We start from the raw sequence: 56,177 nt of genomic DNA, 5'->3' as shown, positions 1-56,177 counted from the left end.
TCGGTCAGCGCCTCCTCGCTCTGGCCGCTGTGATCTGGCACAACACCAACATCGGCGCACCCAACCCACGATCACTCATCGCGTACGACCATTGACCAGCAAAGATTTAGGACTCAATCATCTAGCGGAACCGCTCGGAGCCATGGCATCGGAAAGGACGGGCGGAACCGCGCGGGGGCCGTCGGGATTCCTTCCCCCACCCGAGACGGCCCCCGCTTCCACTTCCGAGGGAGGCAGCGGGATGCGGCGGATCCATCAACCGGACTGGCGCCGGCTCTGGCGGTACTGCCGGTGCGGGGCACCGTGGGGCTGCCTCGGCACCGTCCCGCCCGACTCGGCGGTCCTGGCGGCGCTGGACCAGCTCCTTGCCGACGCGCGAACCCGTACCCGTCCGCCGAACCCCGGCCGCTTCCGACAGCCCGCCGACCCGGCGCGGGGGATCGAGCGGTGACCGGCCCTGACGTACCCGTTGGTCGGCAGCATCTGCCCCGGCGGCCGACCTGGCTGTGCCGGATCTGTGGCACCGACTGGCCGTGCCTGGCCGCGCGGAGCCTGCTGCCGCTCGACTACCTGCGCGACCAGACCGGGCTGTGTGTCTATCTGGCGACCATGTTGCAGGAGGCGTTGACCGACCTGCACCGGCTCAACCCGCAGCCCGGTCCCGACCCGACCCGGATGTACGCCCGCTTCCTCGGTTGGGCGGCCCCGAACCGGCGCCCCGACCCACCGGACGACGACGCAACGCGCGGATAAGGTACGTCGATGGAGAGCACTGATCGGCGTGCCGCCGAACCGACCAACGCCGAGCCCCAGCAGTTCATGCCGCTGCCGGGGGGCACCGGGGCCGACCAGAGCGCCCTTGTCCGGAGCATGGCCGAGCTGGTCGAACTACTCGGCGGCGAGCCGCTGCCCGACTCCGCGACGAGCAAGGAGTGGCGGGTACGGGCATGGCAGACGATGCGGGCCACGGTGGACCAACCGCCCCGGGAGGACTGGTTCGGTCCGCTGATCCGCGCGGCCGTCCACGAGCCGGATCCGAGTTTCAGCGAACGGTTCGTCAAGCCCGCGCTCTCCTGGTTCGGCATCGTGCGGGTGCAGACCGCGTTGATCGAACACCTGCGGAGCGGTACCAACCAGGAACGGGCCGGCGCGGCGAGGGCCTGGTACTGGAGCCACCTGCCGCGCCGCCGCTACGCCGGCCCGTACACCCCGGACGCCAAATCCGGGGAGGAGGGCGCGTTGATGGAACTCCGACAGCAGTGGCGGGAGACGGCGTTGCGGGAGTTCGTCGCGAACGACAACCTCCGGGTACGGCAGTGCATCCTCCCCGTCCTGACCCTCAACCCGGCCAGACACCGCCCCGAGCTGCGTGACCTGGTGGCCGAGGCGGTCCAGATCGCCCGGACCTCCTCCGACGAGTACCTGCGGCACCGGGTGGAGGTCCAGATCCACTGACGTGTCCTCAGCGCCTTCCGTTGTCGAGGGCGGCGACCTCGCGTACGGACTCGGCGACGGCGGTGAAGTCCTTCTTGAGGATCGCGCCGTGGTTGCTGGCGACCTTGGCACCGATCCGGATGTTCGGGTTGCGGGCGGTCACCCCGTCGAGGCTGGTCCGGATCCGTTCCTGCTCGTCACCCTTGCTGCCGAGGGACGTCCCCGACGCGACCACGTACCGCACCGGGACGGTGATGTTGTCCAGCACCGGTCCCAGCTCGCTCTCCCGGGAGAGCCGGCCCAGTTCGATGTTGCTCTCCGCCATCTGATCGGGGTTCATCCGGGGGAACAGGCCGGTCGGGCGCAGCAGCGGCGCGAACCAGCGCATCCGCCCGAACAGTTTCCGGATCCGCTGCTCCATGGCGTCGTCCAGCCAGTCGTGCGGGAACGCGCCGTCGACCAGGACCGTGCCGATCGCCCGGTCGGGGTGACGGTGAGTCCAGTGCGCCGCGACGACCGCCCCGTAGGACCAGCCCACCACCAGCGCCCGGTCGACACCCCGGGCGGCGAGCACGGCGTCGACGTCCCGGACGGCGGCCTCGAAGGAGTAGTCCGCCGAGAGCCCCGACTTCCGGCCGCGAGCCCGTTCGTCGTACGTGATGTGTCGGTAGTCGGGGCCGAGTGCGGTGATGACCCGGCGCCAGTAGCCCTGGGTGGCGAACTGGCCGTTGAGGTAGAGCACGGGCAGGCCGGGGCCGCCGGTGTCGGTGACGGCCAGGGCGGTGTCGTCGACCGGCACCAGGCCGGTCCAGGTCGTACCGGTCGTGGAGGTGTTGTTGCTGGTCATGGCTTCCACCTGTTCGGGTTGAGGGGTCTGTGCGGGGGTGAGGGGTTCAGCGGCTGTGGGCGGTGATGTCGCCCTGCGAGGCGGTCGCGCGGATGGCGAGGCCGGCGGTGCCGTCGTTGCGGAGGGAGTTGCTGATCCGGCCGTGGCCGGTGCCGGCGTCGAGGGTGGCCGAGACGCCGGCGGCGGCGCCGACCGAGATGTCGCCGAGCTGGGTACGGAGCACGACCGTGCCGCTCACGGCCTCGGTGATCCGGATGTCGCCGCGTGCGGTGCTGATCTCCGCCGGCCCGGTGAGCCGGCCGACCTCGACGTCGCCGTCGATCGCGGTCAGGCGGACAGTCGCCGCCTCGTCGATTTTGATCTGCCGGTACGCGCCCTCGAAGGCGACGTCTCCGAGCCGACCGACGCCGCGAAGCTCGGCGCTGGCGGTCTTCGCCGTGACGCTGGAGCCGGCGGGCAGTTGGACGGTGACCTCCAGGGATCCGGAGGGGCCGAGCAGCTGGCTCCCGGACTCGGTGTGGATCCGCAGCACGCCGTCGGCGTAGGTCACGCTGGTCCGCTCGGCGGCCGTGACGTCGCGGCTCTTGCCGGGGTTGGTGGGTCGGACCTCGACGGTGCTGTCCGTGCGCTCGGCGGCGATGAACTGGACGCGGCCGGCGGGGATCTCCAGGACGGTGGAGATCGGGGCGGGGGTGTCGAACTTCTGCATCATGCTCTCCGGTGCTCGCTCGTTGTTTCCGACTGCCGAAACGCTACGTTGCTTTCCGTCAGCCGGCAACTCGGTCGTTGCAGAGGAATAGCATTTACCCAGGTAGAAGGCCTAAACTTGTTGCAATGACCCTGATTACAATGCAACGCGGGCGGCCTGTTCATTGCAATGGGCAAGAAGTGAACGCTATAGTCGGGGCTCAGGGGCGCGACGACGGACCACCGAGGAGATCGTGATGCCGGGAGGCAGGCTCAGCCAGCAGGAACGCCAGCAGATCGCACTGGGGCTGGCCGACAGCCTGCCGTACGCCGAGATCGCCCGACGTCTCGACCGGCCGACCTCGACCGTCACCCGTGAGGTGATGCGCAACGGCGGCCCGACGGCCTATCGTGCCGACCTGGCCCACCGCGCCACCGAACGTCGCGCGCACCGGCGCAGACCCGCCGCCTCCCGGGGGGCGGAGTCGGTCCCCGGGATACCCGGACGCGACGCCGAGGCCGTGGCCGAGTACGAGGAGACGCTTGCCACCGTGCTCATGGCCTCGGGCCTGCCCAAGATGACGGCCCGGGTGCTGACCTGCCTGTATGTCACCGACGCGGGCAGCCTCACCGCGTCGCAGCTCGCCCAACGCCTCCAGGTCAGCCCGGCGTCCATCTCCAAGGCGATCGCCTTCCTGGAGAGCCAGAGTCTGGTTCGCCGGGAACGCGACGAGCGCCGCCGCGACCGGTACGTCGTCGACAACGAACTCTTCTACCAGGCGACGATCGCCGGCGCCCGGTCCAATGACCGGCTCGTCGAAACCGCACGTCAGGGCGTCGCCCTCCTCGGTCCCGACAGCCCCGCCGCCGCCCGCCTGGAGAACATCGCCCGCTTCCTCGACTTCATCAGCGAGAGCATCGTCCGTGCCGCCGAACAGGCCCGCGAGGTCCTGCACACCAGACCCGCGGTGACCGGGGACGCCGCCGGACCGGGCGCGGAGCGCGGGTAGGCGCTCGGCGACGGGTCGCGTGAGGGGGGAACCTCGTCCGCGCCCAGCCTCATAATTTACGAATTAATCTTGACATTGATCCGTAACGAGCAGCAAGATCGGCGAAACACGCCGCAGGAGTCACCGGCTGCCATCCCCTACCCGGGTAGCAAAGGAACCGATGTGAAACGACATCTCAGCGCGCTGATCGCCCTCACCACCGGCCTGCTCACCGTGACCGTGCCCGCGTCCGCCGCCTCGGCCGACGCAGGCGTCACCAGCCACCCGTCCAGCACACCCCAGGTGCTCAGCCCCACCCCGTACCAGGGCTGGAACACCTACTACGGGCTCGGCGGGGAGTTCTCCGAGGAATCGGTGAAGCAGGTCGCCGACGCCCTCGTCTCCCGTGGCCTGGCCGACGCCGGCTACGACATCGTCTGGCTGGACGGCGGCTGGCAGGACCCGGAACCGCGTACCGCCGCCGGTGACCTCCAGGCCGACCGGACCCGGTTCCCCAACGGCCTCAAACCGCTTGTCGACTACATCCACGGCAAGGGGCTGCGGGCCGGCATCTACACCGACGCCGGGCCCTACATCCCGGGCAGGTGCGGGCTCGGCAGCCACGGCTACTACCAGCGGGACGCCGACCAGTTCGCCGCCTGGGAGTTCGACGCGGTCAAGGTGGACTACCTCTGCGGCATCGCCGCCGACCTCGACCCGAAGACCGTCTACACCGAGTTCGCCGAGGCGCTGCGCAACAACGCCAGCGGGCGGGACATCATCTTCAACCTCTGCAACCCGGTGACCTCGCCCGACTGGGGCAACTACCCGGAGGAGCAGCAGTCAACGTACTCCTGGAGCTACGCGCCCGGGATCGCGCAGTCCTGGCGGACCTACACCGACGTCGGCTTCGTCGGTGAGATCAAGTACAAGGACGTGCTGCGCAACTACGACGCGAACGCCCGGCACCCGGAGGCCGCCGGCCCCGGCCACTTCAACGACCCGGACTACCTCGGCCCCGAACTCGGGATGACCGACGAGGAGTTCCGCAGCCAGATGACGCTCTGGTCGGTGGCCGCCGCGCCGCTGGTCATCGCCAGCGACGTCCGCACGCTCAGCCAGACCTCGGTCGACATCCTCACCGACCCCGAGGTGCTGGCGATCAACCAGGACCCGGCCGGGGTGCAGGCGGTCCGGGTCGGCCCGGCCGGCACCACCGAGACCTGGGTCAAGCGGCTCGCCAACGGCGACCGCGCGGTGCTGCTGCTGAACCGGGGCGACAGCCCGGCGACCCTGACCACCACCGCGACGTCCGTCGGGCTCACCGGTGACCGGTTCACCCTCGCCAACGCCTGGACCAACCAGGTCACCGAGAGCGCCGGCACGATCAGCGCCGCCGTACCGGCACACGGGACGGCCCTGTTCCGGGTCGCCAGGGCCAAGGGCAAGCCGGGCGTACCGCACGTCGTCGCCGGGCTGCCGCAGGTGACCGAGGTCGGCGGCGACCCGCTGCCGACCGGGGTCGCCCCGGTGGTCGCCGGCGGCGACCAGGCACGGGTCGAGGTGACCGTCCGCAACGACGGTGCCCAGCCGGTGACCGCACCGCGCGTCGAGCTGGCCGCCCCGGCCGGCTGGACGGTCCGACCGCTGGGCCGGGCGCCGGAGCGGCTGGCGGGCGGACGGACCACCACCCTCGCCTTCGCCGTCACGCTGCCGGCCGACACCACCGCCGGCTCCGCGACCCTGACCGCCACCACCTCGTACGACGTACGCGGGCACGGCCGGCAGCGGCAGACGAGCGCCTCGGCGGTGGTGGTCGCCCCGACCCCGCCGAGCGGCGCGGCAGTGCTCTCGCACCACACCTGGATCAGCGCCACCAGCGGCTGGATGAGCCCAACGGTCGACCGCAGTGTCGGCGGCGGGTCGCCGATCAGTTTGCTCGGCCAGGTGTACCCGACCGGCCTCGGCGTCGCCTCGCCGTCGACGGTCCGCTACTACCTCGGCGACCGGTGCAGCCGGCTCACCGCGACGGTCGGCATCGACGACGCGGTCCGCAACGTCGGCCCCGAGGGCGGCACCGCCACCTTCCAGGTCGTCGGCGACGGCCGGGTGCTGTTCGACAGTGGAGTCGTCACCCGGGACGCGGTCCGCCAGCTCGACGTCGACCTGACCGGCGTACGCGTGCTCGACCTGCTGGTCGGTGACGCGGCCGACGGCGGTTACAACGACCGCGCGGACTGGGCCGGACTGGACGCCACCTGCTGACCGGTCGCACGGTGTCGCGCCCGGGTGCTTCCGAGCACCGGGGGGCTGCCGCCCCCCGGGGCGCGACCGTCTTTCCGTCCACCGGTGATTCCGATCGGCGACGGTGGGATTACTTACCCACGGGTCCCGTGCAGGGGATCGGATCTTCACAGTGTGTGAAAATGCCTGCCGGACGGGGGTGGCGGTGATCCCGCCGGGCCCGGTTAGCTGGGACGATGTGCGAGGAGCAGTGCCATGCCCACCGATGAAGAGGTCATCGCCGGACAGGCGATCTACAACCGGTTCGTGCTGGCCACCTACGACGTCTACGTGCTCGGCTTCTCCAACCGGCTCATCTGGCGCTGCCCCAAGCGGCACATGCTCGACAACTACCACCGCAACACCGGCGGTCGGCACCTCGAGCTCGGCCCCGGTACGGCGTACCTCCTCGACCACTGCCGGTTCCCGACGGCGGCACCCGAGCTGACCCTGGTCGACCTGAACCCGACCGTGCTCCGGATGAGCGCGGCCCGGCTGGCCCGCTACCGGCCGGAGACGGTCCGGGCGGACGTGCTCCGGCCGCTGCCGTTCGACGACACCACCCTGCCACCCGGCTCGTACGACTCGGTCGGGCTGAACTTCGTGCTGCACTGCCTGCCCGGCAACTGGGCGGAGAAGGGCGCGGTGCTGGACAACGCGGTGGCGGCGCTGCGTCCCGGCGGACGCTTCTTCGGCAGCACCATCCTCTCCTCCGGGGTGAAGGTCACCGGGGCGGCCCGCCGGCTGATGGCGGTCTACAACGGCAAGGGCATCTTCCACAACACCGACGACGACCTGGCCGGCCTGCGCTGGCAGCTCGACACCCGGTTCACCGACATCCAGGTGACGGTGCGTGGCAACGTCGCCCTCTTCGAGGCCACCAGGCCGGAGTCCGGCGCCACCCTCGCCACGGGTTAGTCCCGGTCGCTCCGCGATGCGAAGCGGCTGACCAGGAGGTCGAGCCGTTCCTCCTGGCTGTCCGGGGGAACACGGCCGCTGCGCGACAGGGTGGCTATGCCGTGCAACGCACTCCAGACGACCTCGGCGAGCAGCTCGCGTCCCGGGGTGTCCGGCGGAAAACAGCCGACGAACTCGTCGAAGCCGGCGCGCAGCTGGGGTGGTGTCTCGGCGTGCGCGAACTTCACGTCCGTCGGCATCACGAACATCGCCTGGTAGAGGGCGGGTCGCTCGGTGGCGAACGCCAGGTAGGCGCGACAGACGGCGGGTAGGGCCTGCCGTGGCTCGGGGTTGGCGAGCCGGGCCTGGCGCAGCTGGACGGCGAGTTCGCCGAAGCCGTCGATCGCGACGGCGCGGACGATGGCGTCCTTGCCGTTGAAGTGGCTGTAGAGGACGGGCTGGCTGTACTCGACGCGCTCGGCGAGCCGTCGGGTCGTCACCGCCTCCCAGCCTTCGGCTTCGGCGAGTTCGCGGGCCGCGCTGATGATCAGTTGATGGCGTTGGGCGCGCTCACGTTCACGGCGCTCCTTGACGGCGGACATGTTGTGATCCTAGCAACGCTAGACATTCTGTCGGAGGCATCCTTATCGTCGACCTAACATCTAGCGCCGCTAGGATCTGGGGCGCTGCTAACGAGAGGAAGCGACATGCTCGGCACCGTCGCCACCGTGCTCGCCGGCCTGATCGGCGTGGGCATCATCGTCATCGGCGTACTTGCCTTCTGGGCTCCGCAGAACGCGGCCGGTTTTGGTATCCCCGACACCCCGACGGCGGACCCCACCTTCCGGGCCTGGCTGACCGTCAAGGCCGTGCGGGACATCGCCTCCGGGCTCCTCATTTTTGTGGTGCTGATCGGCGGGTCAACCCACCTGCTGGGCTGGTTCATGCTGGTCGCCACCGGCATCCCCGTGGGTGACGCGTTGATCGTGCTGCGCAGCAACGGGCCCAGGGCGGCCGCCTACGGCGTCCACGGCGCCACCGCGGCGGTGATGCTGGTGATCAGCGCGCTCCTTCTCGTCTCGTAACCGCAGGTCAGCCGGCTCGACGGCGGCCATGCACCGGGCATGTACCCCGGGGGTATATACCCGGGGTATACCCCCGGTGTATGGTCATCGCATGAGCGTTCCCATGACCCTTCTCGGCCTGCTCGGACGCGAGCCCAGCCACGGCTACGACCTCAAGCGCGACTACGACACCTTCTTCAGCCGGGGCAAGCCACTGCCGTTCGGCCAGGTCTACTCCACGCTCGGCCGGCTCGCCCGGGACGGCAAGATCGTCATCGGCGAGGTCGAGCCGGGCGTCGGTCCCGAACGCAAGCGCTACGTCATCACCGACCAGGGCGCGACCGACGTCGACTCGTGGCTGACCGAACCGGTCGAGGCCGAACCCAACCTGCAGAGCGTGCTCTTCACCAAGGTCGTGCTCGCCCTCATGCTCGGCCGCCCCGCCGAGGAGTACCTGGACGCCCAACGCGCCGCCCACCTGCGGCGGATGAAGGAACTCACCGAGATCCGCCGCACCGGTGACCTCGTCGACACCCTGCTCGCCGACCACGGCCTGTTCCGGCTGGAGGCCGACCTGCACTGGATCGACACCACGGTCGCCCGGCTCGACGCGCTGCGCAAGGTGGTGACCCGGGCATGAAGGCGATCGAGGCGCGTGACGTCGTCCTGTCCTTCGGCGAGACCCCGGCCCTGCGCGGGGCCAGTCTCTCGGTGAGCCCGGGCGAGATGGTGGCCATCATGGGCCCGAGCGGATCCGGCAAGTCGACCCTGCTGCACTGCCTCGCCGGCATCCTCGTACCGGACGCCGGCGAGATCCACTTCGACGGCCGCCGGATCGACACCCTCACCGAGTACGACCGCAGCCTGCTCCGCCGCGACCAGTTCGGCTTCGTCTTCCAGTTCGGACAGCTCGTACCGGAACTCACCGCCGAGGAGAACGTCGCACTGCCACTGCTGCTCGGCGGGACACGTCGGGCCGCCGCGCTGAAGCAGGCCCGACCGTGGTTCGAGCGGCTCGGCCTGGCCGGGATGGAACAACGCCGCTCCGGTGAGCTCTCCGGCGGTCAGGCACAACGGGTGGCCCTCGCCCGGGGCCTGGTCGCCCGGCCGGGCGTGCTCTTCGCCGACGAGCCGACCGGCGCCCTCGACACCCTCACCGGCGAACAGGTCATGGACCTCCTCGTCGAATCCGCCCGCGAACAGGGGACCACGGTCGTGCTGGTCACCCACGAGGCCCGGGTCGCCGCGTACGCCGACCGGCAGGTCATCGTCCGCGACGGCCGGGTGAACGCGCTGGTGAACGCATGATCCGGTTCGGGCTCCGACTCACCCTCTCCGGTGGCCGGGAGGCCGCCACCCGGCTCGTCATCATCGCCGGCGCGGTCGCGCTCGGCGTCGGCATGCTGCTCTCCGTGGTGGCCGGACTCAACGCGGCACAGGCACAGAACCTGCGGTACGCCTGGCTCAACACCGCCATCGTCTCCACCACTCCCGACCCCTCGGCCGGGTCCGCCGACCCGTCGGCGCCGTCGTCCGGGGACGCGTTGTGGTGGCTGCTCCGGGAGGACTACCACGACGCCCGGTCCATCGGCCGGATCGACGTTGCCGCGCAGGGCCCGGACGCGCCCGTACCGCCGGGCCTGCCGCGCCTGCCCGGACCGGGCGAGTTCTACGTCTCGCCGGCCCTCGACGACCTGCTGCGCGACACCCCGGCCGCCGAACTCGGCGACCGCTTCCCCGGCCAGCAGGTCGGTCTCATCGGCCCGGCGGCCCTGCCGTCCCCGGAATCCCTGCTGGTGGTCGTCGGCCGGACCCCGGCCGAGCTGGAGCCGCTCGGCGCGGTACGGGTCGACCGGATCATGACCGGCGACCCGTCCGCCTGCAGCGGCTGCTATCTCGGATTCAACAAGGACGCGATGGCGCTCGTCCTCTCCGTTGTGGCCGCCGCGCTGCTCTTCCCGGTGCTGATCTTCATCGGTACGGCGACCCGGCTGGCCGCGACCCGTCGGGAACAGCGCTTCGCCGCGATGCGGCTGGTCGGCGCCACCCCACAGCAGATCACCGTCATCTCGGCGGTGGAGGCCACGATCGCCGCCGTCGTCGGCACCGTCATAGGGTTCGGCCTGTTCCTCGCGGTCCGCCCGGCGCTCGCCGCGATCCCGTTCACCGGGGAACCGTTCTTCACCACCGACCTGTCGCTGCGTTTCCTCGACGTGCTCTGCGTCGGGCTCGGCGTCCCACTCGGTGCCGTCGTCGCGTCCTGGCTGGCGCTGCGTCGGGTACGGATCTCCCCGCTCGGGGTGAGTCGACGGGTCACCCCGAAGCCGCCGGGGGCCTGGCGGCTGATCCCGCTGGTCGCCGGGCTCGCCGAGATGGCGTACTTCATCGGCCGGCGCCCGGAGGGCACGAACGGGCAGCTGACCGCGTACCTCACCGGGTTTGTGTTGATCCTGACCGGGCTGGTGCTGGCCGGGCCGTGGCTGACCATGGCCGGCGCCCGGGCACTGGCCGGGCGGGCGAGCCGACCCGCCACGCTGATCGCCGCCCGCCGGCTCGCCGACGACCCGCAGGCCGGGTTCCGCTCGGTCAGCGGGCTGATCGTGGCGCTCTTCGTGACGAGTGTGGCGACCGGCGCCATCACCACGTTCGTCGCGAACCGGGGCGAGCCGCGTACCGACTCGGTGGCCACCACCTCGCTGGCGAAGACCTTCTGGCCCGAGGACGGCCCGGCGCCGACGCCGGAGCAGATCCCGGCCGGACTCGGCACGATCCCCGGCGTGCGGAGTGTGACCGTCGTGCACACCAACCCCGACCCGGACGGCTGGCACGGCCTGGTCACCTGCGCCGAACTGGACCGCCTGGCGGTCTTCGGCAGCTGCCCGGCCGGCGCCCAGGTCGCCGCCGTCCCCAGCGACCTGATCGGCATGCGCGCCTTCGACCTGACCAACGACACGTACGTCTGGGAGGCGGCGACGATCGCGCCCGCGGACGTCGACCGCCAGCCGATCCTCTCGGTGGTGGTCGACACCACCAGCCCCGCCGCGTTCGAACAGGCCCGGACGATGCTGGCCACCACGTTCCCGCTGGGACGCTTCCCGGCCAGCGTCCGCGAGTGGGAGTCGAACGCCGCCCGACAGATGACGCAGTTCCAGCAACTGGCCAACGTGATCATGCTGGCCAGCCTGCCGATCGCCGGCTGCAGCCTGGCGGTCAGCGTCGCCGGCGGGCTCAGTGACCGGCGCCGACCGTTCAGCCTGCTACGGCTCACCGGGGTCCAGTTGTCCACCCTTCGTCGGGTTGTCGCGCTGGAGACCGTGGTGCCGCTGTTGACCGTCGCCGTGGTGGCGATCGGTACCGGACTCCTGGCCGCGCACCTCTTCCTCACCGCGCAGCTCGACTACGCCCTGCGGCCGCCGGACCTGCCGTTCTATCTCATGGTCGTCGGCGGACTGGCGGTGTCGCTGGCCATCATCGCCTCGACACTGCCGCTGCTGCGCCGCATCACCGGCCCGGAGGCGGCCCGGAACGGCTGAGATCGTCACCGTCGAGGGTGTCCACGTAGGATGCGGGTGCTCGTCAATGCGTCCCTGGTTCATCGCCGTGGTGATCCGGCTCGCCGCGGACCGCCAGGACCGGCCCGACCACAAGGAGTTGATCGAGTGCCCGCCTCCCCGTCCCGGCTCTTCGCCCAGATCACGACCGCCGAGCCGCCGGGCGACACCACCGTGGTCATGCGACGGGCGGTGGTGCTGGGCGGCAGCATCGCCGGACTGATGGCGGCCCGGGTGCTCAGCGACCACGCCGACGAGGTGCTGATCGTCGAACGCGATCCGTCGGACGTGGACGGTGGGCCCCGGCCCGGCGTACCGCAGGGCAGCCAGGTGCACGCGCTGCTGCCGGCCGGCCAGGTCCAGTTGGAGCGCTGGTTCCCCGGCATCGCCGAGGAGGCGTTCGCGCTGGGCGCCCCACTGCCGCCGTCCGACGAGGTCGCGGCCAGGATCTTCATCAACGGGGTGGAGGGGCTGCCGCCCAAGCCCGGCTCGTCCGGCCCCGGTCTGATCACCACCCGGCCGTTCCTGGAGGCGCTGGTCCGGCGGCGCACCCTCGCGGTCGACAACATCCGGATGGTGTACGGCCGGGCCGACGGCCTGGTCTTCGCCGACCAGCGGGTCAGCGGCGCCCGGTACGTCCCCGACGGCGGCACCGAGCCGGTGGTCGTACCGGCGGATCTGGTGGTCGACGCGATGGGCCGGTCCAGTCGGCTCAGCGACTGGCTCGACGAGAACGGCTGGCCCAAGCCGCCGATGCAGCGGATGCCGATCAAACTGAACTACGCGACCGCGCTGTACCGGCGGGACGAGAAGATCAGCGACACCTGGGTGGTGGTCTACCACACCATGGCCGGCCCGGGGCGTACCGCCAGGATCGGCGGGATCAACTCGGTCGAGGACGACCGCTGGATCATGCTCGTCGCCGGGTACGACACCGACCGGCCCAGCCGCGACGTCGCCGACTTCACCAGACGGTGCCGGGAGCAGTACCCGGAGATGTTCGGCGCCATCGCCGAGTACGGGGAGATGCTCAGCGACGTGATCACGTACCACCAGGCGGACAGTCGGCGGCGGGAATTCCACCAGCTCGACCGGCTGCCGGCCGGGCTGGTCGCCGCCGGGGACGCGGTCGCCTCGTTCAACCCCGTGTACGGGCAGGGCATGACGTCGGCCACCCTGCACGCCTCCTGCCTCTCGGCGTACCTGCGCTCCGGCCCGAGGCCGCACGAGCAACCGGCACACGCGTACTTCGACCTCGTCCGGGTGGTCGTCGACGCCGCCTGGCAGGTCTCCACCTCCGCCGACATCGAACTGCCGCATGTCAACGGGCCGTACCCGCGCGGATACAAGATCACGAAGTGGTTCGGTGACCTGGTCTTCCGGGCCTCACGGACCGATCCGGTGCTCAGCCGGCGACTGAACCGGGTCACCACGATGCTCGACCACCCGAGCGCGCTGAGCCGGCCCTCCGTCCTGCTCCGGGCACTGCGGGTCGGCCTGTTCGCCCGGCGCCAGCCAGGACCCGCGCCCGAGTAGGGAGCGGAAACCTTCAGAACGAATGGTGAACGGGACTCGACCTGATGGTTGCGTCGGGTCGACGTGACCACATTCGGAAAAGGCTGGATGTCGCAGTGCGCGGAAAAGTTCGACGTGGGACCGTAATTGTGCCGCCCATCACGGTAATGAATTGCGTTCGCCCGGCTTGTGGTTCACCTCATAGGCCGCGTGACCTGGCTACCCGAAAGTAGCGGCATATATTTCCGCTGTTGCCGGTCGGTTCGCGCGCTTCACGCTGCGGCGGTACGCGGTTTCGTGAAGCGGTGCCCAATTGGAATTCGACCGGATTCAGGTCCGTTGTGGGCAGGGAGTCCATCTTGAACAGCGTTCCCGCACTTCTTCTCGTGCCCGGCGCGTGGCACGGTCCCTGGGCCTGGCAGCCGCTCATCGAGCAGCTCCCGGACATCGACGTCCACACCGTCGCGCTGCCCAGCAGCGGTGACGATCCCGCCGCCCTGGGCGACCTCTACGACGACGCGGCCGTGGTGAAGGCCGCCGTCGCCGCCATGAACGGTCCGGTCACGGTCGTCGCGCACTCCTACGGCGGTGCCCCGGTCACCGAGGCGCTCGACGCGGCGGACAACGTACGCCGAATCATCTACCTCGCCGCCTTTCAGCCGGACATCGGCGACTCGCTGTTCTCCAGCGCCGGTGGCGTGGCCCCGCCGTGGTGGGAGGTGCACGAGGACGCGGACCTGACGGGCGGGGGCCACCTCAAGGCGTTGCGGCCACGCGAGATCTTCTACGGAGACGTCGATCCGGAGATCGCGGCACAGGCAATCGCCCGACTCGGACTCCAGTCGTGGGCCTCGACGCAGCAGCCGGTGACCCGGGCGGCGTGGCACACCATCCCCAGCACCTACGTCGTCTGCGAGGCCGACAACGCACTGCCGCCCTTCGCCCAGGAGATGATGGCGAAGCGGGCCGAGCGGGTGCTGCGGATGAACTCCTCGCACTCACCGTTCCTGTCGCGGCCCGCCGAGTTGGCCGCGCTGGTCCGGGCGGAACTCGCCGCCTGAGCCGGGGGCCCGGTCGGGGCCGCCGGCCGGTGCGGGCCCTCAGGACCCGGAGTTCGTCCGGCGGCGGGCGGCGCCGACCGCACTGCCGAGCGCGGCGCCGACCCCGGCACCGAGGGCGAGCCCGAGGCTGAGGCCGAGCACGAGATTGCCCATCGACATACCCAGCAGCACCCCGCCGCCGAGGCCGAACGCCACGCCGATGGCCACCCCGAAGGCGAGCGTGACCGCCTCCTGGTTGCGATTTGCTCCGGTTCCGGCCTTTCCGGTCCCGCTCATCGTCGTCCTCCGCTGCTCGTCGTGGCCCTGGCGGCGCCCGGGGTCCGGGCGCCCCGGTCGCGGGCCGCTCGCTGATGTCCGGTCGCCCGGTTCGAGAGCTAGCGTAGGTGGGTGACTGAGACTTCCCTGGTTCCGCCCACCCCACCGGCCGACCTGCCCGGCACCCTCGGCGAGCTGCGCGCCGCCGGACACCGGTACCGGACCGTCAAGGAGGAGCTCCGGGACAACCTGCTGGCCCGGATGCGGACCGGCGAGCCCCGCTTCCCCGGGATCGTCGGTTACGACGAGACCGTGCTCCCCGAGGTGGAGCGGGCCCTGCTGGCCGGGCACGACCTGGTCCTGCTCGGCGAACGTGGCCAGGGCAAGACCCGGCTGATCCGGGCACTCGGCCAGTTGCTGGACGAATGGACCCCGGTGATCCGCGGTTCGGAGCTCAACGAGCACCCGCTGCACCCGCTCACCCCGGCCTCCCGCCGGGCGGTCGCCGAGGCCGGCGACGACCTGCCGATCGGCTGGCTGCACCGGTCGATGCGGTACGGCGAGAAGCTCGCCACCCCGGACACCAGCGTCGGCGACCTGATCGGTGACGTGGACCCGATCCGGATCGCCCAGGGGCGTACCCTCGGCGACCCGGAGACGATCCACTTCGGGTTGGTGCCCCGGACCAACCGGGGCATCTTCGCGGTCAACGAACTGCCCGACCTGGCCGAGCGGATCCAGGTGGCGCTGCTCAACGTGCTCGAGGAACGGGACATCCAGGTACGCGGCTACCAGCTCCGGCTGCCGCTGGACCTGCTCCTGGTGGCCAGCGCCAACCCGGAGGACTACACCAACCGGGGGCGGATCATCACCCCGCTCAAGGACCGGTTCGGCGCGGAGATCCGTACCCACTATCCGATCGACCTGGAGCTGGAGCTGGAGCTGATCCGGCAGGAGGCGACCCTGGTCGCGACCGTGCCGGAGCACGTCCTGGAGGTGCTGGCCCGGTTCGCCCGGGCGGTCCGGGAGTCCCCGTCGGTCGACCCCCGCTCCGGTGTGTCGGCCCGGTTCGCCATCGCCGCCGCCGAGACGGTCTCCGCCGCCGCGCTGCGCCGGGCCGGCCTGCTCTCCGCCCCGACGGCCGACGGCCGGCCCGCCAACCCGGTCGACATCGAGCCGGTGGCCCGGGTCGGTGACGCGGTCTCGGTGGTCAGCACCCTGCGCGGCAAGGTCGAGTTCGAGAGCGGCGAGGAGGGCCGGGAGATCGAGATCCTCGCCCACCTGCTGCGGACCGCGACCGCCGACACCTTCCGGGCCCGGATGGCCGGCCTGGACCTCTCCGGCTTCACCGCGCTGGTCGCCGAGGGGGCGGTGGTCGAGACCGGCGAGCTGGTCAGCGCGAGTGACCTGCTCGGCCAGGTCGGTACCGTGCCGGGGCTGGCCAAGGCGCTGGACCGGCTCGGCCTCGGCGACGCCCCGACCCCGGGCGAGGCCGCCGCCGGCATCGAGTTCGTGCTGGAGGGGTTGCACCTGACCCGCCGGCTGGCCAAGGACGTCACCGACGAGGGCCGGACGGTGTACGGCGGGCAGACCCCGCAGAGCGGCCGGGGCCGGCGCAACCCCGGCGGCGGTGACCTCGGCGGCGGCCGGCATCCCGGTGGCCGCCCGGACACCGACGACGACTGGGCCTGACCGTGGCCGGCGGAAACCGTTTCCGGTACGGCTCCTGGCGCGGCGGCCCCGACCCGCTCGCCCCGCCGTACGACGTCCGGGCCGCGGTCGACTCGGTCGGTGCCGAGGTGCTGGCCGGTGGCAGTCTGCGGGACGCGCTACGCAACCTGCTGCGGCGGGGCCCCGAGGGGCGGGGCGGCCTCGACGACCTGCTCGCCCGGGCCCGCCGGCTGCGCCGGGAGGCGCTGCGCCGCGGTGACCTGGACGGCGCGGTGACCCGGTCCCAGGCCCTGCTCGACCAGGCACTCGCCGCCGAACGCGACGAGCTGCGCGGCCGGGACGACCCGGAGGCCCGGTTCAACGAGGCGGTGCTGGACAACCTGCCCCGCTCGACAGCCCGGGCGGTCGAGGAACTCTCCGGCTACCAGTGGGCCAGCGACCAGGCACGGGCGACGTACCAGCAGATTCTCGACGGGCTGCGGCGGGACGTACTCGAACAGCGGTTCAGTGGGCTGCGGGACGCGATGCGCGACGCCGCCGACCCGGCGGTGCAGCGGCAGATGGCCGAGATGTTGCGCGACCTCAACGACCTGCTGGCCCGGCACGACCGGGGCGAGGACACCACCGACGCGTTCGCCGAGTTCATGCGCCGGCACGGCGACCTGTTCCCGGAGAAGCCGGCGAACGTCGACGAGCTGGTCGACGCGCTCGCCCGGCGGGCCGCCGCCGGGGAACGGCTGATGCGGTCGCTGTCGGCGAACCAGCGCGAGGAACTGGCCCGGATGATGGAGTCCGCGCTCGGGCCCGAGCTGGCCAACCAGATGGCGCAGCTCACCGCCAACCTGCGGTCGCTGCGGCCGGACCTGTCCTGGGACCGCGCCGAACGGGTCCGGGGCGACCAGCCGCTCGGCTACGGCGAGGCGGCCGGCGCGCTCGGCGAGATCGCCGACCTCGACGACCTGCTGGACCAGCTCGGCCAGGAGCATCCGGGGGCGACCCTGGACGACATCGACGTGGAGTCGGTGCAGCGCAACCTGGGCCGGGACGCCGCCGACGACGTACGCCGGTTGCGGGAGCTGGAGCGGGAACTGCGCCGGCAGGGCTGGGTGAGCCGGGGCTCCGACGGGCTGACCCTGAGCCCGAAGGCGCTACGCCGGCTCGGCGGCACCGCGCTGCGGCGGATCTTCTCCGAGTTGGAGAGCGGCCGGCGGGGCGAGCACGACCTGCGCTCGGCGGGCGCCGCCGGCGAGGTCACCGGGGCGTCCCGGCCCTGGGAGTACGGCGACGAGCAGCCGCTCGACGTGGTGCGCACGGTCGCCCGGGCGGTCCGGCGCGGCGGCGCCGGGGTGCCGGTGACGCTGGCGGTCGAGGACTTCGAGGTGGTGGAGACCGAACGGCGCGCCTCGACCGCGGTGGCGCTCTGCGTCGACCTCTCCTTCTCGATGATCTCGGAGGGCCGCTGGGGTCCGATGAAACAGACCGCGCTGGCGCTGGCTCACCTGATCGCCACCCGGTTCCCGCAGGACTCGTTGCAGATCATCGGCTTCGGCCGGGAGGCGATGCCGCTGAGCCAGCAGGAGCTGGCCGGGGTCGAGCCGGACCTGGTGCAGGGAACCAACCTGCAGCACGCGTTGAAGCTGGCCGGCCGGCACCTGCGCCGGCATCCCGGCGCCGAGCCGGTGGTACTGGTGGTCACCGACGGCGAACCGACCGCGCACCTGGACCCGGAGACCGGCGGCGGGATCTTCAACTGGCCGCCGCTGCGGGAGACGATCGAGGCGACCGTCGCCGAGGTGGACCAGCTGACCCGGTACGGCGCCACGATGAACCTGTTCATGCTCGGTGAGGATCCGGGGCTGCGCCGGTTCGTCGACGCGGTGGCCCGGCGCTCCGGTGGCCGGGTCTTCACCCCCGAACTGGAGGATCTCGGCCGGTACGTCGTCTCCGACTACCTGCGGACCCGACGCGGCCGTCGCTGACCGGCGGTGTCCCCGGCGTCCCCGGTGTGTCCCGGGGAGGGCATCCGGGCGATAACCGCCTGGTCGGCGGGGTGGCTTCCTAGACTCGGACAGGTGGAGGCGGCGGCGTTACGTCGGACGTACGAGGACCTGCTCGCCGAGGTGACGGCGGGCGGGTTCGGGCCGCCGCCGTCCGGGGAGCTGACCGCCGAGCAGGTGCTGGCGCACCTGGCGGCCAACGACGAGCTGCTGATCGAGGCGACCGAGGCGGTGCTGGCCGGCTCCCCGTGGACGTACTACGACGCGCAGTCGACGTTGCCGCCGCAGGTGGACGCGATGGTGGCGCATCCGGCCGGGCTGCCCGGGCTGGCCGCCTGGCTGCACACCTCGAGCGGACGGCTCTGCGGGCTGGTGGAGCGGCTCGGGGCGGCGGCGGAGACCCCGGTGGACTGCCGGCTGCGGGAGAGTGTCGAACTGGTCATCGAGGAGTCGCTGCCGTGGGGGCGGATGCTCGACATCCACGGCCGGATCCATCTGCCGATGCACCGCGACCAGTTGCGCGCTATGCGTACCGCCGCCCGTTAACACCCCATGGGAGCGTTCCCATAGTTCGGGACACGTGGATCTAGAGGTCGTCCGCAGCATTACCTTCCTGTTAACCGATGGGAGTCAATATGCTGCGACGTCTATCCCTCGGGCGGTTCTGCGCAGTCGGCGCGGTCGCCGTCCTCGGTCCGATCCTGGCCCTCGGCACCCCGGCCGCCGGCCAGCCCGGCGCGGATTCCGCCGGCCGGTCGGACTCGAACGCCGGCGGTCAGCCGGGCGCCGCCTCTGCCAGCTGGTCAGGCGTGGAACTGGCCGGGGACAGCCGGCCCGGCGCGAGCGCGGTCGCGGCGGCGGCCGTACCGCTCGACCAGCTCACCGTCAGCACCACCCAGGTCGCCTTCGGCCTGCAACGACCCACCGCCATCTTCGCGCCCGACGACGGCAGCGGCCGACTCCTGATCACCGAGAAGCAGGGCCGGATCCGGGTCTACCACCCGGACACCGGGCTGGCCGCCGAACCACTGCTCGACATCACCGACCGGGTCGACGTCTCCGGCAACGAACGCGGCCTGCTCGGCCTCGTCGCCACCCCGGACTTCGCCGAGACCCGGACCCTGTACCTCACCTACACCGCCCTGCCCGACGGGGCGGTCACGCTGGCCCGGTTCACCCTGGACAGCGCCGACCAGACCCCGGTCCCGGCCGACCGGGAAGAGGTCGTGCTGAGTCAACCGCACGCCGAGTTCGGCAACCACAACGGCGGACATGTCAGCTTCGGCCCCGACGGCCACCTGTACTGGAGCATCGGCGACGGCGGCGGCGCGGACGACGTACTCGACTCGGGGCAGAACCTCGGCACCCTGCTCGGCAAAATCCTCCGACTCGACGTGAGCCGGTCCTGCGACGGGCGGCCGTACTGCGTACCGGCGGACAACCCGTTCGTCGACACGGCGGACGCCCGGCCGGAGATCTGGGCGTACGGGCTGCGCAACCCGTGGAAGTTCGCCCACGACCTCGGCGGTGACGGGTCACTGTGGATCGCCGACGTCGGACAGGGGACGTACGAGGAGATCAACCACCTGTCGGCGGGCCAGGGCGGGGCTAACCTCGGCTGGTCCTGCCGGGAGGGGCCGGTGGTCTTCGACCCCGACCGGTGCGAGGACGGCGCCAGCTACGTCGAGCCGGTCCACACCTACCGCACCTCCACCGACGGCTGCGCGGTGATCGGCGGGTACGTCTACCGGGGGCAGGAGTACGCGGACCTCGCCACCGGCACCTACCTCGCCACCGACTACTGCTCCGGTACGGCGTTCGTGGTCCGACCCCCGGCCAGCCCCGGCGGGGCGTACCAGACCCGGGCGCTGACCGAGCTGACCATCCAGCCGACCAGCCTCGGTCAGGACGCCAACGGCGAGCTGTACCTGGTCAACGACCTGCCCGGCCAGCTGCACCGGATCTCGTTCGGCAGCACCGCCCCGCCGGTCGCCTGCACCGTCGGCTACCGGGTGGACCAGCAGTGGGGGACCGGCTTCACCGCCACCATCACCATCACCAACACCGGCACCGAGCCGATCGGCGGCTGGACGGTCAACTGGACCTACCTGACCGGTGGGCAGCGCGCCGGCACGTTCTGGAACGCCAGCGGCAGCCAGCAGGGTGCCGTGGTCACCGCCCGCAACGCCAGCTGGAACCCGGACATCCCGCCTGGGGGCAGCGTCCAGTTCGGCCTCCTCGGCACCCACACCGGCGCGAACCCCGCACCCACCGGGTTCCTGCTGAACAACCTTCCCTGCGGCTGAGAGGTCGGCAAGGGCCCCCGGTCGCCCGGGCGACCGGGGGCCCTTGCCGGTCACCGATCCTCTTCAGGATGGGAGGATCAGGCAAGAGGCGAAGAGCTTCATTCTAACGTTTCCACTGGTCACGCTGTTTAGATGGGGATATCAGAACAGCGGCGCCGATGCGGCGCCTCCCCGAATTGACAGGAGCTTCCGGTGACCGTCACGCACGGATTCCACGCCACCATGACCGCGCGGCCCGGGCAGGGCGACGCGCTGGTCGAACTGCTGCTCGACGCGCCGGTGCTGTCCCACCAGGACTGTGTCGTCTTCCTGGTCGGACGCTCGGCCAGCGACCGTGACGTCGTCCACGTCACCGAGGGCTGGACCAGCGAGGAGGCGCACGGCAGGTTCTTCGCGAGCGAGGTGGCGAAGGCGTACGTCGCGCGGCTGGCGCCGCTGGTCGCCGGCGAGAGTCGGTACGTCGACGAGGTGCCGGTCGGCGGCAAGGCCGTTTTCGCCTGATCCCGGTACCCCCGGTCACACCTGCCGGTACCGCCCGCCACCCGGCCGGTCCGCCTCCGCATCCGCCGGCCCGCCGTTGCGCCCGCCGGCCTCCCGCACCATCCCCTCGCCACCCTGAGCACAGAGGAATCCGTCATGCCCCTGACCCGCCCCGACCTCGACCCCGAACTGCGCACGCTGCTCGCCGAGATGCCACTGATGCCCCAGCTCGACGACGAGGTCCTCGCCCACCTGCGTCAACTCCCGTCGACCCCGGTCGACACCCTGCTCGCCGGTCGTACCGTCGACCGGCGGGAGGTCACCGTGCCCGGCCCGGACGGCAACCCGATCCCACTGTCGATCATGAGCCCGGCCGGCGCCGGACGCGCCACGGCGGCACCCTGCGTCTACTGGATCCACGGCGGCGGCATGGTGATGGGGGACCGCTACTCGCAGATCGACATCCCGCTGGAGTGGCTCGACCTGTTCGGCGCTGTCGTGGTCTCGGTCGACTACCGGTTGGCGCCGGAGGCGACCGGGACGGCCCTGGTCGACGACTGCTACCACGGTCTGCGCTGGGTTGCCGAGCACGCCGACGAACTCGGCATCGACCCCGCCCGGATCGTCGTGGCCGGGGCGAGCGCCGGCGGCGGCCTGGCCGCCGGCGTCACCCTGCTGGCCCGCGACCACGGCACCGTGCCGGTCGCCGCCCAGGTGCTGATCTGCCCGATGCTCGACCATCGCAACGTCACCACCTCCAGCCGGCAGTACTCCGGCGGCCCCGGCGTCTGGACCCGCGAGATGAACGAGTACGGCTGGCGGTCCGTACTCGGCGACCTCGCCGACGGGGACGTGCCCGGCTACGTCTCACCCGCGCTCGCCGACGACCTCTCGGGACTGCCGACCAGCTACCTCGACACCGGCTCCGCCGAGGTCTTCCGGGACGAGGACGTCGAGTACGCGACCCGGATCTGGGCGGCGGGCGGCCAGGCGGAACTGCACGTCTGGGCCGGCGGCTTCCACGGCTTCGACGCGTTGTACCCGCAGGCACGGGTCTCGACGACGGCGCGGCGTACCCGCACCGACTGGCTGGCCCGGGTGCTGGACTGAGCGACGGTCAGGCCGGTACGCCCCGGAAGGTGCGCCGGTAGGCGGTCGGCGCCACCCCGATCCGCTGGTGCAACTGCTGGCGGAGTGCGGCGGCGGTGCCGAAGCCGGACCGCCGGGCCACCTGGTCGACGCCGAGGTCGGTCGTTTCCAGCAGTAGCCGGGCATGGTCGGTGCGCTGGCGGAGCAGCCACTGCGCCGGACTGAGCCCGGTCTCCTCCCGGAACCGGCGGGTGAAGGTACGGACGCTCATGCTGGCGTGGGCGGCCATCTGGGCCAGGGTCGGCGGCTCGTGCAGCCGCTGTTGGATCCACTCCCGGGTCCGGGCCGTACCGGCGTCGCCACCGGGCGGCAGCGGCCGGTCGATGTACTGCGCCTGACCGCCCTCCCGCCACGGCGGCACCACGCAGCTGCGGGCCGCCCGGTTGGCGACCTCGCTGCCGTGGTCGGCCCGGATCACGTGCAGGCAGAGGTCGAGGCCGGCGGCCACCCCGGCCGAGCTGAGCACGTCGCCGTCGTCGACGAAGAGGACGTCCGGGTCGAGCCGCACCCGGGGGTGGAAGCGACGGAACCGGTCGGCGTACGCCCAGTGGGTGGTCGCCGGCCGACCGTCGAGCAGGCCGGCCGCGGCCAGCAGGAACGAGCCGGTGCAGATGGACATGATCCGGCTGCCCCGGTCGTGGGCCCGGCGCAGCGCGTCGCGGATCTCGGGTTCGACGACCCCCTCGGTGAGCGCGGGCCCGGCGTGGACTCCGGGTACGACGACCAGGTCGGCCCGGTCGAGCAGGTCCAGCCCGTGCTCGGGCAGCACCTGGAAACCGGCGGTGCTGCGGACCGGCCGTCCGCCGGGGGTGCAGACGTCGACGGTGTAGAGCGGCCGACCGTCGGTGTCCCGGGCGGTGCCGAGCACCTGGGCCGGGGTGCCGAGGTCGAGCGCGACGACCGAGTCGACCGCGAGGACGGCGACGGTGGTGGTGCGGATCATGCTGCTCCTGTCCTCGGCGACGCCGGTTGTTGCCTCGAACAGGCAAGTGGCCAGATTATGACGGAGCATGGCTCGCCGGCCACTCGTCGGGCCGCCCACCCCGTCGCAGACTGCTCGGGTGACCCGTATCCGCCGTCTGCACCCGGCCTGGTCGGTCGCCGCCGTCGCGTTCGTCGCGCTGGTCGGCGCCGCCGGGTTCCGCGCCACCCCGTCCGTCCTGCTGCACCCGCTGCACGCGGAGTTCGGCTGGCCGTTGGCCACCATCTCCGCCGCCGTCTCGGTCAACCTGCTGCTCTTCGGGCTCACCGCGCCGTTCGCCGCCGCCCTGATGGACCGGTTCGGCATCCGACGCGTGGTGGCGGTCGCGCTGACCCTGGTCGCCGCCGGCAGCGGCCTGACCGTCTTCATGCGGACCAGCGCCGAGTTGATCCTCTGCTGGGGCGTACTGGTCGGGTTGGGCACCGGCTCGATGGCGCTCGCCTTCGTGGCGACGGTGACCGGGCGGTGGTTCGTCCGGCGTCGGGGACTCGTCACCGGGGTACTCACCGCCGGCGGGGCCGCCGGACAGCTCGTGTTCCTGCCACTGCTGGCCACCCTCGTCGAGGCGTACGGCTGGCGGAGCGCGGCGTTGGTCGTCGCCGGGGCGGCGCTGGCCGTCGTACCCCTGGTCGGCTGGCTGCTGCGCGACCACCCGGCGGACCTCGGGCTGCCGCCCTACGGGGCGACCGAGGTCGCGCCGGCGCCGGCCCCGCAGGGCGGGGCGGCGGCCCGGGCGCTGCGGACGCTGCGCGACGCCGCCCGGACCCGCGCGTTCTGGCTGCTCGCCGGCGGTTTCGCGATCTGCGGTGCGTCGACCAACGGACTGGTCGGCACCCACTTCATCCCGGCCGCGCACGACCACGGGATGGCCGAGACCACCGCCGCCGGCCTGCTCGCGCTGGTCGGTCTCTTCGACATCGTCGGCACGATCGCCTCCGGTTGGCTGACCGACCGGGTGGACAGCCGGCTGCTGCTCGGCGCCTACTACGCGCTGCGCGGCGGGTCCCTGTTGGTGCTGCCGGGGCTCTTCGCCGACGCGGCCGGGCCGAGCCTGCTGGTCTTCGTCGTCTTCTACGGGCTGGACTGGGTGGCCACCGTGCCGCCGACCGTGGCGCTCTGCCGGGAGTACTTCGGACCGGCCGGTGCGGTCGTCTTCGGCTGGGTCTTCGCGGCCCACCAGATCGGGGCGGCGGTCGCCGCCACCGGCGCCGGGCTGGTCCGGGACCGGCTCGGCGAGTACACGATCGCCTGGTACGCCGCCGGTCTGCTCTGCCTCGGCGCGGCCCTCTTCTCGGTGCTGCTCCGTCGGGGTGCGGTCCGGACCCCGCCGCTCTCCGTGGAGCGTCCGGCCGCGGTCGGCCGGGTACATCCCTGAGCCGCGTACCGGGGTCGTACATCCCTGAGCGGCGCACCGGCCGGCGAGGGCCCGGCTCAGCCGGTGGTGAACGCCGCGAAGTGGCGGGCGACCTCGTTGGTGACGGATTCGACGTCCCGCGTGCCGTCCACCTCGATCACCCGGATACCCAGGGCGCGGGCCCGCTCCGCGGCGTCGGTGGCCAGGACGCGGTCGCGTTCCAGACGGCGCTGGCGGACCCGTGCGGGGTCGGGGAGGTCCATCCCGAACCGGGCAGCCCGGGGCAGCGTCTCGGCCTGCCGTTGGCGCCACTCGTCCGTCGGTACCAGTACGACCATGCGGCGCAGGTCGTCGGCCACGGTGGCGACCAGGTCGGGCCGCAGGTTCCACCCGTCGGCCAGGACCGGGCGCCGGGAGACCAGGGCGCGCAGGTCGTCCAGCACCCAGGAAAACTGCTCGGTGAAGTTCTCGAGCGCCCGTTCGACCATTTCCTGGCAGGTGAGTTCGGTCCAGTACGCCGCCCAGTCGGGTGCCGCTTCCCGACGACGGGCCCTGGCGGCGACACGGCGATCCTCGTGGCCCCGTGCGTCGTGATAGTCGCAGTGGTAGTGCACGAGGTCGTATCGGCTGGTGAGCATGCTTCCGACCGTGGTCTTGCCGGCCCACTGGCCGCCGCCGATCCAGAGCGCGTTGCGAATCGTTCCGTCATGCGTCCATTGCATGTACAGATCCTGCGATCAAACGGTGAGAATTTGAAGTCTTGTATCCACCGGCCGGTTTTGGTCTATTGAGGATAGGAGCCTTTCGGTGCGGGGCGACGGGCGAGGCGGTGATTCCCGGCACCGTCGCCGCTGGTCGGCTCGGCCGCGCCGGCCGCGAGGCTCGTCGACCGGTCGGCCGCCCCGGGTCCGCCGGCGCGTGGGCCGGGTAGCCCGGCGTTTCTCTTCGGTGCGCATCGCCGAGCCCCCGTACGTACCTCGGGTGGTGAGGGGAGCGGCCGGCTGTCCGCAGACTGACGTCACAGTGACGCAAACCCGACAGTTGATTACTCATAGTTACTGCACGATTACTCCATGAACAGAAGTGCGATCACCCTGAGGGTTTCCGGGCCGGTGCCGGGCAGCGAGTCCGCCGACGCGGCGGCGGTGGCCGCGCTGATCAGGGAGTTGCACGCCAGGACGATCCTGCACGTCGCCCACCCCACAGCCGAGCAACCGACCGATGTCGCGGATCCGACCGGCCGGAAGGGGACCACCCTCGGAACCCTCGCCGAACTGGTCGTCACCGGCCTCTTCTCGGCCACCACGGTGGCCGCGCTGGCCCAGGTCATCATCGCCTTCGTCCAGCGCGGCGCGGCCCGCCAGATCACCCTGCGGGACGGCCGCCGCACCCTGACCATCAGCGACCCGAACGAGGAGACCGAGCGGATGGTCGCCGACTGGCTGGGCGTACCGCCGACACGGAACGGCGTCGGGTCCGGTGCCGACTAGCCCGCCCGTCGGCCGCTACGCGCTGCTCGTCGCCGTCGGCGAGTACGACGACCCGTCGCTGGACCAGTTGCGGGCCCCGGAGCAGGACGTCGAGCGGCTGGCGGCGGTGCTGGAAGACCCGGCGGTGGGCAACTTCACCGTCCGTACCCTGGCCGACCCCGCCGACCACGAGGTGCGGCGGGAGATCGAGGACCTGCTCGCCGAACGGGTCAACGACGACCTGGTGCTGCTCTACTTCTCCTGCCACGGCATCGTCGACCCGTTCCACCGGCTCTACTTCGCCGCCGCGAACACCGTCCGGACCCGGCCGGCCAGCACCGCCATCTCCCGGTCCTTCGTCAACGAGCAACTGGAGGCGTGCCGGGCCGCCGCCAAGGTGCTCGTCCTGGACTGCTGCTTCGCCGGCGCCTTCGCCGAGGGTTTCAAGGGCAACCCGCAGGGCGCCCTGGACGGCCAGATCGGCCGGGGGTACGTGGTGATCAGCGCCTGCGACAGCTACGAGTACGCCTTCGAGTCCGACGGCCTGGTCGAGTCGGCCCCCCGGGGGTCGATCTTCACCGACGTACTGCTGGAGGGGCTGGCCACCGGCGGCGCCGACCTGGACGGCGACGGCCGGATCGGGATCGACGAACTGTTCCGATACGTGCACGACGGCGTGGTCCGCCGCCGCCCCGACCAGAAGCCGAAGTGGAGCGCCTACAACGCCGAACCGCACATCTATCTCGCCACCGTGCCGACGACCGTCGCCACGGCCACCGGCGCCTCCGGCGCCGCCGGGGCCCGGGGGGGAGTGGCGAAGGCGGGCGCCGGGGCGGCACCCCGGCCCACCACGTACAACCGGCACCAGGCGATCGTCGCCCGCGGCTTCCGGGCCGGCGCCGACCTGGTCCGGCGGACCTTCGGCCCGCTCGGCCGGCGGGTCCTGGTCGAGGACGCCTCCGGGGCCTACCACGAACTCGGTGACGCGGCCGGCGTGGTCCGGCTCTTCACCGCGTACGACACCCGGGACGCGATCGGCACCAGCTATGTCCGGGAACTGGTGGAGGGAGTACGACACCGGGTCGGCGACGGCGCCACCACCACCGTGGTGCTGGCCCAGGCGATGATGGACGGCGCCTCGACGGCGCTGCGGGCCGGGGCCAACCCGGTCGCGCTCTGCCGGGGGATCGAGTCGGCCACCCACGCCGTCCTCGCCGAGCTGGCCGACCTCGCGGTGCCGGTCGAGACGAAGGAACAACTGAGAATGGTCTCGACCATCGCCGCCAACGACGAGACCGTCGGCGACCTGCTCGCCTCGGCGATGGAACGGGTCGGCAAGGACGGGGTGGTGATCGTCGAGGAGAGCAACCTCTTCGGCCTCGAACTCGAACTCACCGAGGGGATGCGGCTGCCGGCCGGACACGTGTCGCCGTACTTCGTCACCGATCCGGAGGGCGCCGAGGCGGTGCTCGCCGACCCGGCGATCCTGGTCGTCGACCAGCGGCTGGCGAACGGCGCGGACCTGCGGCCGTTCCTCGAGGCCGCCGGCGCGCAGGGGCGCCCGTTGGCGGTCTTCGCCCATGACGTACGCGACGGCGCGCTGAGCGCGCTGATCGTCGGCAAGTTGCGGCACGCCCTCGCCTCGGTCGCGGTCCGACTCGGCGGCCCGGACCAGGAACGACGGAGCCTGATGGCGGATCTGGCCCTGCTGACCGGGGCGACCGTGGTCGGGGAGGCGGACGGTGGGCTCGGCGCGGCCGGACCGACCGTGTTGGGCGGCGCCCGCAAGGTGATCACGACCCGTCGGGACACCACCGTGGTCGAGGGCGCGGGCGACCCGGAGCTGATCCGACGCCGGGTACGGCAGCTCCGGGCCGACCTGGAGCGGCGGGAGCCCGGACCGGACCAGGCCGCTCAGCAGGCCCGACTGGCCCGGCTCGCCGGCGGGGTGGCGGTGATCAGGGTCGGCGAGTCGGTCGAGGGGCAGCTCAAGACCCGCAAACGCCAGATCGACGACGCGGTACGCAATACGAAGGCGGCGGTCGAGTGGGGCGTCGTGCCGGGCGGTGGGGCGGCCCTGTTGACCGTGGCCGGCCGGATCAGTACCCGGGTGCCGCGGGGCGACGACGAGGCGCTCGGCTACGCGGTGGTGATCGACGCGCTGGTGGCCCCGTACGAGGAGTTGATGCGCAACGCCGGGCGGGACCCGTTGGCCGGGCCGGCCGACCTGCGTCGCCGTGGCCCGGGAGTCACCTTCGACGTGGTCTCCGGGACGTACGTGACCGCGTTGGACGCCGGCATCGTGGACGCTGTCGCGACCCTGCGGCAGGCGGTCACCGCCGCCGCCGGGGTGGTCACCCGCTATCTGATGATCGGTTGACCCGCGTTTCAGCTGCCCGGACCGGGTCGTCGTCGCCGGCTGTCCGGCTCCGGTCTTCGCCCGCCCGGTGGCCGGCGGGTGGCCGGTGCCGGGGAGTCCCGGCACCGGCCACACCGGCCCGTGCTGCTACGCGGTGCCGCCGACGTGCAGCAGGTCAGCGATCCGCTCGGCGACGGGTGCCGCCTCCAGGTGCAGCCAGGAGACGTTCAGCCGGTCGTCACCGAGCACCGCGAGCAGGACCTCGTCGCTGACGCCGTACACGGTGAAGTAGCCCTGGTCGCTGTGTACGGTCAGCTCCCGGATCCGCCCCTGGCGCAGGGTCAGCCCGCACTGCCGGCCGAGTCCGAAGGTGGTCGCCGCGAGCGCGGCGAGATCCATCGGCTCGGGGCCGGTGTGGAGGTCGTGGCCGATCAGCCGTCCGTCCACACCGGCCAGGACGGCACCGCGTACCCCGGGCACCCGCTCGCGCAGGGCGCCGAGTTCGACGTGGACGGCGGACTGGCCGGGCATCGGACCGCCGCTGTGGACCAACGGAACCGGTGGTGCGGCGAGCGCCTCCGCCGGAAGGTTCTCCTCGCCGCCGCTGTCCAGCCCGGCGCCTGGGCTGCGCCGGGGCAGCGGGTTGGCGAACACGCCCGGTCCGGGCTCTCGGAACTGGGTCATGGCCGGCGTCATCCCTCGACCCGGTGCTGCTGGTCGGCGGCGGATACGGGCTCGACGCGTCGGACCGTCGGAGCCCAGCGGCGGCAGGATGTGCCCACGTGGGAGCTCAGCGGCCGGGTCGGGTGGTGGTTCGCCACTGACGGCGCCTCCATTCTCGGTGTGAACGTCACTGCCCGTAGCGCCGCCATCGAGCAGCTGGCGATGTTGGGCGACGGCCGGTCTGTCCTGCGAGTACTCCTGCGGCGTGGGTGTCACGCCGGCTGCAGGACGCCGCTCGCAAGACAGAGTACTTGTCTGTGCAGCTAACTTACTGTTGTCCTGCCCCCGAGGGAACAGGGCGATACGACCAAAGTTGCACCGCATCTGTCGGGCTTCCGTCCGGCGCATCACTGCGCACAGTAATCGGAACTCAGCGTAGTCAATGACCGGTTGCGGGGCCCGCCGCGCGGCCCGCGGTGGATGTCGGCGGACCGTCGGAATCGGTGGTGCCGGGTGGACGGCTGCGGCGTCGACCGGGCCGGAACCTCAGACATGGGCATCCATGAACGTGACTTTCCGTGTGGTGAGTCGCCGTGTCGTGGTGCACCGCCGGTGACCAGGTACGCCGGTACCGTGAGCCGGTGAGCGAAACCACCTGGACGGCGGTCCGGGCCGCCCGAGCCTGGCTGGACCAGGCGAACGGGACCGACCGAACCGAGCTGACCTGCCGGATACTCAAGGTCACCGAGGAGGCCGGCGAGGTCGCCCGCGCCTGGGTCGGCCTGCTCGGACAGAACCCGCGCAAGGGCGTCACGCACGACCTGGCCGACGTGGCGGACGAGTTGGCCGACGTCGCGCTCGCCGCCCTGGTCGCGATCGAGAGCCTCGGGCTCGACGCGCGTGAGGTGCTGGCCGACCGGGCCGGACGGGTCCAGGCCCGGTTCCCGTTGTCCGACCGGTCGGGCTGAGCGTGCGGATGTCGGACGGATTGTCCGGCATCACCGGTTGACCCGCCGGCATGCTCTGGGGGTCGGTACGCCACAGCGACCCGAGACCGGTGGGACCCCCGCCCACCGGTGCGGCGGGCGGACCGGTCGATGGCCGACCTGTCGCGACAACGCGCTGGTCGGCCGGCGTACAGGCCCCGGGGCGGGTGCCCGCACCCGCGACCGTCACCTTCCCCCGTAGCTGACGGTCGTCCAGCCCGCCCCGGGTGCCTGTCGCCGCCGCCGAACCTCCGATCCACCGTCCGGTATGGAGGGATCGGAGAGGGTTCGGTGGGGTCGCCGTCGGGGTCGGGCGGGCGGTCTGTCGGAGTTGTCGGACCGGATCGACCTGGGGCATCGGCCGGAGGGCCGGATTTCGCGGATGAGGATATCCAGCAGGTCAGTCCGTGCTATACGGTTGCTGAGTGAGAGTCGAGCGGCACTGGTGGAACGGTGATCGTGGTTCGCGTTCCCGGCGCGACGTGTACATCCGTACGGACGGGGAGCGGTGGGAGGTCGAGGCGCAGGTCGGCGGCGCCCAGGGGCGGTCCAAGGTGCAGCAGTGCCCTGGTGAGGCCTCCGCGCGGATCCTTGCCGACGCCTGGCTCGGCGGGCGCCCCGAGTGGCGCGAGATGGCGATCTGACGACGCCTTCGTGTCGTCCCCTTCACCCCGCCGCCGTTAGCGGAAGTTCCCGCCCGAGGCCAAGGCACTTTCCGTAATCTGCCAAAGCCGGTTGCTGCCCGTTACCCCTTCCGATGCGTCCAGTTACGATCCAGCCACTTATGGTGGTCGATGTCGTGGCGAGTCGGCGGGGTGAGGTTCGTGGCGCAGGACCGGGACGTACGGTCGACCGGCGGACAACAGCGGATCGGGGACCTCGACCGCAGCCTGCTGCTCCAGTGTCGGACCAGCCAGGTCACCCAGGCTGCCGAGGTGGCCGACCGACCGGGCAGCGGCCTGGTCGTCACCGTCGACCGCGGCAACCAGCGCGGCTGCCTCGCCCGGGCGCGCCATCTGCTCGAGGTGGACCACTACCGACAGCCGGTGCTGCTCGACGCCGCCCGGTACGTCGGCCCTGACCGGCTGACCGCCTCGGTGTCCTTCGACGACCGGTGGATCGGCGCCCAACGCGACCTCGGCCTGCCGGTGCTCACCGACTCCGGCTACCTCGCCCCGGCCGACACCGCCGGCTGCCTCGGCATCCTGGAACGCGCCGCCCGTCTCGGCGACGCCATCGCCCTGCTGCCGATGCATCCGGCCTGGCTCGCCGACCCGACCGCCCGACAACACCTCGTCCGGTACGTCGAGGTGGTCGGCGTACCGGTCGCGATCGTGGTCGAACGCGCGGTCGCCCCGGTCGACCCGGTCGAGGTGGTACGCGGACTGCTGGAACTGCTCCGTTGCGCCGTACCCGTGCTGTTGCTCCGCGCGGACCTGGCCGCGCTCGGTGCCCTCGGCTCCGGGGCGGTCGCCGCGGCGGTCGGTCTCGACCCCACACTGCGCGGCCTCGACCCCGGGCCGCGCGGCTCCGACCCACGCGGCGCCGAGTGGCGCAGGCAGTCGGCCGGCACGCCGTCCGTGCTGATCCGGCAGTGCCTCTCGTACCAGTCGACGGTGGAGGTCGAGGCGGCCATCCGCCGGTACCCGGACAACGGCATGTGGCACTGCGGCTGCCCGACCTGCGGCGGACGGGACCTGACCTGGCTGGTCCGCCGCCCCGACGCGGGCCGCGCCGGACTGGTCCTGCGGCACTCGGTCGACGTGCTGCTCGGCCTGCGGGCCGAGATGACCGGTCCCTGCGTGCAGCTCAACCAGTGGAGCTGGCGGGCCCGCTGTGCCACCGCCACCTCCCGACTGCGGGAGGTGGGTTGGGAGCGACTGCCGATGCTGACCCACTGGCAGGAGGCGATCACCCTGCCGGCGATCTCCCGGCTGAGCATCCCGGTCCCGCGCCGCTCGACCAGCCCGACCACCAGTGGCCGGTTCTCCCGGGCTGACCCGCCCCGCGCCGGCCGTTGACCCGCCCCGCGCCAACCGGCAGCCGCTTCGGGTCGGCGGCTCCGGGGCGGTGCGGGCCGGTCAGGCCAGAGCCATCCGGGCCCACCGACTCGGCGTGAGGGTGAGTACCCGGAACGGACAGTTTCGGTCGGTGAGCAGGGTGTACGCCTCGATGGCCCGCTCGGCGGCGTCCTGCGCCTGCTCGGCCGGGGTCATGCCCCGCCCCCGGTTACGGAACAGCGCGCCGTAGAACGCCGAGCAGAAGACCCCGCTCTCGTGCCAGCCGATCTGTGCCGAGGTGCCGATGTAGGTCACCTCGCCCTGCAGGCAGTCCCGCACCGCCTTCTGCCAGGCGCCGGTGCCGGTCTTGCAGCCGTCCGCGAGGATCGCGTGCGCCGAGATGCCCCGGCCCCGGCTCGCCGCCTCCTCACCCAACGCCTCCAGCGAGATCTTCGTCCGTCCGTCGCTGCTGGCGAAGGTGGGCGTACTGCTGTGGTCGCCGTGCGCCATCACGTGCAGGACGTCGCAGGAGGCGGTGAACGCGGTCAACACGGTGTCCGGGTCCCGGGACCGGACGAAGTCGATGTCGACGACCGGTCGCGGATGCTCGGCGTTGATGTTCTGCAACGTCGACTGGACGAACGTCATCGCGGCGTCGAACGACGAGTCGAGCCCGATGTCCAGCAGACTTACCCGTTTCGCCCTCATCGCAGCGTCCTCCCCCGATGGTGCGATCACCGCGCACGGTACTCCGGCCGTGCCAGCCTCCGCCCGGGGCCGGGGGAGCCGTGCCAGCCGCGGTCCCGGCCGTGCCAGCGGCGGTCCCGGCCGGTCGGTTCGGGGCGGGGGCCGGCGGCACGGTTCAGTCGACCAGGGCCGCGTAGACCAGCTGGCGCAGCTCGGCGCGGAGCGGGTAGGTGCTGGAGGGGACGAGCTGGGTGAAGAGCAGGCCGGTGATCTCCTCGACCGGGTCGACCCAGAACGCCGTACTCGCCACGCCGCCCCAGTAGTACTCGCCGACGCTGCTCGGTACCCGGCTCGGCACCGGGTCCTGCACCACCGCGAAACCGAGCCCGAACCCGATCCCCTCGAAGGTGGTCTCGGCGAAGCCGCCGGTGGAGAGCCGCCCCAGATCCTGGCCACCGGGCAGGTGGTTGCGGGTCATGAACCGGACGGTACGCGGACCGAGCAGGCGTACCCCGTCGAGTTCCCCGCCCCGGAGCAGGAACTGGGTGAACCGGTGGTAGTCGCCCGCGGTGGAGAGCAGACCACCGCCGCCGGAGAGCAGGTCCGGCTTCTGCAGCGCGTACTGGCCGATCTGGTCGTACCGGACCGCCTGGCCGGTCATCGGATGTGGGGCGTAACAGGCGGCCAGCCGGTCGACGTCGTCACCCTCGGCCCACCAGCGGGTGCCGGTCATGCCGAGCGGACCGAAGATCCGTTCGGCGAAGAAGGTGTCCAGCGACTGGCCGGAGACCACCTCGACCAGCCGGCCGAGCACGTCGGTGGCGACCGAGTAGCCCCAGGCGCTACCGGGCTGGAAGAGCAGTGGCAGCCGGGCCAGCCCCGCACAGGCGGTGCCGAGGTCGACGCCGGACGGCGGATACAGGTCGTAGCCGGCGGCCCGGTAGAGGCCGTCGACCACCGAGGTCTGCAGGAAGCCGTACGTCAGGCCGGCGGTGTGGGTGAGCAGGTGCCAGACCCGGATCGGCTCGACCGCCGGCACCGTGTACGGCTTCAGCGCCGACCCCTTGTCGTAGACCCGTACGTCGGCGAACTCCGGGAGCCAACGGCTGATCTCGTCGGTGAGCTGGAACCGGCCCTCCTCCCAGAGCAGCATCGCGGCGACCGAGGTGATCGGCTTGGTCATCGAGTAGATCCGCCACAACGTGTCCGGGTCGACCAGCCGGCCCGCCTCGACGTCCCGCAGTCCGTACGTCGAGGCGTGCGCCACCTCGCCGCGCCGGGTCACCACCAGCTGCCAACCGGCCAGCTGACCCGCGTCGACGTACCGGGCGAAGTGACGGTCGACGCGGGCCAGTCTCGCCGGGTCGAAACCCACCTGATCAGGGTCCACGGTGCGCTGCAGGCTCATCTGACGAAACTTACTGCCGGGTCGGAAACGGCGGCAATCACCCGCCGCTGTCGTGCTCCGCACAGCCGGGAACCTGCTCCGCACAGCCGGGAACCTGCTCGGCACGGCCGGGAACCTGCTCGGCACGGCCGGGGACCGGGTCGGACCGGGTGGAGTGGGTCGGCCGCCAGTACTGGCGTTTGTCCTGTTCCCGGACCACCACGCCGAGCCGCAGCAACTCGTCCCGGAGTTCCACGAGGTCCCGGCGGTCGCCCTTGTCCACCGCCCGCTGTCTGACCTGGAGCAGGGCGTCCGCCCCGGGCGGCAACCCGGCGACCCCCTCGGCCCAGCGCCGCCACCCGTCCCGGTACGGGTCACCGTCGGCGTGCCAGCGGTAGCCGTACGCCTCGAACGCCGTACGGAGCCGCTCGGCGTCGAGGTCGGACGACTCCCGGACCAGCTCCTCGGCGGCCGGACCGAGCAGGACGAGCTGCTTGCCGTCCCGGAAGACGCCGAGGATCCGGTCCCGATCGACCTCCCGCCGGTTGTCGCCGCGGACCAGCACGACGGACCGGCGGCTGACCGTGACGGTCAGTCGTTCGACGGCGGCCATCCCGGCCACGACCAGGCCGGCGACCGCGCCGAGAACCAGCGCGGTGACCGTCGTCCACGGCTCGTCCACCGAGTCGACCAGCTTGAACAGCCAGCGCCACGGCACCCAGCGCTGCGACTCCAACCAGTCCGCCGCCCACCGCAGCAGCCAGCCGGCGGCGGCCCCGACCAGTGGGAACAGGACCCAGACCGCGACCACCGTGCCGGTCGGTTCGGCCACCACGGTCCGCGGGGCGTCCGCCGTACCCGCCGGCGGCGCCGTCCCGGACGACATCTCAGGAGACCTCCCGCCGGATGGTCCGGACCAGCCCGGCGACCAGCGGCACCCCGACCCAGACCGCGACCGAGACACCGAGCCGGGCCCACTGCCCGCCGGTCAGGTCGCCGGCGCCCGGCGGTTCGATCAACGGGGCGGTGGTCAGCCCGGTGTCCAGCCACTCGGCGGCGGTACGCAGTTTGCTGATCATGCCGCCGAGCATCGACCAGGCGATCGGCAGGACCAGGGATAGCACGATCGCCAGTGGGGTGTTCTGCAGCAGCAGACCGAAGGCGATCCCCATCAGCACGCTGACCACCTGGAACACCGCCGCGCCGAGCACCGCGAACGCACTGGTCGACCAGGCGTCCGGCGGGTTTCCGCCAAGCGTGGCCAGCAGCGTGCCGACCGCCGACGTCGCCACGCTGACCAGCACCGAGACCAGGGCCGCGACGGCACCGGCGGCCAGCTTCGCCACGACGACCCGGTGCCGCTGTGGCACCAGGGCGAAGGTGGTCACCGCCGTTCGCTGGGAGAACTCGCTGGTGACCAGGAGGATGCCGAGGATCGGCAGCAGGACCCCGACCGGGAACTGGGCGAGCGCGAAGAAGTTCTCGAACCGTTGGTCGGCCTCGGGGGCGGAGAGCAGCAGCACGGTGACGATGCCGGCGGAGAGCAGGGCGATGACGATCAGCAGCCAGTAGCCGGCCCGGGTGTCGGCGAGTTTGCGCAGCTCGACGGCGGTCAGCCGGAGCAGCGACGGACGCTGGCCAGCCGGCCCGTCCGCGTACTGCGGGACGGCCGGCGGCCGGGTCAGGGTCTCGGTCGACGACGGTGTGGTGTCGGCGCTCATCTCACGGCCTCCCGTACGGAATCGCCAGCGGTCAGGGACAGGAAGATCTGCTCCAGGCCGGCGCTCTCCGCCGGACGGAGTTCCACCAGCGCCACGCCGGCGTCGGCGGCGACCTGCCCGACCGCCCCGGGGTCGGCGCTGACCAGCAGCCCGCCGTCGGTACCGGCCCGGACCGGCAGCCCGGCCCGGTCAAGGGCGGCCCGCAGGGCCTCCGGATCGCGGGCCCGGACCGCCGTACCGGCGCCGGCCAGCAGTTCGTCCTTGCTGCCCTGGGCCACCACCCGGCCGGCGCCGATCACGACCAGCCGGTCGGCCACCGCCTCGACCTCGCGCAGCAGGTGCGAGGAGAGCAGCACCGTGCCGCCCCGGTCGGCGAAGTCGCGCAGCAGGCCCCGCATCCAGAAGATGCCCTCCGGGTCGAGGCCGTTCGCCGGCTCGTCCAGGATCAGCACCCGAGGGCTGCCGAGCAGCGCCTGCGCCAGGCCGAGCCGCTGTCGCATACCGAGCGAGTACGCCCGTACCCGGCGTTTGGCCGCGACCGCGTTCAAACCGACCTGGTCGAGACATTCGTCGACCCGGCGGCGCGGCACCCCCATCACCTGCGCCGACAGTCGCAGCGTCTCCCGACCGGTCCGGCCGGGGTGCATCGCCCCGGCGTCGAGCAGCAGCCCGACCTCCCGTCCCGGGTTCGGCAACCGGCGGTAGTCGACCCCGTGCACAGTTGCCGTACCGGCGGTCGGCGGGGTGAATCCGCAGATCATCCGCATGGTGGTGGACTTGCCGGCCCCGTTCGGCCCGAGGAAGCCGGTGACGGTGCCCGGCGCACAGGTGAACGAGACGTCGTCGACGGCGGTGTGCCCGCCGTACCGTTTGCTCAGGCGCTCGACGCTGATCATGCCGTCCAGCGTGCCCGGGCGGCCGGGGCCGGCGCTGCGGTCGGAGGTTGACATCCGGCGACCGACGGCTATTTCCGGACGCGACTTTCGACCATCCCCGGACGTCGACTTTGGTAGCTGTCAGGTCGGGTACGACGGTCCGTAACATTGTCTGATGAGTGCGGTTCCGGTCCGGCCCGAGCACCCCTGGCTGCTGCCGGCGACCCTGACCGCGGATCCGTCCACCGCCGCCGGCCGCCGTCCCCGCCGGTCGACCCGGGACTGGGTCGTCGACACGCTCTGCTTCCTGATCGCCGCCGGGTTCGCGATCATCGCGTTCTGGGACGTGCTACGGCCACAGCCGACGCTGGTCGCCGACCGGGTCGACTCGGAACTGGCGCTCGTGATCGACATGGTGGTGACCACCGCGCTCTGCCTCGCCCTCTGGGTACGCCGACGCTGGCCGGTGGCGTTGACCCTGATCACCCTGCCGGTGGCGGTGGTCTCCACCCCGTCGGCGTTCGCCATCATGATCATCGTCTTCACCGTGGTGGTGCACCGCCCGCTGACGATCTCCGGCCCGCTGGTCGTCGCCCAGCTCGGCGCCGGAGTGCTCTACGAGCACCTGCACGCCGACCCGGCAGACGGTCCGCTGGTCGGCATGGTGCTCACCGTCGTGCTGACCGGGTCGGTGCTGGCCTGGGGCATGTTCGTCCGGGCCCGGCGACAGCTCGTGCACTCCTGGCGGGACCGGGCGATCCGGGCCGAGACCGAGCAGCGGCTGCGGGTCGAGGCGGCCCGCCGGATGGAACGGACCCGAATCGCCCGGGAGATGCACGACGTACTCGCGCACCGGATCTCGCTGCTGAGTCTGCACGCCGGCGCGCTGGAGTTCCGACCGGACGCCTCGTCCGAGGAGATCGCCCGCGCCGCCGGGGTGATCCGGACCAACGCCCACCAGGCGTTGGAGGAACTCCGCGAGGTGATCAGCGTGCTCCGGGAGGACCCGCCCGCGCTCGACGAGGAGCTGGACCGGACGCCGCTGTCGGCCGGGTGCGGCTCGGACGCGTCGGCCCGGGTGCGGTTCAAGTACGGGCCGGATCCGCCGTACCCGCCGGTGACGCCGCCGACCGCCGGTGATCCGGCCTCGCCGACCGCCGCCGGTCCGGCTCCCGGCGCGCCGGAACGGCCGCAGCCGACCCTCGCCGACCTGCCGGACCTGGTCGCCGAGTCCCGTGGGGCGGGAATGCGGGTCGAACTGCGGACCGAGTTGACCGGTGCGGAGAACGTGCCGGTCGGGATGGGGCGGGGGGCGTACCGGATCGTGCAGGAGGGCCTGACCAACGCCCGCAAACACGCACCGGACACCGCGGTCACGGTGACCGCCCGGGGCCGGCCCGGACTCGGCCTCACCGTGGAGGTCCGCAACCGGTGGCCAGTACGGGAGCCGACGGAACCCCGGGTCCCCGGCACCGGCACCGGCCTGGTCGGGCTCGCCGAGCGGGCCGCCCTGCTCGGCGGCTGGCTGGAGCACGGCCGTACCGACGCGGGTGACTTCCGGCTGACAGCCTGGCTACCGTGGCCGTCGTGACGACCCACGAACCGCCCGCCGCGACCGCTCCCGGGCCGGACACCGCCGGGCCGGTCGACGCCTCGGCCGCCGCCGGAGCGGCCGACACCTCGGCCGCCGGGCCGGACCGGCCGGCCACCCCGGTACGGGTCCTCATCGTCGACGACGACGCGCTGGTCCGGGCCGGCCTGTCGATGATCCTCGGCGGCGTACCGGAGCTGCGGGTGGTCGGCGAGGCCGCCGACGGGAGCGAGGTGCCGGCGGCGATCGCCGCGTACCGGCCGGACGTGGTGCTGATGGACATCCGGATGCCCCGGGTCGACGGGCTGGCCGCCACCGAGGCGGTGCGGCAGATGCCGGATCCGCCACAGGTGCTCGTGCTCACCACCTTCGACGCCGACGAGTACGTGCTGCGTGCGCTGCGGGCCGGGGCGAGCGGCTTCCTGCTCAAGGACACCCCGCCGGCGGAGATCGTCCAGGCGGTACGTCGGGTCGCGGCCGGCGAGGCGACCCTCTCCCCGACGGTCACCCGTCGACTCATCGCGCACGTGACCGGCCCCGGCACACCCGGCCGCCGGGACGCCGACCTCCGCCGGGACCGGGCGGTACGACTGCTCGCCGGACTCAGCGAACGGGAACGGGAGGTCGCGGTCGCGATCGGTCGGGGCTGGTCCAACGCCGAGATCGCCGCCGAACTGTTCATGAGCGTCGCCACGGTGAAGGCGTACGTCTCGCGGTTGCTGACCAAGCTGGAGTTGAACAACCGGGTCCAGGTGGCGCTGCTGGTCCACGACGCCGACCTGGTCTGAGGCGGCGACCCGCCCTGGTCTACCGCGGCGACCTGGTCTGTGGCCTGCTGCGGCGGCGACCCGGTCGGTGGTCTGCGGCGCCGACGGTGGTCCGGGGCGGTGCTGCCCGGCGCTCACTCGCGCAGGCGTACCGGGTCCAGGCCGTTGACGTCCACCGCCGGACCGGTCTCCCGCATCCGTTCGGCGACCTGGTGCCACCGTCCCGCCTGCCGGGTGCAGATCTGCTGTGTCTCGTCGCCGCGCAGCGGCTCACCCCGGTAGTCCATTCCGGACAGCCGCCGCCGGGCCCGCAGACTGCCGTCCCCGGCCTGCTCGGCGACGGCCTGGTGGATCGCGTTGAGTTTGCGGTCGACCAGCGCGATATTGGACCGGGCCACCTGTTCGACGTTCTCCTCGGCGCGGGTGCCGTCGCCGACCAGCCGGTCCGCGCCGGAGAGCACCAGGTCGTCGAAACGCGGGATCTGGGGTGGGAACCGGGCCTCGGCGATCCGGATCGGGTCGACCGCCCGGCGGAGCAGCCGGATGAACTCCGCCCGGTCGCGCCAGTAGCGGGCGTGGTCCAGGGCGATCCGGCAGAGCGTGTCCCAGGTTTCGGCGTCCAGGTCGAGCCAGCGGATCAGCAGGTGCGGGTCGGCGGTCTGCGGTGGCAGGGCGCGGTCGTGCCAGGTCTGTTCGAGCAGCACGGCGCCCTGGCAGATCAGCTGCTTGGCGTACGCCGACATCCGGATGTTGATCGGCTTGTCCGGGCGGGGGAGGACGACCCGCAGACTGGGATAGACCTCCTCCTCGAAGTAGCCGAAGTCCTGCAGCCGGCGCAGTGGTGCCAGGTCCGGTTCGCTGCTCAGGATCCACCGCCGCAGCCGGTCGGCGGCCACCCCGCTCTCGGTGCAGGCCAGCGCGGCGCGCAACTGCTCGACCGCCTTTGCGACCAGGGGCGCGACCGGCGGCGGCAGCGGATGCGGGTTCCCGCCCCCGGCCGGGTCACCGGTGACCGCTCCGAAGCCACTGCCCGCGCCGGTGCCGCCGGGGCCGCTGCCCGCGCCGGCACCGGTCACCGGCGTACCGCCAACGGCCGCACCGGTACCAGCGCGGCCGCCGCTGGCCGGCGCGGCCGGTCCGGCCCGGCTGCCGTCCGATCCGGCCCGGCCGTCCACCGTCGTGGCGGCCCGGGCCCACCAGCCGCCACCGCCGGTGCCCGGGTCGGCCGGCGGTGCCGACGGTCGACGCGGCCAACGGGGTGGATGGGGCAGCGGCAGCGCGTCGGAGATCAGCCGACGGCCGAGCCCGAGTGCCCGACCGGCGGCGGAGACCGGTGGTGCCGGAGCCCGGTCCGGGTCCGGGAAGTAACCCTTGAGGGCGAAGCCGTAGGTGCAGGCCGCGTTGTAGAAGTCGAACGACCGGAGCGGACGGGCCGGCCACCGCCCCCGCTGGGCCCGGCGGATCGCCCGGTCCAGCAGTACGCCGCCGGAGGGCCACTCCCGCATCAGGATGCCGGCCCGCCGTCGTGGCCCGCGCCGCCACCAGTCGGCGAGACAGCCGCCGTCGTCGAACGGCCCGGTCGGCTCCCGACCAACCGGCGGCCAGCCGGCCTCGGCCCAGTCGTGCCACGCCTTCGCCAGCCGCAACGGGGCCCAGACATCCCGGAGCAGCAGCAGGGCGGAGTGGGTCGCCTCGGAGCGGGTGGCCCGGACGAACCAGGCCAGCACCGCGTCCTCGCGGAGCCGGTACAGCTCCTGCGCGGCGGCGATCTGGAACACCACCGTGGCCGCCACCGGGAACTCCCGCAGCACCCGGCGCAGCCACTCCTTCGCCGCCGCCTCGCCGGGCGCCTCGGCGAAGGTCACCGCCACCGGCCAGTACCGGTCGACGAACGCCTTCTCCAGACGCTGGCGGATCTGCCGGCGTACCTTCTCCCGGTCGCCGACGCCGTCGGACTTGAACCACTGGTGCACCGTCCGCTCGGTGTAGGCGAGGGTGCAGGCGTACTGGTAGCGGAGCTTGATCGAGTCGGGCCGGCGGCGCAGGTAGCGCAGGGTGCCGAGGATGTGCCGGCGCGGGTGGCGGAGCCGGTCGGTGCGGGTGGTCCAGACGTGGTCGTCGTACCAGCCGCCCTGTTCGCGCAGGACCAGCGCCGACTGGTACGTGTCGAGGGCGTCCAGGAAGAGCCCCATCTCCTCCTGCACGCTCGCCACCATCACCCGCAGGTCGGCGTTGAACGGGTCGAGCTTGAGCGCCTCCGCGTAGTACCAGAGCGCCTCGTCGAACTGCCGTCGGTCCTGCAACTCCTTGCCCTTGTTGTAGGCGGCGAAGAGGGCGGTCGGCATCTCCCGGCCGCACCAGTTCCGCCACGGCGCCGCCCGGCCCAGCCGGGTCACCGGCAGGATCGTGGCCAGCACCCAGTACGCGGTCCGCCGGGTCGCCTCCTCCCAGGTGCCGCCCCACTGGGTGGTCATCGCGCTCCGACCGCCACCGAGGAACGAGGTGACCGTGACGGAGACGCCGTAACACGGTTCCTGGGTGCGTTTCTGCAGTACCCCGGTGACCCGGTAGCCGACCTTCGGCCAGAGTCGGGGCAGCATCTGCAGCAGCATGGCGAGCGGGTTGGTGGTCTTCGGGTCGACGCCGCTGGCCACGTCGAGGAAACTCTCCGGCGGCGGGTCGGCCGGTCCGGCGTACGGGGGATAGATGTGCGTCTCGGAGAGTCGCTGGCAGAACTGGCTCTTCAGGTCGTCGACGGGTGCGCTGCGGTCCGCCGTCGCGTCGGTGAACTCGTGTACGTCGACCGGCCCGGGATGGTAGGCGAGCCGGACCCGGCGGTGGTGTCGCCAGGCGGCGAAGCAGATCAGGGTGAGGATCAGCAGGCCGAGCCGTTGCCGGGCCGGGTGCGGCCCGTCGCCGCCGACCGCGATGGCCAGCCCGTCCAGCGGGGTGAGCAGCCAGGAGTCGGGCCGGTTCGGGCGCAGGTGGGCCTGCCCGGCCCAGCACAGCGCGGCGAGCAGGGCGACCGTTGTGAGGATCTTGATAATCGCGGCGCGGCCGGGACGTGGCAGCGGCAGCACGGCGGGGGCCGCGCGGGATTCCCGGCCGATCCGCCGGGGTGTCGGCTGCTCCCACTGTTCGGACCGCTGGATTCCGTGGCACGTTCGTTTGGCGCGGTGTGGCATCTCGACCACCGATCGGTCGGCTCGGTTCGCCCCGGAAAATGGGAAAACCGCAGGTCAAGCCTATGATCGTGATAACGCGAGCGACGCCGAACGCGAAAATCTGCTCTCCTGTCTTCTCTGGATCTTGGTATTCCGGCGTTGCTCTGGCAACGCTGGAATACCAAGATCCATGTTCGATCAGGGTCACGGCCGCCAGCCGGCGGCGACCAGTGCGGCGCGTACCTGCCCGAAGACCTCGTCCGGGCGACGCCGGACCAGGTACGCCGGAAACCGCAGCACCCGGTCACCGCTGATCCAGATCTCGTTCTGGCGTTTCATGTCCGCCCACTGCTGCCCGACGTCGAGATGCTGACTACCGTCGATCTCCACGTGCACGCCCCACCGCTGGTAGTAGATGTCCAGGTAACGACGCTTCCCGTCCGGATCCCGGCGGACCGTCTGCCGGCTCGGCTCGGGCAGGCCGTACCGCCGGTTGAGTCGCAGGTAGTCCAGTTCGGCGAGGGAGTGGGAGCCGCCGGCGGCGTCCTGCGCTGCCGTGGCGATCAAGCCGCGCCGCCGGGCCCTGGGCAGATGGTCCAGAACCGCCTCGATCTCGGCGAGACTCACCAGGCGACGCTGGAACGCGGCGGCCACGATGGCGACCGCCCGGTCGTCGCTGTCGGCCCAACTCGCGGCGTCGACGACGGAGCGTGCCGGCATGGTCCGTGGCGGCGCCGCCATCTCGTGTACGTCGGTCTGCGGCAGCACGCTCGTCCGGTGGACCACCACCCACGGCGGGATGTTCCTCGGTTGCCGCTCGGTCGCCACCAGCACGTGGACGCCGGTGGTGCGGTAGCGCCGCAGACCGTACCCGTCCAGGGCGGTCGGACCGGCGAGCAGCGCGCCCGGACCGGCGGACAGTACCGCGATCCAGAGCCGTTGTTCCGGGCCGATCGGACCGCTGTGCGTGACGTACGTCCGGGGGTGGACCCGACGCCAGCGTCCGGAGAAGACCCGGTGCCGGATGGCGGCCGGGGTGAGGAAGTCCCGGGCCTGCCGCCAGGCGATCACGTTGTCCTGCCGGAACAGCAGCCAGGCCAGCTCGTCCGCGTTGTCGGCGGGCAGAGGGCGGGCATCGGCGGGTGTCGTCACCTCGAACACTGTGTCAACCCGCCGCACGCCGGAGGAGGGGCGAGGGGGCGGGCTTCCGCAAACGCCCCTTGAGTCGCCCGGTCAGCGGGGTGACGGGGAGTTGGCGGTGTGCCACTGGGTCAGGAAGGCGTCCACCAGGTCACGGGCCCGGGCGCGGTGGTCGAACCGTTCCCGTAGCCGCCGCCGGGCCATCGCGGAGAGGGCGTCGGCGGCCTCGTTGAGCAGGTGGCCGGTGTGGCCCCGGACGTGCTCGAAGGTGACCTGCGGCAGGTCGGCGACCCGTTGGGCGAGCCGGACCAGGGTGGGCCGGCCACCCCGGGCCCGGGGTCGCAGGTTGTAGCCGGTGGGCATGGTGCCGGTCTCGCCGCCGCGCCACAGCTGCAGGTAGGAGAGGGCGCCGGTGCTGTCGACCAGGACGGTCACCGGTTCGGCGCCGAGCGTGGGGTCGGCGAGCAGGAACTCCACCGCCCGGAGCTCGTTGATCAGCACCCGGGACGGACCGGTCGGGTCGAGCCGGTCGCTGGTCCGGCCCCGCAGCCCGAAGCGGCCGTCGCTGACCACGTACCCGATGCCGGCGGTCCGGTCCTTCCAACTCGCGTCGGTCGCGGCGACCAGCGGGCCGTCGTGGCGGAGCCAGCGGCTGACCTGACCGCGTACGCCGGAGGTGGCCGGCCAGGTCGGCGGCAGCGCGCACGATCCGGCCCGCGGGGTGTCGTGCCCGGCGGCGAGCCGCTCCGCCGTCTCGACGAGCCGGGTGGCCGCGGCGACATCGTCGTAGCGGGCGGCGATGATCGCGAGCTTCAGTGCGTCGGCGACCTGCTGGCACTGGTCACAGTGGCGGCTGGAGAGGTGGCGGCGTAGCGCGTGGGCGCGTTCCGCCACGGGCGGGGGAAGCAGGGGCAGGGATCTGGTGAACTGGTCCGGGCGCACGGCGACTCCTGTTGGGGGAAGGGAGCGGGAGGCCGACGCGGGTTCGCCGGCCGGCCTCCGTCGTGACTACGGATGGCGGCGGGTCAGCTGAGCTGGACGGTGACACCGCCGGAGAACATCGAGTCGTGCAGCTCGAGCTTGGCGAGCTTGGCCTTTTCGGGGATGTCGAAGACGAGTACGCCGGTGATCCCGTTGCCGGGGTTGATCTCGTTGAAGAGCGTGGCGGCGTCCTTGTTGGCGTAGATGGCGGCCTCCGAGTCGCTGGTGTACTCGGTGCCGTCGGCGGCGTACGCCTTCTGGTAGCTGTCGGAGAACGACTGCGGCTCCTTGGCGATGTTCTTGACCTTGACGGTGACCAGGCAGAACTGTCCCTGGGCGGTGGTGCCGAGCAGGTCGGTGCCGACCTTGTGCACACCGCACTTCACGCGCTGGACGGTGAACTCGAACTTGCCGTCCCGGGCCGGGTCACCGACCTTCGCGGTCTTGTCCTCGCCCTTGTCGTCGCCGCCCTTGGTGTCCTTCGTGTCGCCGGAGTCGCTCACCGCCCCTGAGCCGCCGTCTCCGCCTCCGGCGTTGTCCTGGTCGGTGGCGCCCGCGCCGCAGCCGAACGCGAGTGCCGCCGCGAGTACCAGGCCGAACAGGCCGATCTTCCGCATGGTTCCTCCCTGATCTGATGTCGGCGTCAAGGAAACCATCTACTGTGAATCCGGTCAACAGTTTTGTTTGTGAACTCGCGACACAGAAATTTTTGGAGACTCGACTCGCGTCACTGGGGCGCGTATCGTTTCGCGGTGCGCGGTCAGCGGTGGCGCACCACGTCGCCCGGCCGTACCCTGGCCGACCCACGGACGCCGCTGGCGCCGAGCACCAACCTGACCGAGTCTGGGGCGGACGGTAGGGAGAGAACACCATGCCCAGTGAGACGACGATGAGCGGCGACACCGGAGCGACCGTCGCCGCACACGACATCGCCCGTCTCGCCGACGTCGGACGGGCCGCGGTCAGCAACTGGCGCCGCCGGTTCACCGACTTCCCGGAGCCCGTCGGCGGCAGCTCCGCCAGCCCGCTCTATTCCCTGGCCGAGGTCGAGGCGTGGCTGACCCGACACGGCAAGCAGTTCAGGTTGCTGCCCGGGGACCGGGTCTGGCAACAGGTCCGGGGGGCGGTCGACGACCTGGCGCTCGGCGAGCTGGTCGGCACCCTCGGCGCGTTCCTGGTCTTCCTGCGCCGGGAGCCGGCGTGCTGGAAGCGGCTGTCGACCGAGCCCGACGAGACGCTCGCCGAGCGACTGCCCGAGATGATGGCCTCGGTCCTCCCGGACGTCCCCGGCACGCCGGTCACCCGGCTCGACACCGGGTGGGTCGGCGTCGTCCGCCACGTCGCCGAGGCAGCGGAGTCCGCCCAGACCGACGGGTCCGCCCAGACCGACGGGACACAGCCGGGCCGGGAGCTTCTCGAGTTCCTCTGCAACCGCTACCTCCAGGTCCACGCCCGCCGGCACGCCGCGGTCACCTCGACCCAACTCGCCGAACTGATGGTCGAGCTGGCCGACGTACGCGGGAGCGTGGTGCTCGACCCGGCCTGCGGGATCGGCACCCTGCTGATCGCGGCACACGACGCAGGGGCGACCCGGCTCGGTGGGCAGGAACTCGACTCCGTCTCCGCCCGCCTCGCCGCCGCCCGGCTGCTGCTGCACGACAGTGCCGTACGCGTCGTCGCCGCCGACTCGTTGCGCGCCGACGCCTTCGCCGACGAACTTGCCGACGTCGTACTCTGCGATCCGCCGTTCAACGAACGCTCCTGGGGATACGACGACCTGGTCAGCGACCCCCGCTGGGCGTACGGGCTGCCGCCGCGCGGCGAGCCGGAACTCGCCTGGACACAGCACTGCCTGGCCCGGGTCAAACCCGGCGGCTGGGTGCTGCTGACCATGCCGGCGAGCGTGGCAAACCGGCGCGCCGGGCGGCGCATCCGGGCCAACCTGCTCCGGACCGGCGCACTGCGGGCCGTCATCAGCCTGCCCAGCGCCGCCACCGGCCCGGTGCCGCCGGACCTGTGGGTGCTCCGCCGACCGGCGGACACGGACCCGGCACCGTCGCGGATCCTGCTGGTCGACGCGGTGGCGGACCTCTCCGTGGCCGGCCCGGCGTGGCGGGCGTTCCTCGCCGCCGAAGCGGCCGGCGCCGGCAGCACCGGCGACGGCACGGCCGGGGACCTGCCGCCGTCGAGCACGGCGGTACGAGTGATCGACCTGCTCGACGACGAGGTGGACGTCAGCCCGGCCCGCCACCTGCACGCCGCCGGTCGGGACGCGCAGGCCGGGAAACTCCAGCCGGTACGGGCGAAGCTGCTCTCCGCCCTGGCGGCGTTGCCGGAGCGACTGCCCGAGCTGAGCACCTGCGACCGGGCGCCGACGCGGAGCACGACGACGGTGGCTGAACTCGTCAAGGCGGGGATCGTCACCCTCCACCAGGCTCCGTTGAAGACACGGATCGACGAGGGTGAGCTTCCCGTGCTCACCGCGCAGGACGTGCTCGCCGGTCAGCCGCCGTCCGGTCGGACCGTCGACGTGCCCGGGCTGGTGACGGTCGAGGCGGGAGATGTGGTCGTACCGGCCGGATTGCGGGAACCGGTGGCACGGGTGGTCACCGCGGCGGGTGCCGTCCTCGGTCCACAGCTTTTCCTGTTCCGGGTCGACCCCGAGCGGATGGATCCGTACTTCCTCGCCGGGTTCCTCCGCGCGGCACAGCAACAGGCGGCCAGCAGCCGTACCTCGTCCGTGCTGGCCCGAACGGACGTCCGCCGTACCCCCGTCCCGCGACTGCCGCTGGCCGAACAGCAGCGGTACGGCGAGGCGTTCCGGCAGCTGACCGTCTTTTCCGACGTCATGCGGGAAACGACGGCGCTCGCGGACACCCTGACTCGCCTGAGCTTCAACGGTTTGGCTGACGGGAGCGTGCAGCCACCACCTGCCGACTGACCGACTAGCCACGCAACGACCCCGACCACAGCGTGCTGGAGGAGCCGTGTCCGACCGGACGGTCATCAACGACCGATACGAACTCGACGAGTTCCCGATCGGCAAGGGTGGCATGGGTGAGGTGTGGGGCGGCCGGGACATCACGCTCGGCCGCGAGGTCGCGGTCAAGTTCATCCGTCCGCGCAGCGACGCCGGCAGCGACGACCTGGTCCGACGGTTCGAGCGCGAGGCCCGGATCACCGCCCGGCTCGTCCACCCCGGCGTGCCGGCGGTGTACGACTTCGGCGTCCACGAGGGACGGTCGTTCCTCGTCATGCAGCGGGTGCGTGGGGCGACCGTCGCCGACGTGATCGCGGAGACGGGCGGCCCGCTTCCGCTCGGCTGGGCCGCCGCGATCACCGCCCAGACCTGCGCGGTGCTCTCCGTCGCGCACCGGGCGTCACTCGTCCACCGTGACCTCAAGCCGAACAACCTGATGCTCGAACCCGACGGCGGCGTCAAGGTGCTCGACTTCGGGCTCGCGGTCGCCCTGGACCTCTCCGACTTCTCGCGGATAACCCAGAGCGGCGAGAGCGTCGGGACCCTGCCCTACATGGCCCCTGAACAGATCGAGGCCGCGCAGAGCGATCACCGGACAGACCTCTACGCGTTGGGCTGCACCCTGTACGAGATGCTGACCGGCGAGCTGCTCTTCCCCGGCGCCACCCCGTACGCGGTGATCCGCGGCCAGCTCGACGGATGGAGTCGACCGTTCCGGATGTCCCGGGCCGACATCCCCGCCCCACTGGTCGACCTGCTGCGCGACCTGCTGCGGCGAGACCCCGCACAGCGGCCGGCAAACGCCGACGTCGTCTACGAACGGCTGCTGCCCTTCGCCGCCGATCTTGGTCCGCTGCCGGGCGTGGTCGACCGGTCGGCCCGGTCCAGCCCGCTCCGGATGTACGCCGACGTACTCGGTCGGGTCCTCGCCCCGGCCCCGGCATCTGCCGGACCGCCGTCGGAGGAGGGCCGGGACGACAGACCGGCCGCGAGGGACAACCGCGCCGGGAACGCTGGAACTCCGATCGGTCGCGGTGACCTCGACCAGGCCCGCAGCGAGGCCAGGCGACTCGTCGAACAGTCCCGGCACCGGCAGGCGGCCGACGTACTCGCCGCAGTGGTGGAACCGGCGAGCCGGGCCCTCGGCCCGCTCGACGACGACGTGCTCAGCGTCCGGCTGCAGCTCGCCGAGGTGCTGTTCAACGGCGGCGACTACCGCCGGGCGGCTCCCGCCTACCAGCGGCTCGCCGCCGACCTCGCCCAACGCCCCGGCGTCCCGGTCGAGCGGGCTCTCGACTGCCGACGCCAGGAGGCCGCCTGCCATGCCCTGACCGGGCAGACCAGTCTTGCGCTGCGGCAACTGGACGAGCTGCTGCGCGACGAACGCGCCGAGTTCGGCGACGACCACGAGCGGGTCGTCGAACTCCGCCGACAGATCAGACTGCTGCGACCGAGCGCCGCGCAACGGTGACCTGCTCTTCACCCCGGACCGGGAAGGGACGCCTCCTCACGCCCGGGTTCTGGTGAGGTGGTCGGCGAGGTCGTCGACGGTACGCCAGACCGCCGGGTCGACCCAGTAGCCGGAGTGCCGGGTCGGCGCGGGCGCCGGTTGGCCGTGGACGTACCAGCTGGTGGGCGGGTCGGGTAGTTCCATGTCGATCGCGGCCGGGTGCCCCTGCGGGAAGACCGGGCCGCCGATGTAGTCGGTCCGGTAGTGGAAGTTGCGCCAGGCGTACACCGGGGAGTCGGCGTCGTCGCCGGTCGGGCCGAGCCGGCGCAGCACCGACTCGTTGAAGTACGCCGGGAAGGCCCAGCCGTACAGGGGGGTCAGCGGGGAGCCGAAGGTGACCAGGGCGACCCGGTCGTCCGGCGGCCGGTTGTCGGGTTGTAGCAGGGCGGCGGCGGCGAGCACGGTGCCCTGGCTGTGTGCGGCGACGACCACCCGTCCGCCGCTGTCGTGCAGTCGCCACAGCCGCTGCTGCAGTTCGGGTACGGCCCGTTCGGCGTACGACGGCGGCGCCAGCGGGTGGTACGCCCGCGGCCAGAAGGTGAGGACGTCCCAGAGCACCCCGATCCGGCGCCGGCTGTGCAGGTCCCGCCAGCTCCGCCGGAGTACGACGATGAGCAGCAGCGGGATGCAGGAGGCCAGCCAGCTGCCGATGGTGATCGTCCACTGGGTGCCCCAGGGCAGTTTGTCGTGGATCCAGTAGCGGATCAGCACCACGGCGAGCAGGGCCGCCCCGACCGTCGCCATTGCGGTGAGCAGCTTGTCGAGGTCCCGGGGCATCCGGGCGAACCGGCGGGCCCGGGCGATCCCGGCCGCCCAGCCCTGGCCGATCCCGGCACGACGGAACCGGATCCGGTTCAACGGGATCCGCGCCAGGACGACCGGCCGGGCGGGCGACCTCGTACCGGGACGGGGGCGGTCGCGGCGGGCGTCGTCGATCGCGTCGCGCTGCCAGTCCGGTTCGGTCTCCGGCCGGGGCCGCTGACCCCGGTACCAGGCGACGATCCGGGCCCGGGCCACCGGATCGAGGCCGGCCCGTACGTAGCTGACCAACTCGTAGCAGACGAAGATCAGGATCAGCGCCAACGGGACCAGGGTCAGGTAGTGCACCAGTTTGCCGACCACGGGATAGACGTACAGCTCGACCCGACCGGTCGGGCCGTCCGGCAGGTACGCCCGGGTCGACACCTCGGCGGTCAGCGCGGCGACCCGGGTCATCATGCTGACCAGGACCACGTTGAGCGCGAAGACGCTGAGCGTGAACGCCACGAACGGGCCGAAGATCACGAAGGTGCCGCGTACCCAGCCGCCCGGGATCACGGCCGCCAGCACCAGCAGCACGGTGAGGAACACCCCGCCGAGGGTCAGGTCGGCCACGGTACGCATCCCGGGCAGGTAACCGAACGGCTGGTCGTACCCGGGTTGCACGGTCGCGAACCAGCCGGCCGCGCAGACCGCCGCACCGCCGAGCCCGAGCAGCAGGCCGGGTGCTGCCGCCGGCCGGTGCTCCACCGCGACGAGGACCAGGGCGCCGAGCAGGACCAGCCCGCCGAGCAGCAGTGCGACCCAGCCGACCACCGGGGCCGCGGCCGGTGCGCCGGCCAGCCGCCCGGTCTGGCGTACGGTGTGCGCCAGGGTGACCGCGACGAGGGCCAGCCCGGCGGCGAGGTGCAGGAATCCCAGGTCGAGGGTGCTGCGCTGGCCGTCCCAGAAGCGCGGGTCGGCCAGGCCCACCCCGCACCGGGTCGCGGTCTCCGACCGTCGGCCGGGCCGCCCGGGCACAGACTCGGTCGCCTGGTCCCCGGCGACCGGCGGCCGGGGGTTGACCGCCTCGTACCGGCGTACGGTGCGCAGCGCCAGGATCGCCAGCAGGGCGAGTACCGCGAGCGGCAGGACCGTACCGGCCAGGATCCGCCGCCCGGGAAAACCGGCCAGCGGAGTGGCGTGCAGCAGCCGTACCGGCCAGGTGTCGTCGGCGCAGGCGGCCTGCCCACCACACTGGTAGCCGAGCAGTTCCATCCCGGTCAGCGCGACGATCAGCAGCAGGTTGAGGGTGAGCCCGACGGCGGCCCAGCGGACCGCCGCCCGGTGCAGCCAGAACCGGACCGGGCTGGCGTGGGTGCCCGGGCTGCACATCCAGCCGGCCACGTTCGCCAGCGCGAACGGGAAGAGCAGCAGCCACAGCACCCGGGCGCCGCTGCGTGAGGTCAACCCACCCCAGGAGTACGCCTCGACGTGCCGGCCGGCCACGTCCGCCGTCCGGTAGAAGCCGGCGATCCGGTCCCCGGCGACCTGCTGCGGTGCCAGGTCGCCGAGCAGGTTCTCCGGTGTGGTGCCGCCGACCCCGTGCAGCCGGAGTTCGGTGACCCCGCCGAGGTCGGGGACCGGCGGGACGAGCCCGGACGGGCGCGGCACCGGGGACGTGCTGTGACGCTGCAGCGGCATGAGGCCCCACCTGGATCGGAACGGAGGATCCGCACGCGGCAGCCGGTGCCCGTACGCCCGCCGGCGTGGCCCCGGCGGGCGCCCGGACACCCGAACGGGTCGGGGTCGGTCCGTCCCACGGTGCCCCGTGCCGCCCCGACCCGCTGTCGCAACCCCGACACCCGGCCCGACGGACGCCGCGATGACCAGGGAATTCATCCCAACGGGGGCGGACAGGCTCAGGCCAGGCCGCCGGTCGCCCGCAGGTTCTGCCCGGTCATCCACCGTCCGTCCGGCCCCACCAGGAACGCCACCACGTCGGCGACGTCGGCCGGCTCGCCGAGCCGGCCCAGCGGACTCCACGACCGCATCAGCTCGAGCACCTCGGCGCTGTTCGCGCCGCGCAGCATGTCGGTGTCGGTGGCGCCGGGGGAGACGGTGTTGACGGTGATCCCCCGGGGGCCGAGTTCCTTCGCGGCCACCCGGGTGAACTGCTCGACCGCCGCCTTGCTGGCCGCGTAGAGCGAGATGCCGGGGAAGGCCAGCACGGTGTTGGCGGTGGAGATGTTGACGATCCGTCCGCCGTCGCGCATCCGACCGGTGGCGTGCCGCAGGGCCCGGAAGACACCCCGGACGTTGACCGCCATCGTCCGGTCGTACTCCTGGTCGGAGACGTCCGCGATCATCGCGGTCCGGACGACCGCCGCGTTGTTGACCAGGATGTCGAGCCCGTCGAGATGGTCCTCGGCGGTCACGAAGAGCGCGTCCACGTCGGCGTCGAGGCCGACGTCGGCCCGTACCGGAATGGCACGGCCGGCGGACCGCTCGGCGACCTCCCGGGCCGCCGTCTCATTCTCCCGGTAGCTGAAGACGACGGTGGCGCCGTCGGCGACCAGCCGGGCCACGACGGCGCGGCCGATTCCCCGGGATCCGCCGGTGACGATCGCACCCTTGCCGTCCAGTACGCCCACGGCGCCTCCCCGATCGAAACCTGCTCCGTCCACTGGATACCAGCCGGATCGGATCGGAAACAACCGATTGAGATGGCCGTCGATTATTGCCTGACGGTTACGTGTGGATGACCATTGATGTCCGGGGGGATCTCCCACAAGGAGGCGTCACATGGCGGAAGTCACCCAGGCTCCGGATCTCCCATCCCACCCGCTCGGCACCAGTCGTCCCCCGCTCGCCGTCGCCGATCTCCCCGAACCCGAGGAGGTCTTCAAGGTCCGTCGCCTCGGACCGCGCGAGCTGTTCATGTACGCCCTCGGGCCCAGCCTGATCGCGCTCGGCATCTCGGTCGGCAGCGGCGAGTGGCTGCTCGGGCCGCAGGCCGTCGGCCAGTTCGGTTTTGTCGGCGTCGGCTGGGTCATCCTGGTCTCGGCCGTACTGCAGACCTTCTACAACATCGAGTGCTCGCGGTACGTGATGGCCACCGGCGAGGCCCCGGTGGTCGGCTGGGGTCGGGTGCCGCCCGGCGTCCTGCTCTGGGTCCCGGCCTCGGTCTTCCTCGTCATCTTCGCGTTCATCGCCGGGGGCTGGGCGGCCTCGGCCGGCCAGGGCGTGTACGCGTTGATCCACGGCGAGGTCGCCCCGGCCGGCGCCGAGGAACCCCGGCTCTGGGCGATCGCCCTGCTGGTGCTGGTCTTCCTGATCGCCGCCGGGGCGAAACGGATCAGCCGGGCCCTCGAACTCGCCAACTGGGTGATGGTCGGCAGCATCCTGGTGGTGCTCCTGGTCGTCGCGATCCTGGTGGTGCCGTGGGACATCTGGTGGGAGGGGATCCGGGGCTTCGTCACCCCGGCCGCCCCGCCGGACGGCATCACCGCCACCCAACTCGGCGGACTCGCCGGCTTCACCGCCCTCGCCTCCGGCCTCAACTGGTACGTGATGGGCCACTACCGGGACAAGGGCTACGGCATGGGGCACCGGACCGGCTACCTCTCCGGGCTGCGGGGCGAGCGGCGGGAACTGCTCGCCACCGGCGTCACCTTTCCCGACACCCCGGTCAACGCGGCCCGTTGGCGGCGCTGGTACCGGCTGCTGCTCACCGACATGTGGGGCATCTTCTTCGTCGGGGCGATGCTCGGCATGCTGCTCCCGACCATCCTGATGGCGCACGCCGTGCAGGTCTCCGGTACGACGCCGACCGCCGCCGACGTACCGACGTTCGTCGCCACCGCCCTCGAACCCGACTACGGGCCGCTGATGTTCTACGGCATGCTGCTGATCGGCGTACTGGTGCTGTTCAGCACGCAGCTCGGCATCTTCGAGGGCATGGTGCGGGTCAGCACCGACGCCGCGCACGCGACCAGTCCCCGGCTGCGCCGGCTGCTGGAAGGTGACCCGCGCAAGTTCTACTACCCGTTCATGCTGGTCCTGCTCGTGATCATCGCGGTGGTGCTGCACCTGGCGGTGCCGGTCAACCTCGTCCAGTGGTCGGCGAACATGTCCAACCTCGGCGCGCTGATCTACCCCTTCCTGTTGATCTACCTCAACCGCCGGCTGCCCCGACCGGCCCGGCCCCGCCCCTGGCACCACGTACTGCTGATCGCCAACGTGCTCTTCTTCGGCTTCTTCTTCGTCAACTTCATCGCCGACTTCGTCGGTGACCCGCTGATCACCTTCTGAGAAGTCGGGAACGGGCCTTTCCTGAAGAAACGACAGGAAGGGCCCGTTTCCGACGCCCGGGGCGCCGGACGCTGTCGGTTCAATCCCGGCACGAAGTCGATACCCCTGCTGGCGGGCGAGGCGTAGGTTTGGCCCCAGACAGGCGGAGGACGGGGAGGAACGAGATGACCGAGCTGGTGGAGGCCACGTCCGGAACGGAACTGGTCGAGATCACGTCACCGACCGAGCTGCGGGAGCTGCTCGGCGAGCCGATGCCCCGGGCGGTGACCAAGGAACGCGTACGACTGCACGAGATCGACCGCGAATGGCTGGCCAACTCGCCGTTCTGCCTGGTCGCGACCTCCGGTGCGGACGGCAGTTGCGACGTCTCGCCGAAGGGGGACCCGCCCGGCTTCACCCTGGTGCTCGACGACACCACGATCGCCGTGCCGGAGCGGCCCGGCAACCGGCGCGCGGACGGCTACCTGAACATCCTCGCCAACCCGCACGTCGGGTTGATCTACTTCATCCCCGGGCGCAACGACACCCTGCGGATCAACGGGCGGGCCCGGCTCGTCTCCGACGCCCCGTTCTTCGACCAGTTGGTGGTCAAGGGACACCGGCCGGTGCTGGCGCTGGTCGTCGAGATCGAGCAGATCTTCTTCCACTGCGCCAAGGCGTTCCTCCGCTCCGAGCTGTGGAAGCCGGAGACCTGGCACCCCGAGGTCCTGCCGTCGCACGCGCAGCTCGTCAAGCGGGTGCAGGAGATCCCGGAGTCGCTGGAGGAGCTGGAGACCTACTACGGCGCGCAGTACCTCAGCAAGCTCTACCAGAGCTGACCCGCGCCCGCCCGGGGAGCGCGGACCGCGCCCCCCGGCGGCGCTCCGGCGGGCTCAGTCCAGCAGGCGGGTGACGGGCAGGCGCCGGATCGAGGCGTCCAGCACCTGCGCGGTGTGCGCCAGCGCCATTCCCCGGTCGCCGCGCGGCGACGTACTCCGGGGGCCCGATGCGTCGGCGGCCCGGGGCAGCGCGGCGGCGATCTGCATCAGACAGCCCGGGTTCGCGGTCACCAGCAGGCTCGCCCCGGTGGCCAGCACGTCCCGGGCCTTCCGCTCGCCGAGCCGAGCCGCCGGCTCCGGATTGAGTACGTTCCACACCCCCGCCGAGCCGCAGCACAGTTCCGGGTCGGCGATCTCCCGCAGCTCGAGCTCGGGAATGGCCCGCAGCAGCTCCCGGGGCTGGGAGCGGATCCCCTGGGCGTGCCCGAGGTGGCAGGCGTCGTGGTAGGCGACGCTGACCGGCAGCGGATGCCGCGTCGCCACCGGGCCCAGCTCGACCAGCAGTTCGGAGAGGTCCCGGACCCGGGCGGCGAAGGCGGCGGCCCGCTCGGCGTACGCCGGGTCGTCGGCGAGCAGGTCGCCGTACTCCTTCAGGGCCGAGCCGCAGCCGGCCGCGTTGACCACAAAGTAGTCGAGCCGCTCGGCGGCGAACGCGTCGATCAGGTCCCGGGCGAACCGACGGGCCTCCTCCTCCCGGCCATTGTGGAGGCTCAACGCGCCGCAGCAGCCCTGCCGCTCGGGGTTGATCACGACCTCGCAGCCCTCTGCGGCCAGTACCCGGGCGGTCGCCGAGTTCACCCCGGGAAAGAACGCGCTCTGCACACAACCGGTGAGCATGCCCACCGCCGCCCGCCTCGGCCCGTACGCCGGGACCCGCCTCGGTGGCCGGGGCGCCCGGGTCAGCCGGGGCGCCAGCGACTCCAGGGTGGCCAGGGTCGGGGCGAGCCGGCGGAGCAGTCCGGTCCGGTCGACCAGGTTACGCAGCCCGCTCGCCTGGTACGCCCACAGCGGCCCGCGCAGCAGCCGCAACCGCCTCGGGTACGGGAACAGCGCGAAGATCGCTGCCCGCAGCGCCCGTTCCCGGGGTGACCGAACGTGTCGGCGTTCCACCTGCTGGCGGGTCCGCTCGATCAGGGTGTCGTACCGGACCCCGGACGGGCAGGCGGTCACGCAGGCCATGCAGCCCAGGCAGCGGTCGAAGTGCCCGACCATCGTCTCGGACAGCGGTTCACCCTCCAGCCCCTGCTTGATCAGGTGGATCCGGCCTCGGGGCGAGTCCATCTCCTCGCCCCAGAGCAGGTACGTGGGGCAGCTGGGCAGGCAGAATCCACAGTGCACACAGTCGGCCACCACCTCGGCCGGCGGCGGCCGGTGCCCGTCGAACGCCGGCTCACCCCGGTCCGGCGGGGCCGGCGGTTCCGCGTCCGGCTCGCCCTGGTCGGGAGGCGACGCCGCCTGTTCCGTCCCCGGCTCGCCCTGGTCGGGGGGTGGGGCCGGGTGACCCG

Annotated in this window: 49 protein-coding genes and 1 pseudogene; 31 read left to right on the top strand and 19 right to left on the bottom strand. The window is 72.1% G+C overall.

The window, feature by feature from the left end; genetic code table 11:
* The 4 genes and pseudogenes from ABGB05_RS32240 to ABGB05_RS32225 all read left to right on the top strand — a co-directional run.
* Positions 1 to 95, top strand: a pseudogene (locus ABGB05_RS32240) (IS982 family transposase); the annotation flags it as partial.
* A 146-nt stretch (positions 96 to 241) separates the two neighbouring features.
* Positions 242 to 451, top strand: coding sequence for a hypothetical protein (locus ABGB05_RS32235; RefSeq protein ID WP_347657727.1), 210 nt, complete (start codon positions 242 to 244; stop codon positions 449 to 451).
* Positions 448 to 753, top strand: coding sequence for a hypothetical protein (locus ABGB05_RS32230; RefSeq protein WP_347657726.1), 306 nt, complete (start codon positions 448 to 450; stop codon positions 751 to 753). Before ABGB05_RS32235 ends, ABGB05_RS32230 begins: the two co-directional genes overlap by 4 nt.
* 9 nt (positions 754 to 762) lie before the next feature.
* Positions 763 to 1,455 carry a hypothetical protein gene (locus ABGB05_RS32225; protein ID WP_347657725.1) on the top strand — a complete coding sequence of 231 codons (693 nt, stop codon included), beginning with the start codon at positions 763 to 765 and terminating at the stop codon, positions 1,453 to 1,455.
* A gap of 7 nt (positions 1,456 to 1,462) precedes the next feature.
* On the opposite strand, the gene ABGB05_RS32220 is transcribed toward ABGB05_RS32225, so the two are convergent.
* Both ABGB05_RS32220 and ABGB05_RS32215 read right to left on the bottom strand, forming a co-directional pair.
* On the bottom strand, positions 1,463 to 2,281 hold the full coding sequence (locus ABGB05_RS32220) for an alpha/beta hydrolase (protein ID WP_347657724.1): 819 nt from the start codon (positions 2,279 to 2,281) through the stop codon (positions 1,463 to 1,465).
* 46 nt (positions 2,282 to 2,327) lie between these two features.
* Positions 2,328 to 2,990, bottom strand: coding sequence for a DUF4097 family beta strand repeat-containing protein (locus tag ABGB05_RS32215; RefSeq protein WP_347657723.1), 663 nt, complete (start codon positions 2,988 to 2,990; stop codon positions 2,328 to 2,330).
* 235 nt (positions 2,991 to 3,225) lie between these two features.
* Between ABGB05_RS32215 and ABGB05_RS32210 the strand changes: the two genes are divergently transcribed.
* The 3 genes from ABGB05_RS32210 to ABGB05_RS32200 all read left to right on the top strand — a co-directional run bounded on the left by ABGB05_RS32210 (position 3,226) and on the right by ABGB05_RS32200 (position 7,158).
* Positions 3,226 to 3,978 carry a helix-turn-helix domain-containing protein gene (locus ABGB05_RS32210; RefSeq protein ID WP_347657722.1) on the top strand — a complete coding sequence of 251 codons (753 nt, stop codon included), beginning with the start codon at positions 3,226 to 3,228 and terminating at the stop codon, positions 3,976 to 3,978.
* A 162-nt stretch (positions 3,979 to 4,140) separates the two neighbouring features.
* Positions 4,141 to 6,222, top strand: a complete 2,082-nt coding sequence (locus ABGB05_RS32205) for an NPCBM/NEW2 domain-containing protein (RefSeq protein WP_347657721.1) — start codon at positions 4,141 to 4,143, stop codon at positions 6,220 to 6,222.
* A gap of 234 nt (positions 6,223 to 6,456) precedes the next feature.
* A complete protein-coding gene (locus ABGB05_RS32200) occupies positions 6,457 to 7,158 on the top strand; it encodes a class I SAM-dependent methyltransferase (protein WP_347657720.1) in 702 nt (233 codons plus the stop codon).
* Here the strand turns inward: ABGB05_RS32200 and ABGB05_RS32195 are convergent.
* On the bottom strand, positions 7,155 to 7,739 hold the full coding sequence (locus ABGB05_RS32195; RefSeq protein WP_347657719.1) for a TetR/AcrR family transcriptional regulator: 585 nt from the start codon (positions 7,737 to 7,739) through the stop codon (positions 7,155 to 7,157). The two genes, ABGB05_RS32200 and ABGB05_RS32195, sit on opposite strands and share 4 nt — an antisense overlap.
* 105 nt (positions 7,740 to 7,844) lie before the next feature.
* On the opposite strand from ABGB05_RS32195, the gene ABGB05_RS32190 reads away from it, so the two are divergent.
* The 6 genes from ABGB05_RS32190 (at position 7,845) to ABGB05_RS32165 (ending at position 14,328) form a co-directional block, all read left to right on the top strand.
* Positions 7,845 to 8,222: a DUF4267 domain-containing protein gene (locus ABGB05_RS32190; RefSeq protein WP_347657718.1), complete on the top strand. Its 378-nt coding sequence runs from the start codon at positions 7,845 to 7,847 to the stop codon at positions 8,220 to 8,222.
* 91 nt (positions 8,223 to 8,313) lie between these two features.
* A complete protein-coding gene (locus tag ABGB05_RS32185) occupies positions 8,314 to 8,841 on the top strand; it encodes a PadR family transcriptional regulator (protein ID WP_347657717.1) in 528 nt (175 codons plus the stop codon).
* Complete coding sequence (locus tag ABGB05_RS32180) at positions 8,838 to 9,509, top strand: ABC transporter ATP-binding protein (protein ID WP_347657716.1); 672 nt, start codon at positions 8,838 to 8,840, stop codon at positions 9,507 to 9,509. Before ABGB05_RS32185 ends, ABGB05_RS32180 begins: the two co-directional genes overlap by 4 nt.
* A complete protein-coding gene (locus tag ABGB05_RS32175) occupies positions 9,506 to 11,734 on the top strand; it encodes an FtsX-like permease family protein (RefSeq protein ID WP_347657715.1) in 2,229 nt (742 codons plus the stop codon). Before ABGB05_RS32180 ends, ABGB05_RS32175 begins: the two co-directional genes overlap by 4 nt.
* Positions 11,735 to 11,860: 126 nt before the next feature.
* Positions 11,861 to 13,288, top strand: coding sequence for an FAD-dependent oxidoreductase (locus ABGB05_RS32170; RefSeq protein WP_347657714.1), 1,428 nt, complete (start codon positions 11,861 to 11,863; stop codon positions 13,286 to 13,288).
* Positions 13,289 to 13,626: 338 nt separating this feature from the next.
* Positions 13,627 to 14,328, top strand: coding sequence for an alpha/beta hydrolase (locus ABGB05_RS32165; RefSeq protein ID WP_347657713.1), 702 nt, complete (start codon positions 13,627 to 13,629; stop codon positions 14,326 to 14,328).
* Between the two features lie 39 nt (positions 14,329 to 14,367).
* Here the strand turns inward: ABGB05_RS32165 and ABGB05_RS32160 are convergent, their stop codons facing one another.
* Positions 14,368 to 14,604, bottom strand: a complete 237-nt coding sequence (locus ABGB05_RS32160; RefSeq protein ID WP_347657712.1) for a hypothetical protein — start codon at positions 14,602 to 14,604, stop codon at positions 14,368 to 14,370.
* A gap of 111 nt (positions 14,605 to 14,715) precedes the next feature.
* Here ABGB05_RS32160 and ABGB05_RS32155 point away from each other — a divergent pair, with 111 nt between their 5' ends.
* From ABGB05_RS32155 to ABGB05_RS32130, 6 genes are all read left to right on the top strand, one after another.
* The gene (locus ABGB05_RS32155) at positions 14,716 to 16,275 is read left to right on the top strand and encodes a magnesium chelatase (RefSeq protein ID WP_347657711.1); all 1,560 of its coding nucleotides are present in this window, start codon (positions 14,716 to 14,718) and stop codon (positions 16,273 to 16,275) included.
* Positions 16,276 to 16,277: 2 nt separating this feature from the next.
* Complete coding sequence (locus ABGB05_RS32150; protein ID WP_347657710.1) at positions 16,278 to 18,233, top strand: VWA domain-containing protein; 1,956 nt, start codon at positions 16,278 to 16,280, stop codon at positions 18,231 to 18,233.
* Between the two features lie 93 nt (positions 18,234 to 18,326).
* Positions 18,327 to 18,797, top strand: coding sequence for a hypothetical protein (locus tag ABGB05_RS32145; RefSeq protein ID WP_347657709.1), 471 nt, complete (start codon positions 18,327 to 18,329; stop codon positions 18,795 to 18,797).
* An 89-nt stretch (positions 18,798 to 18,886) separates the two neighbouring features.
* Positions 18,887 to 20,557 (top strand): PQQ-dependent sugar dehydrogenase, encoded by a 1,671-nt coding sequence (locus tag ABGB05_RS32140; protein WP_347657708.1) that lies wholly within the window; start codon positions 18,887 to 18,889, stop codon positions 20,555 to 20,557.
* Positions 20,558 to 20,749: 192 nt separating this feature from the next.
* Positions 20,750 to 21,058 (top strand): antibiotic biosynthesis monooxygenase, encoded by a 309-nt coding sequence (locus tag ABGB05_RS32135; protein WP_347657707.1) that lies wholly within the window; start codon positions 20,750 to 20,752, stop codon positions 21,056 to 21,058.
* A 135-nt stretch (positions 21,059 to 21,193) separates the two neighbouring features.
* A complete protein-coding gene (locus ABGB05_RS32130; protein WP_347657706.1) occupies positions 21,194 to 22,147 on the top strand; it encodes an alpha/beta hydrolase in 954 nt (317 codons plus the stop codon).
* 7 nt (positions 22,148 to 22,154) lie between these two features.
* Here ABGB05_RS32130 and ABGB05_RS32125 read toward each other — a convergent pair whose 3' ends face one another.
* Positions 22,155 to 23,129, bottom strand: a complete 975-nt coding sequence (locus ABGB05_RS32125; RefSeq protein ID WP_347657705.1) for a helix-turn-helix domain-containing protein — start codon at positions 23,127 to 23,129, stop codon at positions 22,155 to 22,157.
* A gap of 118 nt (positions 23,130 to 23,247) precedes the next feature.
* Here ABGB05_RS32125 and ABGB05_RS32120 point away from each other — a divergent pair, with 118 nt between their 5' ends.
* Positions 23,248 to 24,543 (top strand): MFS transporter, encoded by a 1,296-nt coding sequence (locus ABGB05_RS32120; protein WP_347657704.1) that lies wholly within the window; start codon positions 23,248 to 23,250, stop codon positions 24,541 to 24,543.
* A 56-nt stretch (positions 24,544 to 24,599) separates the two neighbouring features.
* Here the strand turns inward: ABGB05_RS32120 and ABGB05_RS32115 are convergent, their stop codons facing one another.
* Positions 24,600 to 25,244 carry a hypothetical protein gene (locus ABGB05_RS32115; protein WP_347657703.1) on the bottom strand — a complete coding sequence of 215 codons (645 nt, stop codon included), beginning with the start codon at positions 25,242 to 25,244 and terminating at the stop codon, positions 24,600 to 24,602.
* Between the two features lie 351 nt (positions 25,245 to 25,595).
* Between ABGB05_RS32115 and ABGB05_RS32110 the strand changes: the two genes are divergently transcribed.
* Both ABGB05_RS32110 and groEL read left to right on the top strand, forming a co-directional pair.
* Positions 25,596 to 26,012 (top strand): hypothetical protein, encoded by a 417-nt coding sequence (locus ABGB05_RS32110; RefSeq protein ID WP_347657702.1) that lies wholly within the window; start codon positions 25,596 to 25,598, stop codon positions 26,010 to 26,012.
* Positions 26,002 to 28,371, top strand: a complete 2,370-nt coding sequence (gene groEL, locus ABGB05_RS32105; protein ID WP_347657701.1) for a chaperonin GroEL — start codon at positions 26,002 to 26,004, stop codon at positions 28,369 to 28,371. The genes ABGB05_RS32110 and groEL overlap by 11 nt, the downstream gene beginning before the upstream one ends.
* A gap of 126 nt (positions 28,372 to 28,497) precedes the next feature.
* On the opposite strand, the gene ABGB05_RS32100 is transcribed toward groEL, so the two are convergent.
* Complete coding sequence (locus ABGB05_RS32100; protein ID WP_347657700.1) at positions 28,498 to 29,034, bottom strand: roadblock/LC7 domain-containing protein; 537 nt, start codon at positions 29,032 to 29,034, stop codon at positions 28,498 to 28,500.
* Between the two features lie 620 nt (positions 29,035 to 29,654).
* On the opposite strand from ABGB05_RS32100, the gene ABGB05_RS32095 reads away from it, so the two are divergent.
* From ABGB05_RS32095 to ABGB05_RS32085, 3 genes are all read left to right on the top strand, one after another.
* Complete coding sequence (locus tag ABGB05_RS32095) at positions 29,655 to 29,981, top strand: MazG-like family protein (RefSeq protein WP_347657699.1); 327 nt, start codon at positions 29,655 to 29,657, stop codon at positions 29,979 to 29,981.
* A 443-nt stretch (positions 29,982 to 30,424) separates the two neighbouring features.
* Positions 30,425 to 30,643, top strand: coding sequence for a hypothetical protein (locus ABGB05_RS32090; protein WP_331212979.1), 219 nt, complete (start codon positions 30,425 to 30,427; stop codon positions 30,641 to 30,643).
* Positions 30,644 to 30,793: 150 nt separating this feature from the next.
* On the top strand, positions 30,794 to 32,020 hold the full coding sequence (locus ABGB05_RS32085; protein WP_347657698.1) for a hypothetical protein: 1,227 nt from the start codon (positions 30,794 to 30,796) through the stop codon (positions 32,018 to 32,020).
* Positions 32,021 to 32,080: 60 nt separating this feature from the next.
* Here the strand turns inward: ABGB05_RS32085 and ABGB05_RS32080 are convergent, their stop codons facing one another.
* The 5 genes from ABGB05_RS32080 to ABGB05_RS32060 form a co-directional block, all read right to left on the bottom strand.
* The gene (locus tag ABGB05_RS32080; RefSeq protein ID WP_347657697.1) at positions 32,081 to 32,707 is read right to left on the bottom strand and encodes a hypothetical protein; all 627 of its coding nucleotides are present in this window, start codon (positions 32,705 to 32,707) and stop codon (positions 32,081 to 32,083) included.
* Between the two features lie 154 nt (positions 32,708 to 32,861).
* On the bottom strand, positions 32,862 to 34,094 hold the full coding sequence (locus ABGB05_RS32075) for a serine hydrolase domain-containing protein (RefSeq protein ID WP_347657696.1): 1,233 nt from the start codon (positions 34,092 to 34,094) through the stop codon (positions 32,862 to 32,864).
* Positions 34,095 to 34,131: 37 nt separating this feature from the next.
* The gene (locus ABGB05_RS32070; RefSeq protein ID WP_347657695.1) at positions 34,132 to 34,959 is read right to left on the bottom strand and encodes a hypothetical protein; all 828 of its coding nucleotides are present in this window, start codon (positions 34,957 to 34,959) and stop codon (positions 34,132 to 34,134) included.
* 1 nt (position 34,960) lies between these two features.
* A complete protein-coding gene (locus ABGB05_RS32065) occupies positions 34,961 to 35,794 on the bottom strand; it encodes an ABC transporter permease (protein WP_347657694.1) in 834 nt (277 codons plus the stop codon).
* The gene (locus tag ABGB05_RS32060) at positions 35,791 to 36,690 is read right to left on the bottom strand and encodes an ABC transporter ATP-binding protein (protein ID WP_347657730.1); all 900 of its coding nucleotides are present in this window, start codon (positions 36,688 to 36,690) and stop codon (positions 35,791 to 35,793) included. The genes ABGB05_RS32065 and ABGB05_RS32060 overlap by 4 nt, the downstream gene beginning before the upstream one ends.
* 154 nt (positions 36,691 to 36,844) lie before the next feature.
* Between ABGB05_RS32060 and ABGB05_RS32055 the strand changes: the two genes are divergently transcribed.
* Positions 36,845 to 38,260 (top strand): histidine kinase, encoded by a 1,416-nt coding sequence (locus ABGB05_RS32055; RefSeq protein ID WP_347657693.1) that lies wholly within the window; start codon positions 36,845 to 36,847, stop codon positions 38,258 to 38,260.
* Positions 38,261 to 38,394: 134 nt separating this feature from the next.
* A complete protein-coding gene (locus tag ABGB05_RS32050; RefSeq protein WP_347657729.1) occupies positions 38,395 to 39,048 on the top strand; it encodes a response regulator transcription factor in 654 nt (217 codons plus the stop codon).
* A gap of 113 nt (positions 39,049 to 39,161) precedes the next feature.
* Here ABGB05_RS32050 and ABGB05_RS32045 read toward each other — a convergent pair whose 3' ends face one another.
* The 4 genes from ABGB05_RS32045 to ABGB05_RS32030 all read right to left on the bottom strand — a co-directional run bounded on the left by ABGB05_RS32045 (position 39,162) and on the right by ABGB05_RS32030 (position 44,929).
* On the bottom strand, positions 39,162 to 42,212 hold the full coding sequence (locus ABGB05_RS32045) for a tetratricopeptide repeat protein (RefSeq protein WP_347657692.1): 3,051 nt from the start codon (positions 42,210 to 42,212) through the stop codon (positions 39,162 to 39,164).
* A 183-nt stretch (positions 42,213 to 42,395) separates the two neighbouring features.
* Positions 42,396 to 43,343, bottom strand: coding sequence for a DUF559 domain-containing protein (locus tag ABGB05_RS32040; protein WP_347657691.1), 948 nt, complete (start codon positions 43,341 to 43,343; stop codon positions 42,396 to 42,398).
* An 81-nt stretch (positions 43,344 to 43,424) separates the two neighbouring features.
* Entirely contained in the window at positions 43,425 to 44,273 is an 849-nt protein-coding gene (locus ABGB05_RS32035) for an RNase H family protein (protein ID WP_347657690.1), read from the bottom strand.
* A gap of 83 nt (positions 44,274 to 44,356) precedes the next feature.
* Complete coding sequence (locus ABGB05_RS32030; protein WP_347657689.1) at positions 44,357 to 44,929, bottom strand: DUF4352 domain-containing protein; 573 nt, start codon at positions 44,927 to 44,929, stop codon at positions 44,357 to 44,359.
* Between the two features lie 254 nt (positions 44,930 to 45,183).
* Here ABGB05_RS32030 and ABGB05_RS32025 point away from each other — a divergent pair, with 254 nt between their 5' ends.
* Together ABGB05_RS32025 and ABGB05_RS32020 are read left to right on the top strand one after the other, a co-directional pair.
* Positions 45,184 to 47,253, top strand: a complete 2,070-nt coding sequence (locus tag ABGB05_RS32025; RefSeq protein WP_347657688.1) for an N-6 DNA methylase — start codon at positions 45,184 to 45,186, stop codon at positions 47,251 to 47,253.
* A gap of 46 nt (positions 47,254 to 47,299) precedes the next feature.
* On the top strand, positions 47,300 to 48,763 hold the full coding sequence (locus ABGB05_RS32020; protein ID WP_347657687.1) for a serine/threonine-protein kinase: 1,464 nt from the start codon (positions 47,300 to 47,302) through the stop codon (positions 48,761 to 48,763).
* A gap of 36 nt (positions 48,764 to 48,799) precedes the next feature.
* Here the strand turns inward: ABGB05_RS32020 and ABGB05_RS32015 are convergent, their stop codons facing one another.
* Together ABGB05_RS32015 and ABGB05_RS32010 are read right to left on the bottom strand one after the other, a co-directional pair.
* Positions 48,800 to 51,244: a hypothetical protein gene (locus tag ABGB05_RS32015; protein ID WP_347657686.1), complete on the bottom strand. Its 2,445-nt coding sequence runs from the start codon at positions 51,242 to 51,244 to the stop codon at positions 48,800 to 48,802.
* A 218-nt stretch (positions 51,245 to 51,462) separates the two neighbouring features.
* Positions 51,463 to 52,194 carry an SDR family oxidoreductase gene (locus tag ABGB05_RS32010; protein WP_347657685.1) on the bottom strand — a complete coding sequence of 244 codons (732 nt, stop codon included), beginning with the start codon at positions 52,192 to 52,194 and terminating at the stop codon, positions 51,463 to 51,465.
* A gap of 151 nt (positions 52,195 to 52,345) precedes the next feature.
* Between ABGB05_RS32010 and ABGB05_RS32005 the strand changes: the two genes are divergently transcribed.
* Complete coding sequence (locus ABGB05_RS32005) at positions 52,346 to 53,854, top strand: Nramp family divalent metal transporter (protein WP_347657684.1); 1,509 nt, start codon at positions 52,346 to 52,348, stop codon at positions 53,852 to 53,854.
* Between the two features lie 164 nt (positions 53,855 to 54,018).
* Positions 54,019 to 54,672, top strand: coding sequence for a pyridoxamine 5'-phosphate oxidase family protein (locus ABGB05_RS32000; RefSeq protein ID WP_347657683.1), 654 nt, complete (start codon positions 54,019 to 54,021; stop codon positions 54,670 to 54,672).
* A 54-nt stretch (positions 54,673 to 54,726) separates the two neighbouring features.
* Here the strand turns inward: ABGB05_RS32000 and ABGB05_RS31995 are convergent, their stop codons facing one another.
* The gene (locus ABGB05_RS31995) at positions 54,727 to 56,010 is read right to left on the bottom strand and encodes a heterodisulfide reductase-related iron-sulfur binding cluster (protein WP_347657728.1); all 1,284 of its coding nucleotides are present in this window, start codon (positions 56,008 to 56,010) and stop codon (positions 54,727 to 54,729) included.
* Positions 56,011 to 56,177 lie beyond the last annotated feature (167 nt).

This window comes from Plantactinospora sp. B5E13, assembly GCF_039871775.1.
GTDB lineage: Bacteria > Actinomycetota > Actinomycetes > Mycobacteriales > Micromonosporaceae > Plantactinospora.
Note: the sequence above shows the minus strand (reverse complement) of the source record. Positions and strands in the feature narration are given on the sequence as shown.

What these genes read in the sequence shown, in the direction of transcription:
- ABGB05_RS32235 (WP_347657727.1), top strand. Translation starts at nt 242, where the DNA reads ATGCGGCGGATCCATCAACCGGACTGGCGCCGGCTCTGGCGGTACTGC.
- ABGB05_RS32225 (WP_347657725.1), top strand. Translation starts at nt 763, where the DNA reads ATGGAGAGCACTGATCGGCGTGCCGCCGAACCGACCAACGCCGAGCCC.
- ABGB05_RS32220 (WP_347657724.1), bottom strand. Translation starts at nt 2,281, where the DNA reads ATGACCAGCAACAACACCTCCACGACCGGTACGACCTGGACCGGCCTG.
- ABGB05_RS32215 (WP_347657723.1), bottom strand. Translation starts at nt 2,990, where the DNA reads ATGCAGAAGTTCGACACCCCCGCCCCGATCTCCACCGTCCTGGAGATC.
- ABGB05_RS32210 (WP_347657722.1), top strand. Translation starts at nt 3,226, where the DNA reads ATGCCGGGAGGCAGGCTCAGCCAGCAGGAACGCCAGCAGATCGCACTG.
- ABGB05_RS32200 (WP_347657720.1), top strand. Translation starts at nt 6,457, where the DNA reads ATGCCCACCGATGAAGAGGTCATCGCCGGACAGGCGATCTACAACCGG.
- ABGB05_RS32195 (WP_347657719.1), bottom strand. Translation starts at nt 7,739, where the DNA reads ATGTCCGCCGTCAAGGAGCGCCGTGAACGTGAGCGCGCCCAACGCCAT.
- ABGB05_RS32190 (WP_347657718.1), top strand. Translation starts at nt 7,845, where the DNA reads ATGCTCGGCACCGTCGCCACCGTGCTCGCCGGCCTGATCGGCGTGGGC.
- ABGB05_RS32185 (WP_347657717.1), top strand. Translation starts at nt 8,314, where the DNA reads ATGAGCGTTCCCATGACCCTTCTCGGCCTGCTCGGACGCGAGCCCAGC.
- ABGB05_RS32180 (WP_347657716.1), top strand. Translation starts at nt 8,838, where the DNA reads ATGAAGGCGATCGAGGCGCGTGACGTCGTCCTGTCCTTCGGCGAGACC.
- ABGB05_RS32175 (WP_347657715.1), top strand. Translation starts at nt 9,506, where the DNA reads ATGATCCGGTTCGGGCTCCGACTCACCCTCTCCGGTGGCCGGGAGGCC.
- ABGB05_RS32160 (WP_347657712.1), bottom strand. Translation starts at nt 14,604, where the DNA reads ATGAGCGGGACCGGAAAGGCCGGAACCGGAGCAAATCGCAACCAGGAG.
- ABGB05_RS32140 (WP_347657708.1), top strand. Translation starts at nt 18,887, where the DNA reads ATGCTGCGACGTCTATCCCTCGGGCGGTTCTGCGCAGTCGGCGCGGTC.
- ABGB05_RS32130 (WP_347657706.1), top strand. Translation starts at nt 21,194, where the DNA reads ATGCCCCTGACCCGCCCCGACCTCGACCCCGAACTGCGCACGCTGCTC.
- ABGB05_RS32125 (WP_347657705.1), bottom strand. Translation starts at nt 23,129, where the DNA reads ATGATCCGCACCACCACCGTCGCCGTCCTCGCGGTCGACTCGGTCGTC.
- ABGB05_RS32115 (WP_347657703.1), bottom strand. Translation starts at nt 25,244, where the DNA reads ATGCAATGGACGCATGACGGAACGATTCGCAACGCGCTCTGGATCGGC.
- ABGB05_RS32110 (WP_347657702.1), top strand. Translation starts at nt 25,596, where the DNA reads ATGAACAGAAGTGCGATCACCCTGAGGGTTTCCGGGCCGGTGCCGGGC.
- ABGB05_RS32100 (WP_347657700.1), bottom strand. Translation starts at nt 29,034, where the DNA reads ATGACCCAGTTCCGAGAGCCCGGACCGGGCGTGTTCGCCAACCCGCTG.
- ABGB05_RS32085 (WP_347657698.1), top strand. Translation starts at nt 30,794, where the DNA reads ATGTCGTGGCGAGTCGGCGGGGTGAGGTTCGTGGCGCAGGACCGGGAC.
- ABGB05_RS32080 (WP_347657697.1), bottom strand. Translation starts at nt 32,707, where the DNA reads ATGAGGGCGAAACGGGTAAGTCTGCTGGACATCGGGCTCGACTCGTCG.
- ABGB05_RS32075 (WP_347657696.1), bottom strand. Translation starts at nt 34,094, where the DNA reads ATGAGCCTGCAGCGCACCGTGGACCCTGATCAGGTGGGTTTCGACCCG.
- ABGB05_RS32070 (WP_347657695.1), bottom strand. Translation starts at nt 34,959, where the DNA reads ATGTCGTCCGGGACGGCGCCGCCGGCGGGTACGGCGGACGCCCCGCGG.
- ABGB05_RS32065 (WP_347657694.1), bottom strand. Translation starts at nt 35,794, where the DNA reads ATGAGCGCCGACACCACACCGTCGTCGACCGAGACCCTGACCCGGCCG.
- ABGB05_RS32060 (WP_347657730.1), bottom strand. Translation starts at nt 36,690, where the DNA reads ATGATCAGCGTCGAGCGCCTGAGCAAACGGTACGGCGGGCACACCGCC.
- ABGB05_RS32055 (WP_347657693.1), top strand. Translation starts at nt 36,845, where the DNA reads ATGAGTGCGGTTCCGGTCCGGCCCGAGCACCCCTGGCTGCTGCCGGCG.
- ABGB05_RS32045 (WP_347657692.1), bottom strand. Translation starts at nt 42,212, where the DNA reads ATGCCACACCGCGCCAAACGAACGTGCCACGGAATCCAGCGGTCCGAA.
- ABGB05_RS32030 (WP_347657689.1), bottom strand. Translation starts at nt 44,929, where the DNA reads ATGCGGAAGATCGGCCTGTTCGGCCTGGTACTCGCGGCGGCACTCGCG.
- ABGB05_RS32025 (WP_347657688.1), top strand. Translation starts at nt 45,184, where the DNA reads ATGCCCAGTGAGACGACGATGAGCGGCGACACCGGAGCGACCGTCGCC.
- ABGB05_RS32015 (WP_347657686.1), bottom strand. Translation starts at nt 51,244, where the DNA reads ATGCCGCTGCAGCGTCACAGCACGTCCCCGGTGCCGCGCCCGTCCGGG.
- ABGB05_RS32005 (WP_347657684.1), top strand. Translation starts at nt 52,346, where the DNA reads ATGGCGGAAGTCACCCAGGCTCCGGATCTCCCATCCCACCCGCTCGGC.
- ABGB05_RS32000 (WP_347657683.1), top strand. Translation starts at nt 54,019, where the DNA reads ATGACCGAGCTGGTGGAGGCCACGTCCGGAACGGAACTGGTCGAGATC.